We start from the raw sequence: 57,186 nt of genomic DNA, 5'->3' as shown, positions 1-57,186 counted from the left end.
CCTTTCCGGGTGCACAGGCGATCGCTAGAAAGACTTCATTAAATTGCTGCTGTTTCTTGCCGCTGATCCCTACAGTCGTAGTCGAATCAGCTAAACACTGAGTTTGGTTATTGAGGTTGAGCTTAATTGTCGAGAAAGCATGACTCTATTTCCAGCCGCCGTCTGGAATTGGGTCACGCTAGGGTGATAGAAGAAATCAGCAGCAAGATACTGACATATTCCATCCAGACTACCGACACTGAAGGAAACGCTTCAGATTCTGCTTGTAGCGAACTTGAACAGACAACATGAAGAAAGTTCTTTTTATTCTGGGGGAGTTGACTGATGATGACATCGACTGGATGATCGCCATCTCTACTCAAGAGCGAGTTCTAGCAGGCACAACTTTGATCCGCGAAGGACAACTAATTGATGCCCTGTACATTATTATTGACGGTACTTTCACGGTTTCTGTGCAAGCATTAGGTGACAAAGAAGTTGCACACCTTTCTAGCGGCGAAGTTGTAGGTGAAATGTCCTTTGTGGATGAGCGACCTCCCTCAGCCACCGTGACAGCAGCAGTAGAGTCTTTGGTGCTTTCGATTCCTCGCGAAGAACTCGCTACCAAGCTGCAACAAGATATCGGTTTTGCCTCCCGGTTTTACCGCGCCCTAGCCATTTTTCTCTCCGATCGCTTGCGAGGTACTGTAAGTCGGCTCAGTTCTGGTCGGGAACCATCCGCTGAGGAGCGCACCGCTCAGGAAAATAGCTTGGCTCCCAATATTCGCGATAACCTGGCTTTGGGAAACACCCGCTTTGACTGGCTCCTCAGACGGCTCCGAGGCATGAACGCTCAAACCCTTGAGTAACATGACTCATCTGATAAATGTTACAAGCACCTAACCACGTAATGGCGTAAGGCAAGAATTCATGACGGATCTTCCGTGGGCGCGACAATGCTTCTACCGTACGATCGCTCAACCTGATGAGCAGATTAATTTGGCAGAAGCAGCGCTTTACATCGCCCAAGAAGAATACCCAGACCTGGATATAGAAGCTTACTTCAATGCTCTAGATACAATGGCCAGCGAGGTGGAGGAACGTTTGCCCACTGAGCGGTATCCGCTGCGGATGATCCAAAGTATCAACCAGTATCTCTACGAGGACTTAGGGTTTACGGGAAATACCTCTGACTACTACGACCCCCGTAACAGTTTCCTCAACGACGTGATCGAGCGCCGGACGGGTATTCCGATCACGCTTTCCTTGGTTTATATGGAAATTGCGCGACGAGTGGACTTTCCTATGACAGGGGTGGGGATGCCAGGACATTTTTTGATTCGCCCCAGCATTGAGGAAATGGAGGTCTATGTCGATGCCTACCATCACGGTGAGACTTTATTTGCAGAAGATTGCCAAACTCGCTTAAATCAAATCTATGGTCAGTCCGTGGAGTTGCAACCCGTCTTTCTACAACCCATTGGTCCGCGCCAGTTCTTAGCCCGGATGCTGACCAATCTCAAAATGATTTACCTCAATCGGGATCAAGCGCAGAAATCTTTGGCGGCGATTGAGCGGATTTTACTGCTGTTTCCGAATGCTCCCTTAGAACTGCGCGATCGTGGCATTTTGCACTACCATCTGGGTGCCTGGCCTGAAGCGCACAAAGACTTAAAAACTTACCTAGCTAAAGTACCTGACGCAGAAGATGCTGTGGCAATTCAACAATTGCTCGATCGGATCGCGCCAAATCTTTAAGCAGATTGAATCCGATAGGCACAACGGCGATCGCCTTGGATGATATGCTCGACTCGCTCTACTGCCACACCTGCCCCCAGCAGAGTTCTAAACATTTCCAACTCAGAACCACACAACTTCTGGCACGTTTGAGCAGCCGCACAGATGGGGCAGTGATTCTCGACTAGCAGCCAACCTCCTTCTGCCTCCAATACCTCAGCCATGTAACCTTCTTGGGTTCGGAGGTGAGCCAGATGTTGCACTGGTTCAGCAATGCCTGCTTGAGCAATCCACTCTTGCCAAGTTGACTCTGCGATCGCCGCTGATATCGCTTCTGGCAGCTTTGTCGCGTAGGTTTGCAATTGGCGACGCATCCGATCGGCCAATAGTTTTTCTAAACCTGCTGTGCCGAACAAAGTTTCAACTCCTAAGAGCAAGTCAGTCATGAGGTCAGCATGACTGTCAGGAAATAATTGCAGCGATCGCTCTGTTAGTTGCCACAGCTTGACAGGGCGCCCCAAGGGACGACGCTCCTCTTGATAACTCACCCATTGCTCGGCTTGTAGCATCTGTAAATGTTGGCGTACTGCCATCGGAGAGACTTGCAACTGTTCAGCTAGAGTTGTGGCAGTCTGAGCCCCCTGAGTTTTTAGCAGATGTAAGATTTGATCTTTGGCTTTTTGTTTATCCTCCAGTGATTCTGGGGAAGTCGTCGAAGAATGTTTCATAAAGTCTGGATGAAGGCCAATAGGCTTTTAAGCTGAATTTAGAAAAAATGCTTAGATCTCAGTGAAGCTACGATGGAATTCGCCTCTAGAATGGGTAAATTGAGATAGCTCTAGATCAATCTATCAGGTTCAACCTCCATCTATGGGTATAAAAATTAATCGCTCCATCCTCTTTATCGTCACTTGCAGCGCTGTTGGCGTCATTCTAGGAGGAACTGCAAGCTGGGCAGATAGCAATAGCTGTCTCCAGGCTGAAACGCCGACGAATACATGCTTGACTCAGGACCCAACGGTTAAGACGATGGAAGGCATGAGTAGTGGTTTAGTTGCAGGTGCTGGTGCAGCCCTGGGTGCAACTTTCCATCTCAATCGCAAAGATTAACTTCATCACCTTAAGCATTCATGTAGGGAATTTCATAGTGAGGCAGAGCTTCACTATGTTTCCCGTTTGCTAGGACAAGCTATTAGAACTGATAGTGATATGTCTGCTTTGCAGATGCTTTACCCAAGGTTACCCAAAAACTCAGAGGTACAGCATTGCCTTGAGCATCAACCTTGACCTCCACCACAATCGGCTGCATGGCTTGGTTCGCTTGCGCCGTATTAATGTTTTGGTTGATGGCATCTCGCTGGTCTTCTGGAATGTAATAGCGCTCTAAGCCGTACTGAACCGTACTATTGTTGATTTGACCTCGGAGGATGACCTGATTTTGAGCCAGATTAGCGGGGCGATCGCTGCTGATACGAATTGCTCGCCAAGGTGACGGCGGATTAGTACTAGCAGCACCCGGAGCTTCTAGCACCAGATAGAAGAAATTAGTCGCAGGCCACTCAGAATTCGCAGCTTTTTGTTGCTCAACCTCGCTCCAACCTGGAAGCTGACGCAAGGTATCTACTCGAGAAATGTCATAGCTGAGTGTGACTGAGTAGCCGCGCAACAGGTCATAGGGGTCTACAGGAGCCGTCTTTAGAATCACGGTTCGACCTGTGAGTTGGGTGTGAAGTGATTGAGCTGGAATCGTCAGAATAAGAGCAGCTTGGCATACCAAAGGTAGCCAGAATCTCCAGCTCGGCAATGTTCTAGAAGCTGACGGAGTGGGTGCCATCAATTTTCCTCCTCGGTTGGGTTAGGATCGGCTGGTGGATAATAGTAGGTGCTGAGCGTGCGAATGTAGCGCTCGAACCAAAGACCGATGGCAATGATCCCCAAACCGCACAAGAAGAGAACGAAAGACTTAAACACCAAGCCAGTACTGTACTCAAACAGCCGACTCAAAATTTGTAGGGTTAACAAAGTCATACCAAGCCAGAAAGTGGAGCGTTGACCCGCCGCAATACCTTCCCGAATCAAGCCTGCTCCTAGCAGAAACAACAGCACATTCGCGATGAAGACGGCGATCGCTGATCTGAATTCTTCGCTAGGGGGAAAAAATGGTAGTACCGCAATAATGCCAATAAAAATAGCTATGACTGGCGTCGTAAGTTGGAGGGGACGGCGTAGAAGATCATTTCTAAGTTGTCGGGTGAGGTACACCCACTCCAATACAGTTAGACCTAAAAGCACTCCAGTGTTGACCCAGATAGGGTTAAACATTTCTGGGGTTGTTCTTGCGGGGTAGTAGCTGGGTTGGCCATCCCAAAACCAATGGAACGAGAGCCAGTACAGCAGCGCACTCAGAAACAACAGCGTTAAGCTACGCGCTAGAAACCGAAAAGGACGGCGCACCTCTGCACTCGGCGGTCGAGGTTGGCCCAGCCTGAACCAAAAGGTATCGTCATAAGCCCAGAGCAATGCTGGCGGCAGGGTAAAGGCGATCGCCCTTGCCCAATTGGTGCCGATTAGCAAGCGGCCATAACCGAAAGTTCCAGAACTTAGGTTGGCTTCAAAAGCCGAAATCACTGCGATCGCGCCCAACACAAAAATGATACGAGAACGACACCAATAAGCTAGGGGAATGGCGAGTAGGCCGATACAGAGCGGCATGTATTGCAATAGCCAGCGTAGCCAGATGCTACCGAGCTCTAGCGATCCCGCGTTAAAGACTGCCTGCCAGTAGCCCCACCCTAGCAGCAACATGGCTATGACTCCCAAGGAGGTAAGGCGCAAACTGTACGCCATCGCTATCACTCCCAACCCCCACACCAAATAGAGTTCATAGCTAGGTCCGTTTACCTGGAACATCTGAGCCATTAGCGCCAAGTTTGCGCCTAAAACTAGAGTTCCAAGGAGTAGTAAGCCTTGGCCGAGCCGTTGCTGCCAGCGCTCCGTACCGAAAGTGTATCGCTGCCGCCAGAGGTAAAATCCGGCGGTATTGACGCCTACGAATAAACTGAGCAACAGCGTCATCTTGACGGATCGAGGCCACTCCTGCCAGTTGGCTGCCACAAAGGTAATGACCGCTAAACCGACTAGAATGCTGCCGAGACCAATCAAAACCAGCGTAAAGCGATTGCGGGCTGCCGTTTCTAAAGTGTTGAACTGATAACGCTCGGCAATTTGTTGGTATTGAGTCGCATCAATTAAACCATCTCTGCGCCAGTACTCTGCTTCTTGGCGTAGCTGATATCGAAATTTGTCTGAAGGCATAAGAACCTCCTGCTTAGGCTAACTAATAGGCCATAAGCAGTTAAGTGACAGCAGGATTTAAGCTAAAGAACCAAACGATGAATTTTTCTAAAATCGTTGCAGTTCTAGCTTATTTTTACTGTGTCATTAGCAGCCCAATCAACAGATATAGCTAGACCAGATTCTGGACCTCCACAACCCAGGAGACAGATTACTAGAAGCCGATGTTAGGAGCTCTTTTTGTTAGACGGCGAGGCAGGTCGATTGGTCGTAGGGTTGCTGGGGGTTTGCGGTCTGGGCGCGGGGGTTTCTGGGTGCAACTGCTGCCGCCCATTGCGAATAATGCGAACCATTTCACTCAGTTGCTGCTCCATATCGCCTAGGACGCGATCGGCATAGACATCTGCACCTTCTTGGATGTCTTCACACTCCGCGATCGCCATCCGTCGCATTTCCTCCAGGTCTTGCTGAGCCTGACGACGCATGCGGTCAATTTCATCCATCGTCTGCTCTTGCATCGCTTCGCATTCCTGCTGCACGCGCTGGCGAATTTGTCGGGCTTCCATCTCGGCTTGCCGAATAATGCCTAACTCATCTAGAATCTGGGCTGCCCGCCGTTCTGCTGCTTCTACGACTTCCTGGGCATATTGCTCAGTCTGCAACAGAATGTCATCTTTATGCTGCAGCAAATCTTCTGCATCTCGAAAAGCAGTCGGTAAGTTGAGCCGCACCAAATCCAGTTGGTCGAGCAACTGCTCTTCATCAATAAGCGTGCGGCGGCTCAGGGGAATACGAGGGCTATCTAGAATCATTTCTTCTAGCCGATTCAGCTCTCGTTGAATATCTACGCTGCCTGCCCGCACAGCATCTCCATAGGAGTTTACGCTTTGGGATGATCCAGCGTGGAGATTGGGTCCATCACGGTCGGGGCTGCTACTGGATGAGTCTTGGCGTAACATCGGCTGTAAATATCTAGGGCAACATGTTTAGGAACGAGATGATCGACAGGACCACCAAACTTGGCAATCTCTTTCACCAGACTACTACTTAGGAAACTGTATTCGTTAGAAGTTGCTAGAAAAACTGTTTCGATCTGGTCCGAAAGTGTCTTGTTTGTGTGAGCCATCTGGAGTTCCTTCTCAAAATCGGACAGTACCCTGAGGCCCCTCAACAGTACTTTAGCCTGCCGAAGATGAGCATATGTCACGGCTAATCCATCAAAGCTATCCACCTGCACTCTAGAAATATGGCTAGTTGCCTGCCGGATTTGCTCAATTCGCTCCTCTACAGTGAACAAAGGCATTTTATTCGGGTTGCGTAGTACTGCCACAATTACCGTGTCAAAAAGCCTCGCCCCTCGCTGAATAATGTCGAGGTGGCCAAAGGTAATGGGATCGAAACTACCGGGATAGATGGCAATCAAAGCAGATGGTAATAGCTGAGGTTTAAGCAGTCTAGGATGAGGCAATCAAAGCAACAAAGCTTATTTTGCCAAGACTAGAAAATTCAGTAGATTCAGTAATAGTAAAGCTTTTTTAGTCTCGTCTGTTGTATCGCGGTGAATAGTTTGAATTGCCTGAGCTGGAATCACTGACGCTGGCACTGTAGGACCCGGTACACCCGCTTTTTTGACATTTCAAGATATTCCCCGCTCCAGAAGGAAGCAGTGACGATCCATGACTCATCCACCCACAGGCGCTCCATTGCCCAATCTGGCCTTGATTGATCAAGCACAGCAAGCGATCGCAGACTTTGAGCGCTCCGTAGCTCCAGGGATGTGGCCTTACCTGGATAAAGCGACAGTTGTGGCGGAAATGCGATCGCGAATTACTGACCCTTTTCAAATTAATCAGGGAGGTCAACCGTTTTGCGGGCCTGCTGCGATCGCCTTTGAACTAGTTCGGAAGCAGCCAGTGCGTTATGTCGAAATTTGTCGCAGCTTGTATGAAGTAGGCAGTTTTCAGTCAAAAACTCGTCGGGTAGAAGCTACGAACCGCCTACGCCAGAGTCAAGGTCGCCTGCGGATGGGGCAAGCGGATTGGATGCTGCTTTCCACCCTACGCGATTCCGAAAACCTATTGTTTCCAGTTGATCCTGGTGCGCCTGATGTAATGCGTAATTTGTCAGGCATGACCAAGTCTTGGGAAATGAAAGGTTGGGTGCGCGAGATTCTCGGCTACCGCGATGTGAAGTATGACCACACCTATTTGTTTGGCGAGTTTGAAGCCCTCACCGAAGCCGCTGATGTGATTGCGGCTGGAGGTGTAGCGTTTGCTTTGATCACAGCGGAAGGGCTTTTGCAGAATAAAAAACCATTATTGCCCTACCCTAGCCACTGGGTCACGCTTGTAGGCAATATCGTCATCCAGAAGGGTCAGTTTTTTCAGCACGATAGCGGTCACTTTAGCTGCGATATTTACTCGTGGGCTAAAAAGATGAAGCTGGATGCAGACGAGGGGCCATTTGAGGATTATTTCTGGGGGGTCGTGCTAGGTCGCCCTTAGTTCAATCTTGGAGCCGTTTGAGATAGACGCGATCGCACCGAGCAGTCTCAACTCCAGTTGCAGGCTGATAACCATTGCTTTCGTAGAGTTTGACTGCTTCTACTAAAATACTGGCAGTCTCGATCCAGATAGTTTGAAACGGTTGCGCGGCGATCGCTTGCTCTAACTGGTGCAACAAATATTTGCCCAGTCCTTGTCCTCGCACTTCGGGCAACAAGTACATTTTGCGAATCTCAACTGCCGCTTCTCCGCGATCCACGGGATAATAGGCCACTGTCCCCACGACTCGATTTTGATGTTCCACCACCCAGAATTCACCGCCCACTGCTTGATAGCAAGCTTCGACTTCTAAAACGTCGCGATCGGCTCCTTCTGGCTCCCAACCCAAACCATACTCCGCTAAGACGACACGAATCACCTCAGCCGCAGCAGTGCGATCGCGCGGTTCCCAAGACCGAATCACAAAATCTCGATAGCACCTTGGCATTAGCTATGGATCCTGGGTTCTGGATGTAACGTCACTAGCAACTGACTTTCAACTGTTGCCAACTCTTCTAAGCGTTGCTCCACCAGCGATCGCTCATAGTAGGTCGTCGCCAAGACCCAATAGGCTCCATAGTGTCTTGCTTCTGAAGCCATCAAGGCCCTGTAAAATCTCGCTAGTTCTGGGTCGGGAACATGAGCCGATAACAAGCTCAGACGCTCGTGGCTCCGGGCTTCAATCAAGCCACAAACCAGTAGAAAATCTAGCAAACGCTCTGGTTCAGTGCGGCGAATTTGCTGATTTAACCCTGCACCATAAGGCGGGGCAGACAGAGGCCCCAATGGCACGCCGCGCCGCTCCAGAATTTGATTGACTTGCTCAAAGTGCTCTAGCTCTTCTTTGGCGATCGCCGTTAGAGCCTTTACCATCTTGGTGTTAGACGGATAGCGGAACATTAGATTCAGCGCCACGCCTGCGGCTTTGCGTTCGCAGTGGGAGTGGTCGAGCAAGACAGTATCTAAGTTAGCCAGAGCTTGCTCGACCCAAGCAGGGGCAGTGGGTTGCTGCAAAAACTTAATTTTGGGTAATTCGGAGGCCACCACGGCGGCGATCTAAACCAGAAACACAACAATTTGCACCATAACAGGTTTCCCAGAGAGATGACAGGCGCGAGCTTGAAAGGAGAAGGCGCGATCGCTTTACGAAAATTAGTCTCCGATCTCCTGAGTCTTGGTGTGTTGCAAGGAATTAAGTCTTGATAGCGAAATCGATCGCTTCCCGGGGTCGCGGGAACCCTAAATCAGGAGCTTTAGGAGTTGTAAATGTTAAGTCAGAACGAGGCGAATAGACCCCGTCAATTTTCCCGGCGGGCGTTTTTAGCGCTAGGAAGTGCGGCCCTTACCCAAGTCTTTGCCCAAGTAGAATCTGTGGATGCAGCGCGTCCAGCTCGTGTGATTCGGCGTCGAGTCGCAGGCATTCCTTTCTACCAAACCACGATCGACTTAACTGACCCCAAAACTTTCATCACGATTGGCTTACCTCATCGGGCTCCTATAGCCAACAGCGCTCACGTTTCTTACGGAGACGAAGCTTTTGGCCGAATCGTGGCTCGTTCCCATGCGGCAGTCGTGGCGAATGGCACCTTCTTTAGCACTGACGGAGAGAAGCGAGTCATGGGTAACGTGGTGGCAGAAGGTCGATTCCTCAAGTACAGCCCTTGGGAGAACTATGGAACCACTTTGGGCCTAAGAGCAGGAAATGAACCAGAAATGGTAACGGCCAGAGTGGATGGCAAGCCTGACTGGCAAGAGCATTGGTTTTCGATTACCAGTGGCCCCAGGTTACTGAGACAAGGCAAAGTTTGGCTGGCCCCCAAATCAGAAGGTTTTCGAGATCCGCGCGTGCTGGGAGTGGCGTCACGAGCTGCGATCGGTTTCCCACGCGGCGGCAAAAAATTAGTTCTAGTTACCTTTCTGGCTAACTTATCTTTAGAGCGAGAAGCCAAAATCATGCGAGCGATCGGCTGCTACGAAGCCATGAATCTAGATGGGGGATCCTCTCTAGGACTAGCTAGCCACAGCAAAATTTTGGTCCGTCCAGGACGTGAACTCACCAATGTCATCGTTGTTTACGATGCCAAGCATCCTGCACCTACAGCTCTGAAGGATTCTTGGACGATGTTTCAACGAGGCGATCGCCCTACGTTACGTGCTTAAGTTATCCAGGTTTCTGAGTTAGCAACTGCCACTTAGCATTCAGACCAAGTTCGGGGTCAAGTGGCAGCTAGCTGCTGAAGGTGATGCACTAAGGCATGTAGCCCTAAGCGGTAGCTTTCAGGGCCAAAACCACTAATTTGCCCAACAGCCACGGGTGCGATAAAGGAATGGTGTCGAAATTCTTCGCGACGGTAGATATTACTGAGATGCACCTCAACGGTGGGGAGATTAACTGCGGCGATCGCATCTCGTAGGGCCACACTTGTGTGGGTATACGCGCCAGCATTGATTAAAATTCCCTGATGATGTCCCTGAGCAACATGAATGGCATCAACCAAAGCACCCTCGTGATTTGATTGCAAGGTAGAGACCTTGACTTGTAGGGCTTGCCCTTCCTGCTCTAGCGAACGGTTAATTGCATCTAGGGTCACACGACCATAGATCCCTGGTTCACGTTGCCCCAGGAGATTTAGGTTAGGCCCATGCAGAACTAAAACGCTTAGCAAGCGCATCAACCTATGCTTTTAAAGGTTGACATTAACGACGGCGATCGTTAACGGGAATTGGAATTGGCTCTGGCTCTGGCTGAGCTTCTGGCCCCAGCAGAGCATCAATTAGCTTACCAACTAACTCTTTTAGCTTTTCTAGGACTTTGTCAATCAAATCCATTAAACCAGTAGCTCCTTCTAGTTAGCCTACAGCTTTTGCTCCAAAGACAAAAATAGCGGCTAAGTTAACAGAGGGTTTTCTTTACTTGATCATAACCAATGATCAAAAATGATCAAGGCCAGAATTGCAAATCCTTAAAAAGCTGAGTCTTTTAGCAGCGATCGCGTTAGAAGCTTACGCCGCAATTGATCCAGGGCAGTACAAGCGCTAATTCGTTGAATCCAACTCCGCCCCCGGAAGGAGCCAAATTGATATTCGTAGCTCTCTATTTCATCCTGGGGGCCTGCAAGCCCAATATAGACTAAGCCAACAGGTTTAGAGGCAGTACCGCCTCCAGGCCCCGCAATGCCTGTAATGCTGAGTCCCCAAGTCGTGCCTAAGCGCGATCGCACCCCAGCAGCCATTTGCTTAGCGATCGTATGGCTCACCGCTCCGTGCTGTGCTAGGTCTTGCGCGTTCACACCCAACAGCGAAATCTTGGCTTGGTTGTCATAGGAAATGACCCCACCCATGAAATAATTTGAGCTGCCAGGGATGCTGGTAAGCATTTGGCCCAGTCCACCGCCTGTGCAAGATTCAGCTGTACTCAGGGTCTCATGAGCAGTTTGTAAGTACTCGCCTACCACTGACGCTAAGCTGTCTTCATCAGCACCATAATAATCTAATCCACCAATTTGGCGCAGTTGGTGCTCTACAGGTTCGATTAATTGGCGTGCTATTGCTTCCGACTCTGCCCGTGCTGCAATCCGCAACTTCACTTCTCCGTGATTGGCATAAGGCGCGACTGTGGGATTGCCTAAATCCAGAAACGGCGCGACTTTCTCAGCCAGGGCTGATTCAGCAATGCCCCAAAATTTCAGCATGCGGCTGTGAATAATTTCTTGTCCCCAGCCTTGTTGTCGCAGGTAAGGCACTGCCGTTTCTTGCCACATCAACTGCATTTCCGAGGGCACTCCCGGAAAGGTAAGAATCGTCAGGCCTGTGCGGGGTTGCCAGATGACTCCTGGAGCACTGCCTGAGGAATTAGGGAGCACTTCAGCCCCCTCTGGCAACAAAGCTTGCTTCCGGTTGCTCGGAGACATCTGCCGCCCCCGACGCGCATATTTCTGGGTAATATCTTCAAGAATTTCTGGATGCTCGACCAGCGGCACATCAAAGAAGTCGGCTAGCGTCTCGATAGTGAGGTCGTCAGGCGTTGGTCCCAAACCTCCAGTGAGGATGATCAGGCGCGATCGCTCACAGGCAATAGCTAAAACTTTTTTGAGGCGGAGGGGATTATCTCCCACTACAGTCTGATAGTAGTGGGGAATCCCTAGCTGAGCTAACTGCTGCGCTAAAAATTGCGCGTTCGTGTTCAGAATATCTCCCAAGAGCAGCTCAGTGCCAACACAAATCACTTCAGCACTCAGACTCATAGACATTCCTCTATAAAACTTCAGCAGTTAGCCACTATTTTTAGTTGTGATTGGTGCTTAGGCTGAGCACAGCCAAAACCTGCTAGGTGCAAATTTGGTTAACGGGCTCGCGCTTGCTTGCGTACTTGCCAACTGGTGTAACTCAGCAGCGCAGTCGCACCGAAGGCATAAGCAATACCACTGGGCATGCCAGAAACAGCCAGGGCAATACTCCCAACCCACAAAGTTAACGAGTAAATAAATAAAACCGTTAAGCGATGTGAGAGTCCTGCTTGCAACAGCCGATGGTGCAAATGGCGCTTATCAGCCACAAAAGGAGACTTACCACTCCGTAGGCGATCTAAAATTACCGCCGACATATCCAGAATAGGCACGGCCAAAATTAGGTAGGGCAACACGACCGCGACAGTAGTGACACTCTTAACCAAGCCGATGACACCTACCCCAGCGAGGGTGAAACCGATGAAGTAGGCTCCCCCATCACCCATAAAGATCTGAGCGGGATTAAAGTTGTAGCGCAGAAAGCCCAGAGCACCTCCTGCTAAGGCAGCCGCAATTAAGGCAGCAGCGGGTTGGTTCATGAATAAACTTGCAACCAGCATGACTACGGCAGCAATCCCGGAAACTCCTGCCGCTAAGCCATCCAAACCATCAATCCAATTAATTGCATTGGCCATGCCCACCAACCAGATCACGGTGATGGGTAGGCTGATCCAATCGGGTAGAGAAACTAGACCGTCGAAAGGAATAGAGAGAAATTCAATCTGTACACCCACCTTCCAGGCTAAGCCAGCAACAACGGCTTGCACAATTAGGCGGGTCAGGGGCGACAGACCAATTAGGTCATCGGTCAAGCCAATTAAGAAAAAGGCTAAACCACCAATGGTGACTCCCCAAACTTCATATTCTTTGTCAGGGGGAAGCAGACCGAATCCGCCCGTCCACCAAACAATCAGCAGGGCAACGAGGGTGCCTGCGAAAATAGAAACACCTCCCAAGCGAACCATGGGTCGTTGATGAACCTTGCGATCGCCAGGGAGGTCTACTCGTCCACTTTTGAGGCCAATTTTTCTAACAATTGGCGTACTCCAGAGGACGATGAGGGCGGAGACGAGAAATGCAACCAGGTGATAGAGCTGGTATGGCATCAGGAAAATAGAGTAGGGTTCAGCCAAAAGTACTGTCAGGCAGAGTCTACTATATTTCAGCCAGTTACAGGCGAATAAATCCGGACGCCAAGATAAATTTCTATGCCAAAACTGGCACAGGAATGCTCAGATGAGGATAAAGCGGGAATCCAGCGCACAAGGTAGCGACTCGTTGACGGCAAGCCTGGGCGATCGCCTCATCTTCAGGATTTAGCAGTCGATCCGCGATGATGTTGGCAATTTCCGCAAACTCCGTGGTTCCCATACCACGAGTGGTCATGGCAGGGGAGCCGAGTCTGAGACCGCTGGTGACAAACGGTGACTCTGGATCGAAAGGCACCGTATTTTTGTTGGCTGTGATGTTAACCCCACTCACCAACTGGTCTGCTCTTTTGCCAGTCATGCCGATCGAGCGCAAATCTACCAGCATCAGGTGGTTGTCGGTGCCACCTGAAACAATTTTGAAGCCTCGTTGCTGTAGCTGGCTAGCCAAAGCTTGAGCATTTTCAATCACTTGGCCAGAATAAGTTTTGAATTCTGGCTTCAGGGCTTCACCAAACGCCACCGCCTTAGCCGCAATCACATGCTCTAGAGGCCCACCTTGAGTTCCAGGGAAGACCGCCTTATCGAACTTTTTGCCGAGTTCAGGATCGCGGGTCATGATCAATCCACCTCTGGGTCCACGCAGGGTTTTGTGGGTGGTGGTGGTGACAACATCGCAGTAAGGCAGGGGATTCGGATGGTGTCCAGTCGCAACTAATCCAGCAATGTGGGCAATGTCTGCGAGTAAGTAAGCGCCAACTTCATCGGCGATCGCCCGGAATTTATCGAACTGGATAATCCGAGGATAAGCGGAGTAGCCACAGACAATTAATTTAGGCCGATGCTGGAGTGCTAACTCGCGGATTTGGTCGTAGTCCAGTTGCTCAGTTTCTTGGCTGACGCCGTAATGACAAACTTTGAACCACTTGCCAGAAACGTTAACTGGAGAGCCGTGGGTTAAATGGCCACCGTGGGACAAATCCATGCCCATAATGGTGTCGCCTGGTTCTAGCAGAGCCAAGAAAACAGCAAAATTGGCTTGCGCCCCTGAGTGGGGCTGTACGTTAGCGTGAGCGGCACCGAAGAGTTGCTTGATGCGATCGATCGCGAGTTGCTCGATCTGGTCTACATATTCACAACCACCGTAGTAACGTTTTTGGGGCAAACCCTCGGCGTACTTATTGGTTAGCACTGAACCTTGAGCTGCTAGCACGGCGGCAGAGGTAAAGTTTTCACTCGCAATCAGCTCTAAGTGATCACGCTGGCGCTGTAGTTCTTGCTGGACTAAATCAGCAATGTCGGGATCAGTGTTGGCTAGGAAGTCTAAATTAGTTTGAGTCACAGAGCGAACCCCTAGTGAAAGTAATGTCAGAACGGCTGCAAGCTCAGGTTGGCTACCCTTCAGTAGTAATTACTATGGTGCCAGCTTTGGCAATTTTTTCCTGAATCAATAATCATAACTCCGAAGGACAGAGTGAGAAAGGCAGTTTATTAGTTACCAACGCTTGATCCGTCTTGAGGCGTTAGCGATCGCAGGGTATGAAGTGAGGGATCAAGAAGTTTTGGCAAAGTGATGCCAAGAACACTACTAGCTAAAAGTGAGGAGACTAAACTTCAGATTAAGCTCTGTATGCTTTACTCTCATTTCCCCTGGTGACGACTTAAAATACAGGCAGTGGGATCGGGGAACCACCGGAGGTAGCGAATGCTAGTCATCTTGATAGGTGATCAATTACTCTCCCCTCAGCAAGTTTGCCAAAGTTGCCTTTTAGCAGATCGCAGCGGCCAACCTCGTTGGAATCAGGGACGGCTGCGCTGTGGTCACGCGATTCATAAACTGAGCGAGAGCCAACCGGACCAATATGAATGTCAGATGGGTTTTCGCATCGCCAATATCGAATGAGCGCGCAATCTATTAGCTAATGCGCCCAGCTAGTTGCGATCGCCCGCCTACCAGATTCAGTGTTCACTTCAGCCTGCGCGTCTGAACCTTAAGGCGTTGAGTTTTAGCTCAGACAGCACCAGTCAGAGATTGGAGTTGCGTTATCCTGAGCTTAGTAATCATTATCCGACAACTCTTAGGAGCCAAACAATGACTTGGCGCGGATCAACCAGTGTTCCTGATCGCATTTTTGCAGCTTTACCTTACCTACTTCCGCTCATTGATGGATTGCGATTCGGTGAGTTTTTGTTCAGCCAATTTCCCGTCCTCCAGCTGATTTTCCTGCCCATCTTGCCAATTGTTCAAATCTATCAAACCGTTCCCTTTGCAGGTCTCATTGTTTTCTTTGCCTTGTTTTTCCTCGTGGTTAGAAACGAGCGAATTAATCACTTCATTCGCTTCAATACCATGCAGGCTATTTTGATAGATATTGTTTTAATGCTTTGTAGTCTAGTATTACCGTTCTTAGTGAGAGCTATCCCAGTCACTCTAATTGTAGAAACGCTATATAACGTTGTCTTCTTGGGTGTTTTAGCTGCCTTTGTTTACGCAGTCGCTCAATCCCTATTCGGACGTTATGCCGAAATTCCCACTATTTCAGACGCGGTGTATATGCAGGTGCGTTAAGACCTAGGGTTTAACCTGCTATTAGCTGCCGTGCTTACTTGCTTATAGCTTCGCAACTACAAACGTGCCGCTTTCCGCGCGACTACCCAGTTGTCGAGGCTACCAATACCTTCAATTTCTACCCGCACGCGATCGCCTACTTGCAGCGGTCCGACTCCTTCTGGGGTTCCGGTTAGCACCACATCACCTGGAAGTAACGTCATGATCTGGCTGATGTAAGACACCAGTACATCGGGAGTAAAAACCATCTGCTCAATCAAAGCCGATTGGGCAGGTTCTGGGTTTTCATTCACAATGGTTTGCAGCCTTGCTCCTGGGCTCAGTTCCCGGACAATCCAGGGACCCAGAGGACAAAACGTATCAAACCCTTTTGCCCTTGTCCATTGACTGTCTCGGCGTTGCAAGTCTCTAGCAGTGACATCGTTAGCAATGGTATAACCCCAGATTTTGCTCTGGGCTTGCTCTGGGGTGCAGTCTACACAGCGCTCCCCGATGACAACAGCCAACTCTCCTTCGTAATCCACTCTTTCAGTTTGGGAGGGGTAGTTAATTTCTGTCCCTGCTGCGGTAACAGCCGTTGGGGGCTTTAAGAACAGGAGAGGTTCTTTCGGAACTTCTCCTCCCATTTCGGCTGCATGTTTAGCGTAATTCTTGCCTACCGCCACAATCTTAGAAGGGGCACAAGGCGCTAAAAGCTGATAGCTGTCTGGCTTTAGCTCTAGATCAGTGGGTTGCCCTTTTAACCAGGGAGGTGCATCTAGCACCTGTACGCCTCGGTTTAGCTGCAACAAGCCGTAGTAAATTTGGCCTTCAGGTGTTTGAACTCGGACATAGCGCTGTGCCATAGGAGTGACTTGTACCCCGCTGTGTAATCCCTGAGTGTTTATTAAAGCAAGCCAGCTTGGTTAACTATTCAACCTCAGGACGGCTTTTAACACAAATTGCTGAGCAACTATTCAACATTCTGGCCCAAGTCTGAGATAATGGATGATTGTGCATTCAACGCACTCACGTATTTTATGGCACCTGCTCGTCAAGCTTGACCTTTGCGTCATAAGTTTATACAGCAGTTGCTCACCATTCCTTGCTTCTTTAGTTGCCCTTTCGGAGCAGTTTGAGGAAGCCTGACAGTCCACAAGGAGATTTTTGGCATGAGCTACATTTACGAGACAATGTATATTTTGCGTCCTGACTTGGGCGAAGAGCTAACCGATCAGGCAATCAGCAAGTATCAGAATATTTTACGGGAGCAAGGTGCCGAGCTACTGGAAACTCAGCATCGTGGTAAGCGCCGCCTCGCCTACGAAATCAAAAAACAGCGTGAAGGTGTTTACGTGCAAATGAACTACAGTGGCCCCGGTGGCGCGATCGCAGTTCTAGAGAGAGCCATGCGTCTGAGCGAAGAAGTAGTTCGCTACCTCACCGTTAAGCAAGAAGTGACAAATGAAGCAGCTCCCGCTGAAGAAACTGAAGCGTAGTAGGGACAGATTTAGCGGCTTACACACCTAAGCTAAGAGCCTAATCATAAAATCGGGTTCAAGTTCTAAATAAAGACTGGAGAGTTGGACATCATTGACTCTCTAGTCTTTTCCCATATCTACCCAAGCTTTGAATTAGACTGGCTATAAGGCAGTCGCTAATGTCTCTAGATCACTGAGTAGGCCGATGAAGCTTTCCAAAAAGAATTTAGATCAAAAGCTAGATCACGTTTATGACGTCATCATCGTCGGAGGCGGGGTAGGTGGCCTTTCCGCAGCAATCTACTTACAACGCTATCGCCTCTCTTGTCTGGTGATTGAGAAAGGCCGAGGTCGCTCCTTCTGGATGCAAGACCTACGCAATTACTTAGGTTTGCCACCCACCACACCAGGCAGAACATTGCTACAGCAAGGGCAAGAGCACCTGCTATCTCTAGAAGGTGATTACTTAGCGGGTTACGTTGAAGACCTTCAGGATGAAGGCGACACCTTTGCCGTCAAAGTCAAGGTTGGCAAGAAAGACAGCGTCTACCCCGTATTTCGTTCCAAGTACCTGATTGCTGCGAGCGGCATTATTGACCATTTGCCCAAATTTGAAGACATGCAGAATGTATTTGACTACGCGGGCTACAACCTGCACGTCTGTATGATTTGCGATGGCTACGAAATGGCTGATAAGAAATGTGGTCTCTTCGTCGCTTCAGAAGCGGCCATCAACACCGCTTTTGTCTTAAATTGGTTTACTCCCTACATCAGCGTCTTTACGCAGGGCTTGTTTGACGTGAGTCCAGAAATGCGTCAGAAACTTCAAGAGCATGGCTACCCTTTGATTGAAACTCCCATTCAACGCTTTCTGGGCCATGACCACGAAATGAATGGGGTTGAGTTGTCTGATGGTTCAGTGATTGAACTTGAGACAGGCCTGATTGCGATGGGTTCCCATTACCAAAGTGAGTACCTGAAAAACTTGGATTTGGAGTGGAACGGAGGCAATCTAAAAACTGACTCCATGTGCCGCACTACCCACCCTCGCGTTTTTGCCGTGGGGGACTTAAAGGAAGGGTTGAATCAGGTGTCAATTGCGGTCGCAGATGGTACATTAGCTGCAACAGCAATTTGGCGAGACATTCGGCGGCAGTCGAGTCCTCGTATTTGGCAAGACAACTTAGTTGGAGCTGCAAAAACGTGACCCCGATGGATACAGGCAATTTTCAAGAAGTGCAAGCAGAAGTGGCTCATCTGCGTGAAGAATTGCAGATGAGAGACCAACTGGTGCAGCAGTTGTCTCAGGAACTGTTCCGGTTGGTAAAGGGCAATACAGGCTTTATGCCTAGCCCGGAGGCCTCTGAGCGTCATATGACTGAGATTCGGGCCTTACGTGAGCAATTACAGGGTGTAGAGCAGCAAGTTACGTTCTACCAAGAACAGATCACATCACGGGATACAGAGATTTATCAGTTACGGCAGTCGGTGCAAGAACTGACCGATCGCAGCCGTATGTTGGAGCAAGTGGTGCAGGAACTCCCGCGAGTTTACCGAGAAAAGTTTGCTGAGCGCATTGCTCCGGTAAAGGAAAAGCTGGCGATGCTGCAACGAGAAAACCGCCAACTTCACGCTGAGTTGCAAAGCGTCAGCTATCGCTTAGCAGTGAGAACTCGGCGTGCCTCCGGTTTGGATTTGCCTAGCTTTCCTCGACCAGGTTCTGCTACTTTGCCCAACTTTGGCTAATGCGTGAGGTTGTAATTGTAGTAGATGCTGAAATTGATGCATCTAGGCAACCAGTTACATCTCCGTCTACCACTGCAAGAATGGTTGCGGCCTTAAAGCAAGCCATTTTAACTGAAGCGACAGGGTCATCTACAAGCCGATCTCATCTTGACAACTCGGCTCAGTCTATTTCGGTCATTCACAACATCCAAGTTTGCTCAGTGACTCAGCTACTACACCTAGAAGCCATTGTTAACGCTTCGTTACCAGATGTAGGTGTGGGAGCTAAAAAATTTGAGTCTTTACTGTTGTGTCCGTTAACTCTTAATTTACCGAATACTTTTACTTGGGCAAGACAAACCATCTACCAGCAGTGCCGAGACGTTGACGGTTTGCAGCAACTGGTAGAGCAGCAATTGGGATGCTCTATAGGACAAGGTTGCTATTGGCTACCTATTGTCTACACAAAAAAAGGCCCCCTTTATGGGGAGGCCATTACCCTAACGAACGAACAAGTTTTTGAGGAATCCTTCAATACTCCTCCACTTGGCTATTCTCAACCCTGCCATTTGTCTGATGCTTGGCGGCAACAACTCTATGAGTTAGGCTATCGGCTTTTGCAGATGTTATCCGCTCCTCCCGCTACCTACCTGCTCCAATTTGGGTTTCAGGGGCAAGCAATTTGCTTTGATCGACTTTGGCCGTTTCCAGCCGCACCTGCGATCGCGAGTTTGGGTGTGCAAACTCCTGACCTCTTTGCCTGCCATTGGCGCTGCCTTACAGGTCAACCCATCCTAGATTTAGTCGTGCCCGCTTCAGCCCGATACCAAATCTATAGCGGCGAACCGACCTAAGCTGCTACAGGCCCAGAAGTCTTAGACGGCGCTGATTTTGCTGCAACTAGCTTCATCACCGGGGGCAGTTCAGCAAATAAAGTTTCAATTTCTTCCACAATCTCGAAGACTTGGTCGAGCTGAGTGATTTCAAGGATCAGCTTCACCGAAGCCTGCAAATTACAAATAATCAGGCGGCAATTACACTCGTTTGCAGTGTTGAGTCCGGTAATTAATGCCACTAATCCAGAACTGTCAATAAATTCAACGTCGGTCAGATCGAGGATCCAGCAGCTATGACGCTCGGATGCGATCGCCGCGATTTGGCGTTGTAGGGCTACACTACCTTCAAGGTCTAAACGGCCCTGAGGTTGAAGTACTACTGTTCTGCTTAGTTTTTGATCAGTCATAGTCCTAGCACGGTGAATGGCATCTGGAATGACAGAACTGCACTTGCAAGCAAGCATGGCTCTGGGACTTAAACCCTGAAACTATTACCTAGAAGGACAAGCTGAGAAACCTCAGCTATGTTTGTATGATTCCTAGAAAGGTATTAGCCTGCCCTCAATATAGAAGTCTCAACTCTCAGAAGCTCAGTAATTTCCCGTAACTTTGCTGAATCTTCATCTCTATTTCCGGTTTGATGAAATTTTAGCCTTGAAGCTTTCGCCGCTAGCCTACGTAGCTATCTCAGCATCTAATTGCTGGCTTACTAAACTTGCTGGCTCACTAGGCTAGCGGGACCACTGCTGGAGGATGTAAGTGTAGAAGCGATCGCGATCAACTTGAGTCATCATGCGGATTTTGCGGCCTCCGGGGGATAGTTGGGTGCGGCCTTGGCTGGGTCCGGTGGTGGCGATCGCCGTTTCGACTTCTTGGAGCTCATAGAATTCTGGATGAGCCAGATAAGCTGTCGCGAGGACATCCCAGAAGTAGTAATCCTGCGGAATCACTAAGGCGTAGCATTGCCCGGCGAAGTCGGAGAGTCGATATTTGCGTTGCTTGGCGAGACGGTGAGCAAACTCTGAGGTGACAGGCACTTGATTGGTGATGTCTAAGGAACACAGCACGATGGGAATATTGCTGCGCCAAACGCGATCGACAGCAATCGGGTCCCAGTAAGCATTCCATTCGGCTGAGCCGTCCTGACCCGGTTCGATCGATTTCTCCACGTTGCCTGGCACGTGTACCGCACCGCCCATCCAGACAATCTCCTTGATTTTGGCTTCGATGTCTGGAGCAGTATCTAGGGCGATCGCGACTGTGGTTAATGGCCCTGTGACCAACAGCGTTACTGGTTCTGGAGCCTCCTTCAGCGATCGCACCATAAAGGCCTGTCCTGACTCGGGTACTAAAGGCGTTTGGATGGTTTCTGCCTCATTCAAAATGGGCAAGTGATCTACAATCCACGAATCTCGCCGATAGAGGCGGGGAAAGGGATTGATGCCTCGGACTGTACTGACTGCCACCGGAACTTCCTCCCGACCCGCCAGATCGATAATTTTGCGCGTAGCACTAACGGCAGGCTGAATGTAGCAATCGGCTGGTGTCACCACGACTCCTAAAGGGTGTAGGTGCCCCATCGTCATCAGTAGCAGGGTTGACAGATAATCATCAACGCCTCCATCGTGATCCAGCAAAACTAAGGGTTTAAACATCCTGGTTCTTAGTGGATAAACGACTCAACAATCGCTGATTTCTGTCTCATCGGTATTCTCTCCATCAGCATTCTCCGCATTGGCATTTTCTTCATCGGCATAAAAGCGATAGAAAACATAGCCATCTTCAAACGGACGCTCATCTAAGACGTGGTGAATCACACCTTGCTCGATCAAGCTTTGGCCTAGCCGAATCGCTGCCTCACGGGTACAGTTTTGGGTTTGCACAAACCACTCCACCGCTTCGGCTCCTGTGAAGCAGGCAGGATAAAGATTCAGACGATAGCGACGGTCTTGAATTTTGAGTCCTGCTGGCCCTCGTATCGTTGTGATTAAGGTGTCCAGATCTGAGTGGCTGGAGTCGTCAAGGGCGAGCATGGTGACAGCAGCTCCAGTAAATCCATCGGTGGATTCAGGCAAAGTGGAAATGGGGCGATCGCTAGATTTATTTCCGTTTGAGATTGATCGCTGGGGTTTCCAGGACGGGAACGGCGGTGGTTGCAACGAGGCCAACAACTGCTTGAGTTCGGGCGATCGCACATGCAGATCTCGCTGCGGAAACGGAATTTCAATCTCATTGCGGCGCAGCGAAGCTTCAATGCGGTAGTAAATATCGCTTTTGACTCGAAACTGTTTTTTCGGCTCTCCAGTCCACACCAGCAACTCAAAGTTCAAAGAATTGTCGCCAAAGCCTTGAAACCAAACTTCGGGCTGCGGTTTCACCAACACCTCGGGATGGCTCTTGGCCGCCTCCAAGAGCGCTGCCTGCACCTGCTCGATGTCTGAGCCGTAGGCAACTCCTACAGCCAGCTTCAATCGCGAAACTGGATCACCGTGGCTCCAATTGATTACCTCACTCTCCAAGAAACGAGAGTTGGGCACAATAATCGTTACTTGGTCGAAGGTACTAATCTCTGTGCTCCGGGCCCCAATCCGTTTCACCGTGCCCAATAGCTCATTGACTTTAATCAGATCGCCGACTTGGATCGGTCGCTCTAACGTGATGATCAGACCACTGATGAAGTTGTTGGTGATGTTCTGAACGCCGAAGCCAATCCCCACCCCCAGGACGCTGGCCAGAATGGCTAAAGAACGGACATCTAAACCCCAGATTTGCAGCAGCACAATCAAGCCTAAGAAGGTCATGACGTACTGGGTTAAGACAGCGAGCAGTTCTTGCACTCGTGGTTCAGCGCCCGTCCGAGCGAGGACGTAGAACCGAAACAGGCGAGTTAGGCCGCTGACGGCAAACCACAATCCTGATGTAAAGGCTAGGAGCAACAACAGTTGCAGCGCTGAATAGTTACTCTCGCCTAAGCTGACCACAGGCACGGTCAAGAAATTAAACAGACGATAGCGCCAACTGCGAGCTTCAGGAAAGAGATCTGTCACGTACCAGGCCACCGCAGTCCAAAGCCCTGCCTGCAAGCCGATTAAGGCTAAGTGCAGCAACAATTTAGCAGGCTGCTCCCAAGGATGGAGAGACGAAGCAGGATGCCCTAGATGCCGAGCTAACTGCCGGACTAAGAAACGTTCACCCACCCATAAAATTAGCTGGATGGCGATCGCGCCTAACAACACAACTGAGCTAAATACCAAAGCTTGCTGAAAATAAGCAGAACCACGCTCTAGCTGGCCTTGCCGTACTGCCGCCTCAATCAAACGGCTCCAAAATCGGCCTTGACTGACTGGGTTCGTGCCTTGCAACACATCCCGCTCGGTGACGGTAAGCAAGGTGCGATCGTTGGGTTGGCTACGAATAATAGTTTGTTGATTTTCTTCGGCTACCTCAATCACGGCGGGTTGAGGAGAGCGCACTTCCTGCTCTAGCGCCGCATTGACGATCGCTGCCCGCTCCAAGGCAGTGAAATTGCCAAAATTACCAACTTGAAACAACACCCGACCATCGAGCACCACAGGGGATTGGGCAGCTCGGTTACTAGAGCTGGTCTGAGCCAACCCTGAGCTGGGGATGAATGTGAGCCAGAGCGTTAGCCAGCAGGTCAGCAACCCTAACCACAGCCAACCCCAGCGCCGTTGCACCCGCCGCGATCGCCCATCGTGCCATACGAGCCGTCGCCGCCATCCTTGCCACGCTCGTTGCAGCCTTGAGTCATGCGATCGCAGGCAGCAAAACGTAGGCTTCGGAGCAGTCATCAGAGAATCCTCACGAATTAGGAGCAGGACGAGTGGGGGCAGGGGTTTCTGGGACTTGGGGCCGCGATCGCTCTAGCAACGTGCTGACTAAGCCCCAAGCTCCTACTCCCATCAACAACAGCACAATACCGCCGATCAGCCAAATTACCATCGTGTTTTTGTGCAGAGCGCTGGGCTGTTGGTCAAAATGAGTGCGCTCTCGGTTCAGAGCGGTGGCGTTGGGGTCACCTTCCCCCATGACCGTAGCGATAATTTTGTAGGGTCCGATGCGAATGGTATCTTTACTAGAAAATGGATGACTGCCGGGACGAATCGCCCGACCATTCAGAAAGGTACCGTTAGCACTGCGATCGGTGATATAAAGCTGAGAGTTCGCGACTGTGATCAGGGTGTGAAAGCGCGAAACTTCTTTGTGGGCTAACTCTAGATGGGAGATTGGTTTGTCGCCCAGATTTTCTGGCATTTGGTCCCGTTCTCGACCAATTGCGATCGGCGCAGCGAGCAATGGTTGCTGCACCTCTCCAGTTGCTGTGTCTTCCCAAACTAGTTGTACATACACAGACTCATCAGTAGACATGGCACGCCTTCTAGCAGCTAGTTCCTACTACTTCACCACCTTGGATTTGTGGGGTTGTTGGACTAGGCAAAGGCCACCGCAAACAACCCAAATCAACAAAGCTAACGGGTGGAATACTACTTGATTACCGTCGGTATGATAAACCATCGAGCCTGAAATGCGCATTGGAACAGGAAAGCGATCATTGCCCAGTGGACTAAGCATGGGTAACTCGATTGAAACTTTTTCCGCAGAAAACTTTCAATTTACTAGCGGCAGGTTACTAGCAACGACTTTGAGGCACAGGGCATAGCATGGGCTTAAATCTTTTACGGTTACTGCAATCACCGAACCCTGACAAACCCCTCGGCGGACGTTATAAAGTCCTGAGCAAGTTGGGAGCAGGAGGTTTTGGGCAGACGTTTCTGGCAGAAGATATGCATTTGCCCGACCATCCTTGCTGCGTGGTCAAGCAACTGAAACCTCAAGTCACCGATGCCAGCAGCCTGCAAACAGCTAGACGGTTGTTTGATACCGAGGCCAAAGTGCTCTACCAGCTTGGCAGCCATGACCAAATTCCTCGGCTCATGGCTCACTTCGAGGAAGACCAAGAGTTTTATTTGGTGCAAGAGTTTATTGATGGGGCATCCCTTTCCGAGGAGCTAATTGCTGGACAGCCTTGGCCCGAAGCGCGAGTCTTGGCATTGTTACAAGATATTTTGCACGCGCTTGCCTTTGTGCATGAGCAGAATGTAATTCACCGCGACATTAAGCCACCTAATCTGATGCGTCGCCGTCAGGATGGCAAAATCGTGCTGATTGATTTTGGTGCGGTAAAACAGGTGAGTACCCAAATCGTCACTGCGAAGTCTGGACATACGAATCTCACCATTTCGATTGGCACTCAGGGCTACATGCCCAATGAGCAACTAGGCGGCAACCCTCGCTTCAGTAGCGACCTTTATGCAGTCGGGATGATCGGCATTCAAGCGCTCACAGGCGTTCATCCTCGGCATCTCAGTGAAGACGTCAAGACTGGAGAAATTCAATGGCGCGACCGTGCTACTCATGCGACTCCTGAGTTGGCAGACCTTCTCGATCGCATGGTGCGGTACGACTTCCGGGCACGCTACACGACGGCAAGCGACGCCTTGGCCGCGTTACAAGCTTTACCTGCTGAATTATTAGCCGCGATCGCTGTCTCTGCCCCCAGCCCTAACCCGATCGCTGAAAATACAGCAGATGTAGATACAGATTTAGATACAGTTGCCATCCCAGCCCAATCGACACCCCCTACAGTTACCGCTCCTACCGTAGCTGTAGCAGGTCCGCCTGCGAATCAGCCTGTTCATGCTGCGAGTAATCTACTACCTTCGACTACAGCACTCCCAGAGACACAACCTTCTCCCTCGGCTAGAAGTTCCATACCTACGGCTGTTTTACCGAGTGCCACCCAGAGCCAAAGCGTGAAGCCCAAAGCGATTTTGGCAGTTTTAGTAGCGATCGCCGCCACCTTCTTGGTTGCCAAAGCTTTGTTTACCGCTAAGCCTGCTACACAGACCGCCTCTACTTCAGCCACCACCGCCCAACCTGCTTCCTCTCCCTCCGCCAACCCCACTCCTGCTGCGACTCCAGCCCCCTCTGCTCCCGCCACCGCTCCTCAAGCCGCATCCCCAACCCCTGCTGCGGCACCGATTCCCACCGCTCCCAGTGCCGCCCCCGCTCAACCTCCGATCGCCCCGCTCTTGGCACAAGCGGATGGTTTGCGTAGCGCCAATCAGCCAGAGAAAGCTTTGGCTCTGTATGACCAAGCGATCGCCCAAGATTCAACCAACGCCGCTGCCCAATGGGGCCGTTGCTACAGCTTGAACCAATTGCAGCGGCCCGGAGAAGCCATTACTGCTTGTGACAAAGCGCTAGCAAGTAATCCTAAATCTCCAGAAGCTTTGTGGAGTAAGGGTTATGCTCTAGATCAGCTCAAGCGCCATTCGGAAGCGATCGCCCTCTATGACCAAGCGATCGCCCTGAAACCCAACTTTGCAGAAGCTTGGAGCAACAAAGGATCGGCACTACTGCTACTAGATCGGCCTGATGAAGCAGTTGCAGCCTATGACCAAGCCACCACATTGAAACCTGACTTAGCTGAAGCTTGGAATAATCGCGGTGTAGCGCTTTGGAGCTTGCGGCGCTTTGATGAAGCGGTGACCTCAATTGATAAAGCCATCCAGATCAAGCCAGATTATCCAGACGCCATTCAAGTACGGCAAAAAATGCGACAAAAGTTAGGGCGCTAAACAAGCTAAACATACAGGAGCACCTTTTCTCAGGACTATTTACTGGTACAAGTTGTTTAGGTATTCGTTATCCTGATTTAGAACCGACCTGAACGGCAGGCTGGATGGTTAAGCCTATCCAAATATTCGTTTAGCTACTTTTAAAACTTATTTCATTAAACTTGATCTCATTCATGCGCACTAGTACAGAAATTTCTACAGAAATTGAGGAGAAGTTTGGATTTGTTCCACCTTTTTTCTCACCTGCGTTAGCAACTCCAGCAATCTTAGAAAACCTTTGGCAGCAAACTCTCGCAGCCTATATCGAAAATCCCTTACCCGCATTATTTAAGGAAAAACTTTCAGGTTATCTTTCCCGCTTCTGTCCAGTTCCGTATTGCCTAATCTGCCATAGTTGCTCGCTTTATGCACTGGGCATGCAAGCGCCAGAAATTCTAGCTTTTCTTGAATTAGCGCCTCCCAACCAACAAGAGATCGATCGCCATCTCAATCGGCTAGCGGCACAAGCAGACGTAGCGCAGCTTTTCTCAGAGTTGAACTCAACTCTGAGTGAAAGTCTTTTGTGCTGTGCCATCTTTATCGCGTTACAAGCAGACCGTGCCGAAGATTGCCGTCGAGAACTGCGCCAGCTTTTAGGCAATGAGAATTATCACTATCTTGTCACCTTCATTGCTTACATCAAGACTAGCCATGAATGGATGAAAGCTCACCCGGATGTCACCTATGAAGCTGACAGACGCTTTCAAGAAAATTTTGCGACTTTGGTTGAGCAAGAGCCTCGGCTAGCAGATTTTTTCAATACTTATTGGCTAAGAGTTCAGCAGGAGTTGTTAGGCGGGGGGGGCTGGATGCAACCCCAAGCAACCAACGCGGCTGAAGTGGATAGAGAGGCGGCAATGGCGATCGCCAATGTCAACTTTGCTCAGGCGATCAACTCTGCCTCGGATGGCATCTTATTGAGCGATCCTAACCAGAACGATAATCCAATTATTTACACCAATCCTGCTTTCTCTCGAATTACGGGCTACTCTGCCACAGAAGCTTTGGGTCGTAACTGCCGCTTTTTGCAAGGCGAAGGCACTGCCCCCAACACAGTCGCTCAGATTCGCCAGGCGATCGCACAACGCCGAGAGATCCAAACCACGATCCTGAACTACCGCAAAGATGGCCAGCCTTTCTGGAATCAACTCAGAATTTCTCCAGTGTGCACCAAGGGCGGTGAACTACTTTACTTTGTTGGCCTCCAAGCAGACATTACCGAGCGCGAGCAAACGGAAGAACAAATTCGCGAACATGCGTTGCTCTTTAACCATTCCCAGGATGCCATTCTGGTTTTAGATCTAGAAAACCGCATTCTCTTTTGGAACAGTGGTGCAACTCGCTTGTTTGGTTGGGCAGCCAATGAAGCGATCGGACATTACCTGGATGAATTGCTATTTGACGAACTGGGTCCAAGCCTCCAATCTGCTCAAAAAGCGGTGAATCAACAGGGAGAGTGGCAAGGTGAGTTGTGTCAACGCACAAAAGACGGCAGGCAGGTAACGGTTGAGAGTCGTTGGTCTTTAATTCGGCAAAACCAGATCCCTAAATCAATCTTGATCGTCAATACTGACATCACGCAGAGAAAACAAGCAGAGAGTCAACGCTTACGGACTCAGCGCTTCGAGGGCATCAGCACCGTGACTAAGGGACTGGCCCATGATCTCAACAATGCGCTCGCACCCATTTTGATGGCAGTCCAACTGCTCTCTCAAAAGCTGCAAGATGAACAGAGCCAGCAACTCCTGGTGATGTTAGAGAAGAATGCCAAACGGAGTGCTAGTTTGCTGCAACAGGTACTAGATTTTGTCCGGGGAATTGAGGGCGAAAAGCGAACCATTGACGTGAACCAATTAATTTCAGGGGTTGAGCAAACTCTTAAACAACAGTTTCCCCGGAATATCCTAATTCGGACTAACCTAGCGGTTACAGACCTTTGGCTGATTACGGGAGACGCTGAGCAACTGCATCAAGCCCTAATCTGTCTCTGTGATAACGCTCAAGATGCCATGCCCAACGGTGGTATTCTCCGCCTAGTTGCAGACAACCTTTGGATTGATCCGAGTAATATTTGGGCGCACCCAGTCTCTAAGCCTGGTCCCTATGTAGTGATTACGGTGGCTGATACGGGGCTGGGGATTTCTGGAGAAAACCTCCACCGTATTTTTGACCCCTTCTTCACCACCAAAGCCTTTGGTCAAGGCACAGGTTTAGGGTTATCAACAGTAGTAGGCATTATCAAAGGGCATGGAGGAGCCGTAGATGTATCCAGTGCTGTCGGTAAAGGGTCACAATTCAAGGTGTATTTGCCTGGCATTCCTCGTCCTACCCCCGGCAATAATTCACCCCTACTCAGCACCGAAAGTAGCTTAATTTTGGTGGTTGAGGGCAATTCAGATGCTCGTGAGATGAGCAAAACCCTGCTGGAGAGTTGTGGTTATCAGGTTTTAACGGCAGGTGATGGCATTGAAGCGATCGCCCTCTATGCTCATCACTGGTCTGAGATTTGCTTAGTGGTGATCGATATGGCCGTTCCAGAACTCGATGGCCCCACCGTGATTCAGGCATTGCACAAAATCAACTCGCAGGTTTGGGTTGTTGTCAGCACTGACAAGCCACTCCCTGATCTCGTCAGTACTGAGCTAAGAAGCAATATTAAGGCCGTGCTCAATCAGCCTTACACGCATGAGGAACTGACGAACACGCTACAGACCATTTTTAGGCGCTAAGTGCCTTCCGATCTAAGTTTGGGTGCTTGCTGTAAATTACCTAGGTTGAACAAGAAGGGGACGTTATTTCCCTTGTCACCCATGACTAACACTTCAGGCATTTGAGAGCCACCCTGTCGCCAAGCTTCGATCGCTTCTTTTTGAAGCACGAGCTGGCCTCCTTCCGCTTTGAGAGTTTCGGCTAGTAGGCGTTGGGCTTCGGCTCGGCCTCGCGCCCGGTTGATGTCTGCTTGGGCTTCTTGCTCGGCTTCTTGCGCCACATATACAGCTCGCTGTGCCCGTTGCTCCGCGATCTGCTTTTCCTCTACGGCTCTGGCAAACTCTGGTGAGAAGGTAAGATCTACCACGCTCGTATCGATCACCAAAATGCCGTACTTTTCCAATCGCTGACCCAGGGCTGTGTCGAAGTCTTCTTTGAGGTCATTGCGCTTGGTAATAGCTTCTTCGACTGTTCTTCTCGCTGCCGCAATCTTGAAGGATTCTTGAGTTTGCGGCGCAATGATTTTGGAGACAATGTTTGCCAAGGTGCCTTGCTTACGCCGAATCTCCACTACTTCGGCTGGATCAATCCGAAAGTTGATGGCAAAGCGGGCCGATAAGTCTTGCAGATCCCGCGTAGAGCTTTGGGCAGGCACTTCAAATTTCTGTACCGTTAGGTCGTAGATCGCCACTTGGGAAACCAGAGGCGGTTTGAAGTGCAATCCTTCTTCGAGTACTCCATCTTTGGCCTTACCCAAAATGCTCAGTACTCCTGCTTCACCAGGATTGATGACAATAAAAGAATTGAAACTGACTAAGACTAAAACTGTAGCGATAATCCCTAGCACCAGTGATTGCCAGGTCTGAAAATATTGGCTTTTCAAAGCTGTATTGGCTATTAGTAGCCTTGAGTGCGATCGCCCCTATTATAGTGAGCCTCAAAAGATCCTGTGGATGATTCACTCCAGCAGTGACAACTAAGAAAATTCTGAGCGCTACAAATACTGACGTTCTTGAGCCAGCAACGCCTGTTTACGTTCTAAGCCCCAACGAAAACCACCCAGCGAACCATCACTTCGCACCACTCGATGGCATGGCACCACCAGCGCTACCGGATTAGTTGCACAAGCCCGCGCCACTGCCCGCACTGCTTGTGGTTGCCCCATCATTTCGGCCACTTGTGAGTAGGAGCGAGTGTCACCGTAGTTAATGGAACGCAGAATCTGCCAAACGCGCCACTGAAACGCTGTGGCTGGGATATCCAAAGGTAAATCTAGGCGCGGTTCCTGCCCTACTAAGTGTCTCAGAAGTGATGCACTCCAAGCTTGCAGATGTGAATCATCTGCATGAATGTTAGCCGCAGGAAAATCTTGGCGTAAGGCAGCTACCAGCTTCTCCTGTGAGTCACCCAGCGCAACGGAACACAAACCTTTTGGCGTGGCCGCAACCAGCAGTAACCCCAACGAGCAGGACGCAGTACTAAAGCACACTTGTGCTCCTTTACCCCAACGCTGGTCAGTTGCTGGAGTCAGGCCCAACTCCAAAGATGATTGTTCCTCTAGAGCAGGAGTTAGACTGCAACCCGCATCAAAGCCTACATTTAACACTGATTCACCTGTTGGCAGTTTTGTTAGCGATCGCCTTCCACAACTTGGCGATCACCCCTAATCATAGTTCTCCTCAAACAATTCCTGTAGCTTGCTCTATAGCTTTGCGATCGCCTTCACAAGAGCCAAAACAACAACCAAGCTTAGAACTCACGATATAGACTCGGATTGAATAAAAGCACCTTACGATGAAAGACTTTGATTTTTTTGCGAGTATTGGGCTCTTCTAGCCAAACGGATCAGAAATGGGGAAAAAATATTTACTATTTTTCTGAATTTAACTTTTGGAGTATCCCAACTTCGCCTCGACAAAACTACATTCAAAGATTCTGTGAAAAATTCTTTAGAACTTTCTAACAATCTTTTCTTCGGCAACTCAAGATTTATGCAAAACTCTTCACTGACTCTATTTGTAGGTTGCCATGCAGCAGCAACATCAAACTTTGTTCTCACATTCATATTGTGAGCGGTCATTAACCACAAAGGAGTTGTAAACACATGATAAACCTTATAGTTTGAGATTTGATCATGACCATACTTCAAGACAGTTTCAAAATTCTTATGATCCTCAATCAAGGTGTAGCATGGTGCAGTTAGCCACTCTCGCAGAAAAGCCTTTTGCTCTTTTAATTGATATAAATAGCCAAAGGGAAAATTAATAAACTCAGAATCTTGCTCCCGAAACTGATTTTGTATAGTGGAAATAAATTTTCGGGATACAGCATCGTCACTATCCAGGTTAGTAGTGATAATGTGTGTAGTTGTTTTTAAAGTTTTTTCAGAGATCGCCGCTTTCAACTCACTCAGACAATTTTCTTTGCTACTGATATAGACAGGTAGAATTTCAATATTAGAATGAGAGCAATAACTTTGAATTCGTTCTCTGAACATGCTTGGCAATTCAGCGTCCAGAAGTATTAGCCAAGTGAACTTTTTTTCTGTTTGTGCCTTAACAGATGGATAGCAAGTTTTCTCAAAAATATCTAATCTGTATTTTAAGAAATCTATGTTATTTCGCTCTTGCTGCGATCGCGGTTTGGAGATATTCCAATCTATATTGATTCGTGTAATCAAAAAATGCTGAAAACTGCTCATTGTTTCAAAGCTCCAAAGTTTAGTTAGACAACTTCAGACATCTCTCAACGCAAAATTGACGTAGATGCTCCAGACAAACCAACTATTTATTTGGACTGAAACCCTAACTATGTAGTTAGGCTGGCTAATTTAATGAATTTTCTTTACGCCCTTCTTTGTATAGAATATTTAACATACGTTCTACATACTCCTTTGGATAGAACTATGTCTGCATTTATATGCATCTCCACACATGATTACGAGCAGCAGCAATACTACGCTCAGCAGCTAGTTTGGTGGCATAACGGTGGAGTTGTGCGATCGCTCTTTACTAGCCCACAACCTAGCGATCGCGCCTGGGACAATTCATCAAAAACTACTACGATCGCCCTTCACAACCTCGCAGCCCAGCGATCGCGCCTGGGACAATTCATCAAAAACTACTGCATCGCTCTCTATCACCCAGCGATCGTACCTAACCATGGTCTTCTGTGAAATAGTGCACTTATTTTGTAGCAACCTAATTTAGAAGATTGATGATCGCTGTAGTATTGAGTAGCGCTTAATGACTTTGGCTATCTGCACTTCTTAATAGATAAATATTTATCTTTGCTTCTTTGAGTACGGAATTATATAAGGTCGTAGTCTCTTTTGCCTGTATAGTCTAAATGATGAGAAATAGTCTGGATCATCACATGAGAATCCTCTATTGCTCTCATTTTTTGTCGAATCTCGTCTAAAGTAAGGGTTGTAACCAATCTAACCTCTACATCAGGAAAATATTGCTTTGACTTACTTATACTTACAGCCTCTTCTTTTAGAATATTCTGTAGTGAATTAGTGTCACTTTCACATTCGGCTCTAAATTTATAAAGCTTCAGTTTCACTGGATTTACCTTTAAAAAATCGATCATATATTCAATTTCTTCACTAACAATCGTAAAAATATCAAAATAATTTCGTCTGATATCATTTAAGTTAATCTGGTCATCTAAACTTTCTAAAAAGTAAGACTTGGCTTCTTTTCCAAAAGGAGAATTTGTCAGCAACTGGCTTAGAAGCTCTATTAACTGCTTTGTATCAGAACTCAGACAATTAAATCTTACTTTGTCAGAAGCTTCTGACAAAGAGCTCATATACATAATATCGATAATTTTAACGTCTCCTTCTTTTGTTATTAATATATTCTCACCATGGAGATCCATATGAGCTAATCCTTGAGCATGAATATATTGAACTCCAGAAATTATTGCCTTGCCAATATCAAACGCTTCTTTAAGCTCCAAGTCGACACAAAATTTCTCAGCTAGAGTGCATCCATTCACATATTCCATTACAATGCATTGTTCTTTACCTTGGCCTAGAACTTGTAACTTTTCAATCGAATATATTTCTACAACATTGGGATGTTTTGCTCTCACTAATGCCTGAGCATGTTGAAGCACCGTAGAAACATTTTTACTTTCTCGCAAAACCTTGATCGCAACACTTCGCCCTATCTCATCAGTTCCTAACCAGACATCAGCAAAGGTTCCGTTACCGATAGGTTTCTCAAAATAAACTTCCATATCTCTCTTTCCGAGATTTCTTATTTTTGAAGACTAACTATTTACTGCATGTATTTATCCCATCTAAAATCCTAGATTAGGATATTTAGGTGTGCTTTTCTGTATAGTTTGCCAATGTAGATATTTAGGTGAGCATATTTTTTGGCATTTTAGACTCGTGAATCAGCTTAAGATCCCTTGATAGGTAGTTAGGCACAAAGAACTGGCATCAGACATCGTATAAGAGATGGAAGCGATAGCTTTCAAGAATAAAAAACCCCGATCGCGTGACCAGGGTTTTTTTGTTTTTATTTGTGTAACTTTAAGGAATTAGGACAGCCATTCGGGAACGGCTTCTTCCTTCGTGTTGGTATTGCGAGAAGGCGTTTCGCGAGTGAAATTCATGTGGATCGATCGCGTTTGTTCGCCATCTGCTGCCACCGCCATGATGGGGTAGTCGATCAAGCCATCTTGGAACGACATTTGGAAGCGGAACGTGCCGTCTGGGTTGAGCTTGATGGGGCGACCACCAATCGTTACTGTCGCATCGGGTTCGGTGGCACCATAGACAATTAGTTCTGCATCCGCAACTAGCCAGAACTGACGAGGGCGAATGGGAGGGGCGGAAGCGAAGCCAGCTCCAGACATGCCGACACCAGACATATTCAAGCCAGAAGCCGTGGGGACTGCCCACATGCCCACACCAGAGGGGAAGACATAAGAGCTAACTGCTTGCTCGTGTACAGGCACTTGCTGCATCGAGCCGTAGAGCGAACCCGCGACCCGCTGAGCTTCCGTCGTTTGCGCCATACCGAAGATGGCGTCGTAGATGGGGTTGCCAGCAGCATCGATCGCGGCACCTGCATCGTAGCCAGTTGGAGCCGCTGCAGCTCGCTTAGCAGGTGGAATTAGCTCTAGGAAGGTCTTACCGCGTAGATCTTCTTCCCAGCCGAGTGAGATGAACTGATCTTCAATCCAGTCAGAGGGATACACGGGAGGCACCCGCACCGGAGCAGAACGCGCCAACACCAACCAGCGACCATCCGCACAACGATAACCGATATCTACGACATAGTCGCGATCGCTGACTGGAACGGGTAAATACCACTCACGCGCCAATTCATCGCTGGGATACTCTTGAATGCTGTGGGGGCTTTGGTATTCCAGGCTTACATCTGTCACATCATAAAGACGCAGAGCCAGTTGTTGACCACCTTGACGGCGCAAGTCTTCCTTGTGCTCATTGGGGATATCCCAATAGGTGTAAGCCCACTGTGGGTCACGAGGCATCAGAACAATGCGGCTCTCCCCATACCCCTCAGGGAGATCGGCCAATCCTTCATCAACGGCAGCTAGCGAACCTCCTGTACGGTCTTCTTGACCTACATCAAACTTTGCTGCTTCCACTTCTTCTTGTGCCTCCAGCGTGCGAGATGGACTGAGAGAAAACTTGGTGCGTTGCACTTCTTGAATCGCTGCTAGCAGCTGATCTTTACGCATGCGGCTATAGCGAGAAATATTGCATTCGCTAGCCACTTTACGTAGCTGCCGCAGAGTCATCTCTTCTAAAGGTGGACGTTCCTTAGCCATGAGTTAGGGTCTCCAAATAGTTTCAACGGCAAGTAGATCACTAGATGACTTGACGCATAAGCGAGTGATGCATGCCTGCTCGTAGACTCTGCACAATCGTTACCTTCCGCTCTGTAGCCCCTCCCTACTTGCAAAACGAAGATGATCGATATGAGGCAATGTTCTAGCTCATTGGCTAGAAGACTACGCTCGAAAGCAGGCTAGTGAGTTCAAAAAAACTCTACATTCCTTGTGCGAATTCCTGAGTAACCCAGTGATTGATCCCGCGATTGCTAAAAAGTATTGAGGATTGATCCCCGTTGCTTTTTCCATCGTCAACGGTTTAGGAAAAGTGGTTAGTAAACCAGAATTCATTTGGGATCGCTGGGATCGTTAGGTTACTCATATGTTGCAGAAAAGATTTAACTGGGTCAAGAGGTAAAAATGGCAATTTTAAGCACTTCTACGCATTTACAAGGTGACCGGGGATCATATGTTATGTTTTCATGACATTAATTGAGGACTGGGGATCAAGTATCTATACACTTTGGCGATCGCCAGCTCGCCAGGCTCAGCGTTCAGTTATGAACTGATGACAATTGCTTCACCAACGTCATGGTGGGAATTTTGCGGCCTTCCTGTAAGCTTTTTTGCAGTGGGGGTTGCATGATGCACGCATGGCTCTGCAACCTTTTGGGCTGCAACTAACGTCATTGCTTGCAGTACGCAATCTCGCTCTATCTAATCGCTTGCTATTCTCAGGTTGCAGTCTGAGCAGACAGTTACGGCGACATCATCTGTGTTCTCTACCCTTTTCTCCAGTTCTAAAGCAATGGATTCTAGCTCCAGTTCTCCTAAAGTGGGTCCTCCCTCTCCTGACTCTGCTCAGCCCCAATCTCCTGTAGATTTAGCTGCCAACTCACCCACCCCAAAGCAAAGCCAACTGATCAGCAAGGTGTTGTCGCCCGCAGTGAGGCTGTGGTTGCGATCGCAGGTGGAGCAGGTAGAAGAGTTGCAAGTCAAGATTGAAGGGGGCGATCGCCGCATCCTGACGGGTCAAATTCAGCGAGTGGGGATCACAGCGCACAAAGCGATTTACCAAGGGCTGCATCTCAGTCACTTGCAGCTCGTCGGAGAAAACATTCGGATTAATTTGGGTCAAGTCATGCGGGGTAAACCGCTGAATCTGTTAGAACCGATCCCCGTCACAGGCAGCTTAGTGCTAGAAGAAGCAGACCTAAATGCTTCACTGTCCGCCCCTTTGTTGGCCAACGCTTTAGCAGAATTCTTAGCCACTCTGCTGAAATCAGAAATTCAAGCAGTTTTGGATGCACCCCTGCCTGGGCACCAAGCAATTAACTTGCAAAACTCGCAAATCATTATTGCTGCGGGTCAACTGACGCTCAGTGCCAGTCTGGTCGCTGTGAGTGGAACGCTTACCCCAATCGTGATTCGTACTGGGTTACGGCTCAAAAACGGTCATACTTTGCAGCTCGATCGCCCCCAGTGGTTAACCCATCTTCAAGCGAAGCGGGGTCTGCCTTTAGGCGATCTAGACGGCTTTGAAATAGACCTAGGACCAGAAGTGGACCTTCAAGAATTGTCTTTAGAAAACAGCACCCTAATTTGTCGCGGTCGCATTATGGTCACGCCAGCATAGAAATTAGAAAAAGGTAATGTCAAAGGCATTACCTTTCTCTCTTTATTTAAGTCTGAGGTAAAAGCGGCAGTAGCAGCGTCACGAAATAATAGACCAGTGGCGCTGTGAACACGTAACTATCAGCGCGATCGAGAATGCCACCATGTCCAGGGATGAGCTGTCCCGAATCTTTGACTCCTGCATCTCGCTTCATCATCGATTCTGTCAGGTCTCCTAGTAAGCTAGCAATGCCGATTAACAGACCTAAGGCAAAGCCAGTCAGAGGCCACCCGGACCAATCTAGCCACCAGGAACCAGCGATCGCAACGGCAATGCTGCCAAACACCCCAAACACTGCTCCTTCTACTGTTTTCTTGGGGCTGATGTCTGAGAGGCGGGTGCGACCAAAGAATTTACCAAAGGTATAAGCGCCAATATCAGCGGCCCAAATACAGCAGAATGCGAGTAAAGTCGCGGTCAAACCTTGGGGTAGTGCCTGCAAATTGGTCCATTGCTCAGGCCAGTAGCCCCACAGCGGCAGGTTGCTGTGCTCAATCGTGCCTAGCGATCGCAGCCTCACCCAATAGCTCGGTAAATAGCCTCCATAAAACAGGCCCATGATCGAGGCGGAAATATCGGCGATCGTGGCAAATTTGGGCTGAAACAGAAGATAGAAACAGATAAACGTGCCCGCAACGGGAAACACAGCGTCTGCTAAGTTTGGGGCGATTGTAGAGAGCACCAATAACGCTTGACTGACGACCAGCGTTGTCTTAGCAGCAGGTAATATCCCTTTAGCGCGAACTAGTTGAAAATACTCTAATTGGCCTAAATAAATCAGCACACCAAACGCCAAGGTGTAGTACCAGCCCCCCACAACTGTCAAAGCTAGAGCCAGGGCGATCGCAATAATTCCACTAACAATCCGAGACCAAGGCATAAGATAGGTTTCTTACATGAATTGTTCACCCCGCAATTCCTACAGTATGGAACTTTTCTAGAGTCCCTGAGGAATCGGTAGGCACACTCCAATCTGGCCTCAGTCTAGGCTAGAGCCGAATCATAAGGTTAGCTGAAGGTTAAGAATTACTTTGGCACACTTTAAGCAATTCAGAGCAAATTCAAGCTCACTCTAGCTTCTCGCCGCTGAGGACAAAGATCGGATCTACTGAAGCAAAGGTTTGATTCATGCCTCGCTTCTCTAAACGGTTCATGGCCGATTGCACCACTTCAATATTGCGAACCTGCAATTCCGAAAAGCTCTCGGAGGCGGCATACAAACCCTCCAGGCTGGAAGCAGTCACAACTACCCGCCCCTGTAAATCGAGATGTTCCCACGCAGCTTTTAGGATGGTTTTAATTGAACGGCCACCCTCTAGGCAAACACGGTTAGGCCGATGCTGAATGTTTGCCAGGCATTCGGGGGCACTGCCTTCCACGATTTCCACATTCTTGACCCCAAAGCGATCGCAGTTCCGCCGAATTAAACTCGCGACCTCCTCATCTCGCTCGATCGCCACAATTCGTCCCTTTGGGCACAGCAATCCTGCTTCCACCGGAATTGTGCCTGTCCCCGCCCCAATGTCCCACAGAATCGAGTCTGAGCATAACCGCAGATGAGACACCAGTAACAACCGCACCTCCCGCTGGCTCATCGGAATCCCAGGCAACCGCTCGAACAAATCATCAGGAATGCCAGGAGTCACATAGGGCCAGAGGGGAGAAGACATGGCTTTAGAGGATGAAGGATGAGGGAGGAAGGATGGAGATCAAAGAAGCGAAACCAAGAAAATTAAAGGAATGACTTCATCGTAATTCCTACCAGTCTAGAAAAATTAGTGCTGGCCAACACTGAAGTTTAGAGGTTTAGCTCAACCTTTATTCATTGCTTTAAGCTTTTTCATTCCTTATTTTTCCTGCTTCCTCTTGGACCACTTTTAGTGTTTGCAAGCTAGCATCCGCACAACCTGTGATAAAACCTCCCGCAGCTAGGACTTGTTGTAGATAGTTGATTGCTTCTGGTGCGATCGCTTCTCCTGGCACCAAGACGGGGATTCCGGGAGGATAGGGGCAAACCAGTTCGGCGCTGACTCGATTCACTGCTTGGGCGATCGCTACAGTCTCAGTCGGAGCAAACCAAGCGTCACGCGGTGACAACACCACATTGGGTAGGGGCAAACGGCCGTTCGCCCCTACAAGGTTGCTAGGTGGAGAACCATGATGCCCTTCCGTCAACGATTTAAGCGCCATTACTAGCTGTTGAATATCAGCCTCAGTATTTCCCAAGCTGATGATAAATGTCAGATGTTGCAGGGAGGGAAGTTCAGCAGTGACGCCAAATTCTTCGTTGAGGATTTCATCGGCTTCAAAACCTGTCAATCCTAAATCTGAAACTGTCACAGTTAAGCGGGTGCGATCGAGCGTTGCAAATCCGGGAGAGCCAGCTTGCTCTGGTTGCAAAACTTGCAGGCCAGGAATTTGGCTAATTTGGGTTCTGGCTAAGTCTGCGAGTTGCAAGGTCTGGGTCATCAGTGCTTGGCCTTGAGTTGCCATCTGTTGACGTGCCGCATCTAGTGAAGTCAACAAGAGATAGCTGGGGCTGGTGGATTGGACAAGTTGCAAGGCTTTGGTAAGGCGATCGCGATCTACCCGTTCTCCCTGCACATGCAACATTGCCGCTTGGGTCATGGCTGACAGCACTTTATGAATCGATTGCACCGCCAAATCAGCCCCAGCAGTTAAGGCAGCAGTTGGCAACTCTGGATGAAAAGCAAAATGCGGTCCGTGGGCTTCATCTACCAATAATGGGATGCCCTGCGCGTGGGCGAGTTGAGCGATCGCCTGGACATCTCCACAGACCCCGTAATAGGTGGGGTAAACCATTAGCACGGCCTTGGCATCGGGGTATTGCGTTAGGGCAGCAGCCACGCTAGCAGGGGTAATGCTATGTACCAAATCCAAAACCGGATCGTACTCTGGCTCCACAAACACCGGAATGGCCCCAGAGAGAATCAAGCCTGAAATTGCCGATTGGTGGACATTGCGCGGCAAAATGATGCGATCGCCCGGATTACAAGTTGCAAGAATCGCAGCAATCACACCACTAGTAGAACCATTTGCCAAAAACCAAGTTTGCTCCGCTCCAAAGGCTTGTGCAGCTAGCTCTTGCGCGGCTTGGATTGGTCCTTGAGGCGCAAATAGGTTATCTAATTCCACCAACTCTGGTAGATCAGCCCGAAAGACTTCAGTTCCTAAGAGATCGGAGAGTTGCGATGGAACTCCTTGCCCGCGTTTGTGCCCCGGTGCGTAAAACGGTGTGTTGGGTCGTTGAGCACAATGCCGTAAAGCATCAAGCAAAGGGGTTTGGTGTTGTAAGTCAGAAAAATTCACAAGATCTAAAGTTCGGTCGTTACTTATGAGAGATGGCAACGGCGCGATCGCCATGTACCGTGGAAGCGTTATCTAACGGAGCGCGATCGCCATGTACATGATTAGCATTCCAGAGCCACAAATCCCCACACCGGGTCCGGGTCCATTAGAACCAAACCCAGGCCCGATGATTCCAGAACCCATTCCTGGCCCTGTGCCCGAACCGATTCCCCAAGTTGTCCCTGAAACCATTCCCAGCCCAGTTCCTGAGACTGTTCCCGCACCAATCCCACAAACAGTCCCCGCGCCAATTCCACAAACGATTCCGGAACCGCAATAAAATCAATATCAGCCCATCTGCTGAATTGTTTACTCACGCAACCGAACTGACATGCTAAGAGCCGGGATTGTTGGACTGCCCAACGTCGGAAAATCAACTTTATTCAATGCTTTGGTCGCTAATGCCAAAGCTCAAGCTGCCAACTTTCCTTTCTGCACCATCGAACCAAATGTTGGCGTGGTCGCGGTTCCTGATGAGCGACTGCAAGCCCTTGCTCAGATTTCTAGCTCAGCAGAAATTGTGCCCACACGAGTTGAGTTTGTAGACATTGCTGGATTGGTGAAAGGTGCTAGCAAAGGGGAAGGGTTGGGCAACCAATTTCTCGCCAATATTCGCGAAGTCGATGCGATCGTGCATGTGGTGCGCTGCTTTGAGAACGACGACATCATCCACGTCTCCGGTTCGGTTGATCCAGTCCGCGACATCGAAGTGATCAACCTAGAACTAGGATTGTCTGATCTATTTCAAATCGATCGCAAGATTGAGCGCACTCGCAAAAATGCCCGCACCAGCAAAGAAGCTCAAATTGAGCTGGGCGCACTGGAAAAACTAAGCGCCGCCCTCAACGAAGGCAAACAAGCTCGCCAAGTAGACCTGAACGAGGAAGAAGAAATCATCGTCAAGCCCTTGGGTCTGCTAACTCGCAAGCCGATCATCTATGCCGCCAACGTTTCAGAAGATGACCTCGCGACGGGGAATGCTCACGTGGAGCAAGTACGGCAGCATGCAGGCTCAGAAGCGCAAGTGGTGGTCGTTTCGGCTCAAGTTGAGTCAGAACTGATCGAAATCCCTGAAGATGAGCGCCAAGATTTCTTGGCTTCCTTGGGTGTAGAAGAAGGTGGCCTCAAATCCCTCATCCGCGCCACCTACGAACTCTTGGGTCTCCGCACCTATTTCACCACTGGTCCCAAAGAAACCCGCGCTTGGACGATTAAAGCTGGCATGTCTGCGCCTCAAGCTGCTGGTGTAATTCACTCCGACTTTGAACGCGGCTTCATCCGAGCTGAAACAGTTGCGTACAAAGATTTGACTACCACAGGTTCGATGACTGCTGCGAAGGAGAAAGGCTTAGTTCGCAGTGAAGGTAAAGAATACATCGTCCAAGAAGGCGACGTACTGCTCTTCCGTTTCAACGTCTAAATTTCAACAATTGGAGAGTTTTGTGGGGTGGGCGATCGCTCACCTTTTTTGTTGCCCATTCACCCCCGTAGGGTGCATTGCAACGCACCGCTCTAAGAATTCATGGAGGCGATCGCTTACCTCTTTCGGGCATCACTCGGGAATTGAATTCGGTACGTTGCAACGCACCATATGCGATCGCCTATTTCTTCTTCTTACCCTTTTTCTTAGATTTCTCAGAAGAAGATGAGCCAAAACCTGTGACTTCTGGTTTGGGTTGGCGACTGAAGAGAAATCAACCACGGGACGTTTTGTTGCTTCAAATCGGCGCTGGCGCAACTCTAGCTTGGAGACCATCCATAGATCTAACTGCACCTCCTCCCAGTCACCCGCGATCGTTTCATCGACTCGATTAGCAGCAAAAGCTCTTTCCATAACCGGGGCAGCTTCCACCGCCTTCAGGTCCAGCAATGCTGCAACCAGCATGCCGTTTAGCACTGGGTTGTTCTTGGTAAACTGCTCTAGCTGGTGAGCGATCGCGGCAATAGATTGCTCTCGTGTTTCTGGATGCTGCTCAGCAATCTTTACCAAAGCCTCAGATGCTGCGGTTCATGCCGAAAGCCCATGTGTTTTATCACCCAGGTAAGCGCTAAGAGCTGAAATAGCTGCGGCTCCAATCATGCCAAAAACTTCTGGCAATTCTTCTCCGATCCAGTCATTGCCTTCGTCATCCATCCGGTGGAGCAAGCTCAGCAAAGGCTCGATCGCAGGGAGCATAATCTGAGGCCATGATTGCTTAATCCTGTTGATGAGAGAATTTGTACGCTCCAATCGCGGAGAGAGCGATCGCCGCTAACAGTAATACCCCAATGCTATACCAAGGAAACTGGCTCAACGGTAAGTAGGCTGCAGCTCGTAAGCCAATGCTGGCATAGGTCAGTGGCAGCAAATACACAATTCCCTTGAGCGCCACAGGTAATGCTGCGGGATCGAAAAATGTGGCTCCGAGAAATGACATCGGCACAATCAAGAAGTTGTTGTAGAGACCCACACTTTCGAGCGATCGCACGCTCAAGCCCACAATCACACCCAAACCTGCAAACACCGCACAATTTAGCACTAGCAATAGCAGAAATAGTGGATTTAAGAAGCTCCAAATCTTCCCTGTAAACAAGATAGCAACCAGAATGACTGAACCTGAAGTCATCAAACCCCGAATCACACCCGCTAGCATCTTGCCGAGAAACAACGACAAAGGATGCACTGGGAGCAACAGCATTTCTTCAAACGTCTTGGTAAATAGTCGCTCTCCACAAATCGAGAAAGTGGTACCGCCAAAACTAATTGCCATTGACGATAACGCCACCATTCCAGGCAAAATAAATTGCAAGTAATTCTCGCCTGCCGAGGGTTGAGCCACTTTATCCAAAGAGCTGCCTAAACCCAAACCAAACGCCAAAATATAAATAAGGGGCGATACTAAACCAGACGCCGCAATTTGGGCAATCCGGATTCTTAAATCTAGCCAATCTCCCCACAAAACCGTGAGGCTATCTCCCAAAATGTTTTGAGTGGGTGAATTAAAAGGTTTTCCTTGTCGAAATGGAGATGAAGAAGTCACGGTTAATCGCCCAAAAACTTGACCACACAAGCCTTCCTATTGTCACACGGCTCAGATTGCCGAAAAATTAACGGCATACTGGGAGAAGAAGCGCAGTTGCAACGTTACTTTGTTATTTACTCAAAATTCAATCAGTCGCCATGAATCGCAGACCTAAGCCTTCACCACCACCAGCTCGTCCTGCTGCTAGTCCTAGCCGCAACGGCTCATCGTTTGCTTCGGCGTTAAGCGCCACGACGCTAGCAATTTTGAGCGGTGTCTTTATTTTAGGGATTGGTATTGGCATTGCGTTTAGCTCTGTGGCTAGCTCTGGGCCTGAGAACGTGGCTACTCGTGAGTTTATTGACCGAGCTGCTCCCAACCCAGAAATCTGTGTGCAGTACGGCGCTAGCGCGATCACAATGGACACCAGAGTGTTTGTGACGCTCAACCCTTTTAGTGTGTATATTTCTCAACCTAAGATGCAGCCAGGATGCGTCTTACGCAGCAGTAACTGGGAAGTCCTCCGGCAACGTAACTTAATTTCCGGAGATCAACTGCGTGAATGTAAAAACCGAATGAATACCTTTGGTTTTACTGGAACCCTGGAAAGCTCACCCCAAATCAGTTGCATCTATCAAAACGACGCAGCACAGAACCTCTTCCTGAATCAGTCTGGTTCTGGCGGTGCGCCCCTACCCGAAAGCGACAAGTTCTAATCCAACACGCGCAATTTAGTTAAACAGAATTCCGCTCTAGTTAGTATGGCAACGCTGCAACTAGGGCGGAATTTTTTATGGATTCAATTTGCTAGTGAAGGAACTTGTGTGAAGCATAGGCCGAGGGGTTAAGGCGATCGCAGTACTTCTGTCAGGCGTACTCGTATTACTTGGCCTGGTTGGAGCTTGGCGGGTTTGGGTGAAGCTAGGTAAGTCACTGCGGCCCCCGCGGCTGCGCCCCCAATCACTTCTTCGCCAGATAAGCCACCCACCAAGGCTCCAGCCAACGCTCCTAGAGCTGAATTTCTCACAACTTTATCCTGTGCAACTTTCAGTTTGCCTCCCAGAAGTGCTGATTCAGCCGCGAGTGGTACATTTCGACCTTGTAAGCTAATGGCCTGCGCCACAAAGCGGCTACCACCACTCGTCGTTTCAAAGCGTCCAATGACGGGTGCCCCAGTTGGAGCCAAGATGCTACCGTTGCGATCGCGAATCTCTGTTTGCAACAACAGCACTTCTTGCTGCGGCGCTCCTGGCCTCAGTTCCAAAACTTCAGTCCCAGAATATTGCAGTTGTAATGTGGTGCCAGTGGGCAACACAATTCCACTGCCCACAGCTACTAAGCTCGAGCTTTCTGGTTGTGCGGCTTGTGGAGTGGGTGGACGTTCAAAATCCAATTCGGTAGGAGCGGTGCTGGTGGTTGGACGAGTCAAGGGGGGCACTGTTACCGGAGCGGTAGTTCTGGCACTGACAGCATTGGGAGTTTCTACAGGTAAAGGTTCGGCCCCTGCCTCCAAAGTCGGCAAGCTGGGAGGTAGGGCGGCAGCAGGCGCGGAGCTGGTAGCGGCTAAAGGTTGACCAAACTCAATTACCCGTCCCACAACTTCATCGCCATCTGTTGTTTTAGGTGATTTGGGCGAGTTTATCGAGATTGTACGGGTCGGTGCAGATTGTGGCGTAGACGACAACGATGGCACGGTTACAGTGGCGCTGGGCTGTGGCGTAAAAACCGCTGGAGGCAACCCAGAGTTAGGTTCCGTATTAGTAGTGGTAGTTGGCACGCGATCGCCTAATTGAGGCACCTGAGTAGAGGCAGTAGTACTGTTCATCGGCGGCACACTCACGGTTACAGGCTGCTGCTCTCGAAAGTTGGCAGGAGGTAATACTGCTGTCTCTAGGTCTGGAGTAGGTCGAGGCAGATTTGCAGTAAGTTTCACCTCCGGTTGAACAGGTGCAACAGGTGCCGTTTCTACTGGCTCTGCCACAACGAGTACTGCTGGTGGCTGAGGTTCTGGCAACGGTTTAGATACAGGAGTCACCGCAGGAGTTGGAGCGATCGCTGTACTTGTGGCCCGGTTGGGCTGAGCTGCTGGAGCGGGTAGGGGCAGCTTGACTGCTGGCTGTGCTATTGGTTGGGCGGCTGTTGAAAGTGCAGGAGGTTTTGGTGGCGCAGATGGTTTTGCTGGTGTAGCTGGAGATTGGCGATCGCGAGTTGGAGCACTCTGAGTCGGTCTGGGTGTCGGCGTAGCAGTAGTCACCTCAGGCGACAACCGAGGACTAAAGATGGCTGTGTCTGGAGTTGCTGGTGCTGGCCCTAATAGGTCAGATGGTTGAGGAGATGGTGCTGTTGGAGCTGCGATCGCAGGGGACGATTCCGGTGAGGGTGCAGATGAGTTATCAGATGAACGATCGCCAGGTGCTAATAGGTCGGCAGCATTTCTCGTAATTCGACTTCTTGGAGGAGCAGCAGGGGTAGTTGGTTGCGATCGCTCATTTGTGACCACAGGTGGAGAGGGTTGCAAAGTGGGTTGCGATCGCTCATTTGGGGCCGCAGGTAGAGAGGGTTGCGATCGCTGAGTACTTGATGCAGCAGGGGCAGATGGCTGTGTAGATGGGGGAGTAGGGGCAGCAGATTGGGGTTTGGTAACGACGGTAGCTGGGGCAGCGGGTTTGGCAGCGACAGTGGGTGTAGAGGTACTATTGCCAGCAATTAAAGGACGCAGCACCCAACGAGTCCCTGCCTTGCCAGTGCCAGCCTGTTCTAGCTTCACCTGACCGGGCGCAAACACCACATTGGGAGCGAGTTGCATGACGATGCGAGTAGAGCCAGCTTGCTGCTGTGACACACGAATTTGCTGCACGGGTCCAGACAATGTTTGCTCGGTTGCCACTGAACCCATCTGTGTGTTGGGTAAGTCCAGCACAATGCGGGCAGGTTTCGCGAGCAGGAAATAGCGGGGCTGAGTGCCTTCTGGGACCGTGATTTCTAGCTGGTTAGCGGCTGAGTTAAATTGCCATTGAGTCAGGATGGCTGCCTGAATTGGGGCTATCTGGGCGATCGCTCCTATCACTCCAGCGCTAAGCCCAAGCGTCGCCCATAGGCAATTTCCTGACAGTGCTAGCGAAATCACTTGTTGCCGCAACGGTAATCCCCACACCGATTTCTGATTCTGCATCGCTTTTAAGCTTTTGAGTAAGCAAGACCCAATCTTGGCATTCAGGATAATCGTACTGCCTGAGATTGCAATACTTAAATTTAAGAAAGTTTTTCTAGGTAATTTTTAGCTACGGGGCGTAAAGACTTTTAGCGCTTTTAGCTGGCACTTAGAAGCCTCCCTCTAGACTGAAACAGCACTCCAGCAAGACTTGCTAAGGTGTAAAAGGACGTTTAAGTTCAATTTGGCAAAACCTTATTGTCAATCTCTCTTCTCTCGACTCGTTATCAGTTTAGAAGTTTAGGAGCCGCTAATGTCCAATCACGATTTACTGATGCTCGTCATGCTACTCACACCTGGAATTCTGCTTTCAGCCTTGATCATGGCGGCTTTTGCGGCGGGTGGTTAAGTTCGCGATTGATTCGCAATAAGCTTGCGATCGCACCCTAGGCTCTGTTACCAGTCCCTTGAGCTTGGTAGCTGAGATTGATCCCTCACTCCGGGCTTTGTAAAGTAGGGATAATTAAGTAAATGAATGTTAATCATTCTTAGATAAGGCAAAATTATTCATGCGCGTAATTCTCATGACTGGCAAGGGAGGGGTTGGTAAAACCTCCGTTGCAGCAGCTACTGGGCTGCGCTGTGCCGAACTGGGCTATAAAACCTTAGTTCTCAGCACCGACCCTGCCCACTCTCTTGCTGATAGCTTCGACATGGAACTGGGGCATGAACCTCGAACCGTTCGTCCCAATCTCTGGGGGGCAGAACTCGATGCCTTAATGGAGTTGGAGGGCAACTGGGGTGCGGTTAAACGCTACATTACTCAAGTCCTGCAAGCACGAGGCTTAGAAGGAGTTGAAGCCGAAGAACTTGCCATCCTACCGGGCATGGATGAGATTTTTAGCTTAGTGCGGATGAAACGGCACTATGACGAAAACGAATTCGATGTGCTGATTATCGATTCTGCGCCCACCGGAACCGCTTTAAGACTGCTGAGTTTGCCAGAAGTGGCAGGCTGGTACATGCGGCGCTTCTACAAGCCGTTGCAGAAGGTGTCTGCCGCCTTGCGCCCGCTGATTGAGCCTTTTTTCAAGCCCCTGGCTGGCTTCTCGCTGCCTGACAACGAAGTCATGGATGCACCCTACGAGTTTTATCAGCAGATTGAAGCCCTCGAAAAAGTCTTAACTGACAACACTCAAACTTCGGTTCGCCTTGTCACCAATCCCGAAAAGATGGTGATTAAGGAGTCTTTGCGGGCGCATGCTTATCTCAGCCTCTACAACGTGGCAACTGATTTAGTCATCGCCAACCGGATTCTGCCGGATGAAGTCAGCGATCCATTTTTCCAAAAGTGGAAAGCCAATCAACAACAATATCGCCAAGAAATTCACGACAACTTCAGTCCACTGCCCGTTAAGGAAGTGCCCCTCTATTCGGAAGAAATGTGCGGACTGGCCGCTTTAGAACGCTTGAAAGACACGCTATATAAAGACGAAGATCCAGCACAGGTTTACTACAAAGAAACCACCCTGCGAATCGTGCAAGACCAGAATCAATACAGTTTGGAAGTGTATTTACCTGGAATTCCTAAGAACCAAGTGGAACTGAGCAAGAACGGCGACGAACTCAATATTCGCATCGGCAACCATCGCCGGAACTTGGTGTTGCCTCAATCTTTGGCTGCTTTGCAACCTGCTGGAGCCAAAATGGAGGACGATTTCTTGAAAATCCGCTTTGCTGATAGCGTTCGAGTCTAGCAGCTTAGTTTTAGCTGAAATCACAATCTCAGCAGTCATAGTAAAAGCTAAACGGACAATTGGTGTTTTTAACCCAATGTCCGTTTTTCAGTGGCTTATTAATTGCTGAGTGGAGATGGTATTGCGATCGCTCCCTCAAACAGCAATACCTAACTCCTAATTTGTACTGGCATCACCAAGTAAGTCATCTTGATGCTGCCCAATGGGGTTAAAACTACGGGTGTAGTAGCTGAATTGAGTTGCATCTGAATCTCAGATGTATTTAGGGCTTTTAAGCCATCCATCAAGTATTTGACGTTAAACGCCACATCTAGGCTGTCGCCGCTTTCACTCGATACTTGAGCTGGAATCACTTCTCGACCATTCCCCACATCTTGGGCATCCACCGAAAGCGCAATCTCCTGCTGCTCCAGATCCAAGCTGAGCTTGACCACATTGTTCTTTTGATCTGCTAAAACCGCAATTCGCTCCAACGCACCCAGAAACAATCGCCGTTCTACCGTCATTTGCCGTGAGAACTGCCGGGGAATCAGTTGGCGGTAGTTGGGATATTGACCTTCCAAGAGGCGGCTGGTTAAACGTTGGTCAGCCCATTCAAAGACTGCTTGGCTGGGGTTGAGGTGCAATGCCACGGCATCTTCGGCTGGGCGCATTCCCACCATGCGCTCTAACTCACGCAGCGTCTTAGCAGGAATCGTGACTGTAAGTTCGGTATCTGCGATCGCGGCTCCAGCTTGAGCATCTGGGGTTTCTCCCGTCGTCTGCACCACGGCTAAGCGATGACCATCCGTCGCTGCAAACTCCAAGCTTCCTTGCTGCAAGGTCAGATGCACACCCGTCAGAATTTGCTTCGTTTCATCCGCACTGGTGGCAAACAAAGACCCCTGCAAGCCTTGCACCAATGCTTCCACAGGCAAGTAAACCACTTCACCGTCTTCGATGACAGGCAACTCAGGAAACTCTACTGCACTGAGCCCCCGCATTTGATAGCGGCCAGAGGAGCAAGTAAGGGTTGCTTGCAATACATCGCTGGGTTCACCTGAGGCATCAGCGTTTCCTGCTTCATCAGCTAAATTAATTTCCCCTTCTGGCAAGCGCGAAACGATGTCATTCAGCAACTTGGCAGGCAGTGTAATTTCCCCTCCAGTTTCCACATGGGCCGCAAAACTGGTTCGAATTCCCAAACTCAGGTCAAATGCCGTCAGGCTGACTCGTTGTGCAGCCGCATCGGCAATGAGTAGCACGTTAGCCAAAACTGGATGAGTCGGTCGCGAAGGAATGGCACGGCTAACAAGCGACAGATTAGCGCTGAGATCACTTTGGGCACAGAACAATTTCATGGAAGTTTATTTAGCCGAGTTCTTCTCAGGAGGGTGTGACTTGAGCAATCTTGGTGGGGAGAACGACATCGTATCACTCTCAGCTTGAACAAGCTAGAGCACCTATTTTCAGCTTTGCCCTGATAGTCTATCTACTCTTCTCTTTAAAACTATTTTTTAAAGTAGTAGTAGTAGGGCCTGTGGAAAATGTGGAAAAACTTTTAAAAGCTTTATCCTGTCTAGATTTGAACCAATATTGCCCTGTGGAAAACCTGTGGAAAAAATAGCCGACTTTTCCACAGGGTATTTATACCTATCAAAGTTTTCCACCGATATTCAGAACTTTCCACAGGTTTTCCACAGAGTTTTCCACAGAAATAAGAGAGTTTTCCACAGGCAAGTTTTGCTTAAAAATACTTAATGAACTTCTATTAAGTTCACTCATAATCAATTTCACCTTGTAGTATTTAGTACTGATGTATTGTATTTAGCGTACTACAAACCTGCAAGTTCTCCTCCATCTTTTCTATAAAAGTTGGGAGCCAGAACCTAGGAGCAGCACAAAAGTTCTGGATTGTGGCTCCTGGTTTCTAGCTCCCAAAGACGAGCTGCTGTTATTGAAGGTGAGTGAGTCTACGATCGCTCTTTGCTTTGACTGGCTAAATTAATGCGATCGCTGAGTTGACGCAGAGTTTGGGCCATACCGGGATCGCTAGTACGGAGTTGAGCAATTTTGTCGCAGCTATACATCACAGTCGTATGGTCTTTGCCGCCAAATTCTTCGCCAATCTTCGGTAGGCTCAGGTCTGTGTGCTGGCGCATCAAGTACATACCAACCTGCCGCGCTAAGCTAATTTCTCGGCGTCTGGACTGGCCTTTAATCTCTTCTACCGCAATATCAAATACATCAGCCACCGCATTCATGACAGCTTCCGGTGAGGCTTCAATTTGCTCAACTGGGGGATTAAGGACGGCAGCAATATTTTCCACTCGCATCGGTAGCCCGGAAATTGAAATATAAGCCACTGCTCGAATCAGCGCCCCTTCAAGTTCCCGAATGTTGGAAGTATAGCTAGAAGCGATGTACTCAATCACCTCGCGAGGCAGGCGCATATTCTCGTACTCTGCTTTCTTTTGCAGAATCGCCATCCGAGTTTCTAAGTCGGGGGATTGGATATCGGCAATTAGCCCCATTGAGAATCGAGAGCACAGACGTTCTTGCAGGCGTGGAATGTGGTTAGGAGGGCGATCGGACGCTAGAACTACCTGCTTACCCGCTTCATGGAGTGTGTTGAAGGTGTGAAAAAACTCTTCTTGGGTATATTCCTTGCCTTCAATGAACTGAATGTCATCTACCAGCAACACATCGGCAGCGCGGTAATGCTCCCGAAAGCTTTGCATGCTGTCCTTACGAATCGCAGCAATCAAGTCGTTAGTGAATTGCTCGGTAGAGACGTAGAAAATCTTGGAATCTGGGCAAATTTCTAACCGATAGTGGCCGATCGCCTGCATTAGGTGAGTTTTTCCTAGTCCTACCCCACCGCACAAGAATAAGGGATTAAACTCGCGCCCAGGAGACTCAGCCACTGCTAAAGACGCGGCGTGGGCCATCCGATTGTTAGGACCCACCACAAAGCGCGAGAACACATATTTAACGTTGAGTTCCTTCGGCTTCGACTGCTGATTAGCGTAGGCTGCACTCGAACTACTGGCGTTGCTAATAGCACTGACGGCGGGTGTTTCGTTAGGAGAAGACCACAAAACCTCAGAATCGCCGTTGGTGGTTGCATCTCCCTCAGCAATAGTGATGTGAATCTCGACGCTATAGCCCAGAATGTCTTGAGCCACGTCGGCGATCGTCTTGACGTAATACTTCTGGAGCCAATTACGCGCAAAGGGGTTAGGTGTGCGAATGACTAAGCAATTGTTTTCCAGTTGCTCAACGCTGGCAGTTTTAATCCATGTCTCAAAGGTCGGGCGGCTCAGTTGCAGCTGTAGGCGCTCTAGTATTTGATTCCAGAGACTTTCAAGAGTGATTTCCACCGCTAACCTCTACCGCTGACGCTCAGGAGAACAAACATGAAGAACTAACTAGTAAACTATGCACCGAATCGACCTGGCAATAGGGAAATAATCCAACATCACCACGACACGAGCAGGCCACCGGGCTTGCTGCTCAACATACCTGAAGTTTAGACTAATCTTCTATGTAGTGGTTCAAAGCAGGTTTTTGTTAGCAAACCACTATACATGGAGTGATTCAGTAAGGATCAAAAAGCATTGAGAGTGGCGATCGCAGAGCAGTAAGCCATTTAACTTACTAACACGCTTCAGTATAATTACGGCTTGCCAACAGTGGGAGGCGCTAAGATCGCCTTTAACGATAAGAGTTAAAACTAATAGAAATCGCAACAAAAAAATAACTTATCGAGCACTCAGAGCTAGGCCAGAGTGCCTTCAGTAAAATATAAATGTATTCCTGAATACTTATAGCATCTCCGGGGAGCCTAAGAAACTCCGACCAAACTTTCTGGCAGAAATGGCTAGGACTAGGGACAAAGGCTGTGGCGTGATCGTCCTGAAGAAAGTTTCTAAAATAAGAAGAGCTAAGTAAGGAAGGAGCAGGCGATCGCTGATAGCCATGTGATTGAGCATGAGGATTCCCAAAAGCTAACAGCAATCGGCCTGTCCGTGCCATTCATTCACCTGTGTTCATAAGCTATCAATTGAGTTTGTCAATCTTGTGTTCTCGAGATGAAATTGAAATGACGAATTTTGACTGACAAGGCGAGATTTTTCTCAAGATACATTGGGGGCGTTACGGGAGCAAAAAGTTGGATCAGCCCGTCTAATTCCATGCAAATTACTGGAAACAGTTAGTTTCATTAACCTGGAATAAGAGTGTCACCCCAATGTCACATCGGTTTCTTAGATTAAGAATATCTAGAGTCACTAACATCCAAGGGCTCTAATCAAAAGCTGTACATCAATCTAGCCAAGTCTGCGGGCATGAAGATCGACGTAGAACCTAGCGTGAAAACGCAGACACTTTGCAAATTTGAGTTTATTGTTACCGAGGACTGAAGATAAATGGCAACAAATCACGACTCTGAGTTGCGTCGCTCTGAGACTCAGGATGGGGTAGAACAATCCGAGTCTGTTACAGTTACCCCTGCTACTCCTAAAAACAATGCTACCAGTCCAGCCATCTGGGCCAAGCCTGCAACTTATCTAGTGCCTCTCATGGTGGGAGCTGGATTGATGTTTGCGGGCGATCGCTGGTTCGCCTCTAAGCCTTCGCTAGCTCAACAAGCTGTAGCTCCCACCACAGTCGCTCAAATCCCAGCTTTACCCATTACTGCTGGCTCCAACTTTATCGCCACCGCAGTGGAAAGAGTCGGTCCTGCCGTAGTCCGAATCGACTCTGCTCGGACTGTGACCAGACGGACCCCAGCAATTTTCAACGATCCATTCTTCCGGCAATTTTTTGGAGCCGAGATTCCTTCTGGACCTGCTACCAGGGTAGAGCGCGGAACTGGTTCTGGCTTCATTATCAAAGCGGATGGCTTAGTGCTGACTAATGCTCATGTAGTAGATGGAGCCGATACTGTAACCGTGGCATTGAAAGATGGCCGCACCTTCAGTGGTAAAGTCATGGGCCAAGATCCAGTCACAGATGTGGCAGTTATCAAGATTCAAGCCAGTAACTTGCCAACGGTCGAGCTGGGTAATTCTGAGCAAATTAGACCTGGTGAGTGGGCGATCGCGATCGGCAACCCCCTCGGACTAGACAACACCGTGACCGCAGGCATTATCAGTGCAACGGGGCGGACTAGCTCCCAGGTGGGCGTTCCAGATAAGCGAGTTGGCTTTATTCAAACTGATGCGGCGATTAACCCTGGTAACTCCGGAGGGCCACTGCTGAATCAGCAAGGTCAAGTGATTGGTATGAACACCGCCATTATTGGTGGGGCACAAGGCTTAGGATTTGCGATCCCCATCAATACAGCTCAGCGGATTGCTAACCAGCTAGTCGCCAAGGGAAGCGTAGACCATCCCTTCTTGGGGATTCAAATGGCAACTCTGACGCCAGAGCTGAGAAAAACGCTCAACAGTGATCCCAATAGCAATATTCAAGTGCAAGAGGATCAAGGCATCTTAGTAGCAAGAGTAATGCGTAATTCTCCAGCCGCTAAAGCAGGTCTACGGATCGGAGATGTGATCCGCAAAGTGGATGGTCGGGCTGTGACCTCAGCGGATGAAATTCAACAAGCAGTAGAAAACAGCTCTGTAGGTGGCACGCTCCGTTTAGAACTGCGCCGAAACGGCCAAACTCTCAACTTGGCAGTGCAACCTGGCCCCTTCCCAACTCAAACCGCTCAGACTGAATAACCCGCTTTATCTTCGTCCTTAAACTCTTAGCCTTGCTAGATTGATATCAATGCAAGGCTTTTTTGTGGCAAGTCACAAGTATCAAGTTATGACCCAAGTTCGTGCGATCGCCCAATTAGGAAATCCTGTCCTCCGACAGCAAGCTCAAGCGGTTGATGAAATTCAAGATCAGCAATTACAGCAACTAATCGACGATTTACTCCTGACTGTAGAAAAATCGAATGGGGTCGGGATTGCGGCTCCCCAAATTTCAGCTTCTTGCCGTTTATTTATCGTGGCTTCTCGTCCCAATATTCGCTATCCTCAGGCTCCGACGATGGAGCCGACCGCAATGATTAACCCACGCATTGTGGCCCATACTGACGAGATAGTAAAAGGATGGGAAGGCTGTTTGAGTGTTCCAAATGTACGAGGATTAGTTCCTAGATATAAAACAATTACAGTTGAGTATTGCGATCGCGTGGGACAACTACAACAGCAAGAATTAACTGATTTTGTGGCTCGTATTTTTCTACATGAATTGGACCATCTAGATGGTATTCTCTTCCCCGATCGCGTTGAGAGCGAACAAGATCTTTTTACAGAGACAGAGTATCAAAAACTGATCACTGAAGAAATAAAAGGGTAGGTACTTATCTACCCTTTCTTACAAAGCAGAAGTGCTTACATCCGTTCTAGAACTGGAATACCCAATAATGATAGGCCCAGCTTTAATGTTTTGGCTGTTAAATGGCATAGGACTAATCGCGAGGTTCGTATTGGCTCCTCGGCCATTAAAACTGGCAAACCACGCTCGCGGTCATAAATTTTGTTGAACAATTGACTCAGGTCAAACAAATACTGACAGACTCTATTGGGCAATAAATCTTGTTCGACTTCCTGAATGACGTCAACAAACTTTAATAGTTGTTTAGCTATTGCAATTTCAAGGTCTTCTTTCAGGATAATTTGAACGTTTGTCCCCAATTGGTCAAAATTAACTTTGCCTTTGCGCGCAATCCCAGCAATCCGTGCATAGGTGTAAAGCATGTAAGGTGCTGTATTACCTTGAAGTGCCAACATTTTGTCGAAGCTAAAGATATAGTTACTGTTACGGTTTTGGCTTAAGTCGGCGTATTTAACTGCACTAATACCAACTACCTCACCAACCTGTTGCTTAAACTCTTCTGTTTCCTCACGTCCTTCTTCTGCTTGCAACCGAGTTTCTAAATCTGCACGAGCCCGTACGATCGCCTCATCCAGCAAATCTTTTAACCGGATAGTGTCTCCAGAGCGAGTCTTCAGCCGCTTGCCATCCTCACCCTGCACTAAACCAAATGGCACATGGACAACTTCAACAGTTTCTGGAATCCAGCCCGCCCGCTTAGCCACTTGGAAAAACTGAGCGAAGTGGTTCGACTGCCCTGCATCCGTCACATAAATAATGCGATCGGCTTCGTCTTGTTGAATTCGATAACGCAGCGCCGCTAAATCAGTTGTGGCGTAGTTGTAGCCTCCATCCGATTTCTGCACAATCAGCGGCAATGGTTGCCCATCTTTATTCGTAAACCCTTCCAAGAAGACACACTTTGCCCCTTGGTCTTCTACTAAAAGTCCTAACTTATCTAAGTCCTCAACCACTGCTGCCAGTAAGGGATTGTAAAAAGACTCTCCTCGCTCGGTCAGGTGGATATCTAGGCGATCGTAAATTGTCTGAAACTCCTGCCGAGACTGCTCACACAATAATTGCCAAGCTTTGACTGAGTCTTCTGCGCCAGCTTGCAACCGCACCACTTCTTGCCGAGAGGCCTCCTTAAAGGCTTCGTCTTCATCAAAACGCTGTTTGGCTCGTTTGTAGAAAGCCACTAAATCGCCTAATTTCAAAGCATTGGAAGTCGTCAAGGCTTCTGGGCAGGCTTCTCTTAAGTAGGTAATCAACATGCCAAACTGAGTGCCCCAATCGCCTACATGATTCAGCCGCAGCACATCATGCCCACGAAATTCCAAAGTGCGGGCAACAGAATCTCCAATAATCGTGGATCGCAAGTGCCCCACGTGCATTTCTTTGGCAATGTTAGGGCTAGAAAAATCAACCACTACTTTTTGAGGCTGCTTTACTGGCTCAATCCCTAGTCGTTCTCCCGCCTGCATCGATCGCAATTGAGCGGCTAAATACTCTGGCTTGAGCGTCAAGTTGATAAAACCAGGCCCAGCAATGATGGGGGGAGCACAGAAATCAGAAACATTCAACTGCTGAACAATTTGCTCTGCGATCGCGCGCGGTGGCTGTCCCAACTTCTTCGTCAAGGAGAGTGGCGCATTAGATTGGTAATCGCCAAACTTGGGATTGCTAGCAGGCACCAATATTGGGTCTGTATCAGCTAACTCAGCCCCAAAAGCTGCAACAAAGGCTTGGCTAAACCGAGCTTTGAGTTGTTCAATCGTAGAGCTCATAACAAAAAATGAGAAGTGCTCAAGGCAAAACTACAAACTATCGCTAGTGGCTATCAATTACAATTATCAACCTCTAGCTTCATACTGAGGTCTAACCAAGTCGATCGCGTGATAGGAGCACTAGTAGAAACGTAGTCTACACCCGTTTCCGCTGCCGCTCTAATAGTTGCCAGCGTAATATTGCCTGAGGCCTCAATCTTAATCCGCTCATTTTCCTGCCGAATTAAACCCACGGCTTGTCGCATTACTTCCAAGGGCATGTTGTCCAACATAATAATGTCGGCCCCAAATTTCAGTGCTGCCTCGACCTGGGATAAAGTTTCAGTCTCTACCTCAATTGTCAGGGGGTAAGGAATCTGCGCTCGGACTTGAGCGATCGCCTCACCAATTCCCCCCGCCGCTGCAATGTGGTTATCTTTAATCATGACCGCATCATCCAAACCCATGCGGTGGTTAACAGCGCCACCTACTTGGGATGCGTATTTCTCCAACAATCTCAAACCTGGTGTAGTTTTGCGCGTGTCCACTAATTGAGTGGGTAAGTCGCCAATCTTCTCAACATACTGACGAGTGGCCGTCGCAATTCCGCTCAGTCGCATTGCTAAATTGAGAGCAACTCGTTCACCTGTCAGCAGCGCGTCCATCGGTCCGTGTAGCCGAGCCACCACTCGACCAACCTCACAGTACTCGCCCTCTTCGATGTCCGTCACTAAGCTAACTTGCGCGTTCAAAATCTGAAAAACTCTCGCCGCGATTGGTAGACCAGCAATCACTCCAGCCTCTTTAGCGATCCATTTGGCTTCCCTCAAGTCTGTAGTTTGGCTTAAAAGACTTTGAGTGGTGCGATCGCCTCGCCCAATATCCTCTAGTAACCAGCTTTGCAGCAATTGATCTAAGACCAAAAATGGTGGCACTACGGCAGTTGAATTTTTCATGGAAGTCAAAGTTAAGCAGCAATCCCCTCTTTAACTCATACTCCCATTGAAGTGGGGTACTGAAGAGACAACAGCTTTCCGCCTTACTTACATTTACGAATGAACTTACTGCTAGGCATTTTTCTGAAAAAGCTAGGTCAGAAATAGGCATTCCGGTCGCTATCCACAAGCTGCGATCGCTCAAACCCATGTAGTAACTTGCCTTGAGGCAATTTTAGAAAAACCAGGTTTAAGGGGTTGACAACCCCGTGTGGACTTCGTTATATTGGCTAAGCGGTCGAGGGAGAAGGGGCGCGAAAGCGCACCGAATCAGTCGGCCCCCGCACCTAGAAAAGAGAATAGTTTG

The 57,186-nt window shown here is 49.0% G+C and carries 54 protein-coding genes and 1 pseudogene; 22 read left to right on the top strand and 33 right to left on the bottom strand.

All coding sequences use genetic code 11. The annotated features are described in order from the left end of the window. The first annotated feature begins 287 nt into the window (after positions 1-287). Complete coding sequence (locus H6F68_RS11825) at positions 288-848, top strand: cyclic nucleotide-binding domain-containing protein (RefSeq protein ID WP_190436387.1); 561 nt, start codon at positions 288-290, stop codon at positions 846-848. 61 nt (positions 849-909) lie between these two features. Then, positions 910-1,737, top strand: a complete 828-nt coding sequence (locus H6F68_RS11820) for a SirB1 family protein (RefSeq protein WP_190559211.1) — start codon at positions 910-912, stop codon at positions 1,735-1,737. On the opposite strand, the gene H6F68_RS11815 is transcribed toward H6F68_RS11820, so the two are convergent. Then, on the bottom strand, positions 1,734-2,444 hold the full coding sequence (locus H6F68_RS11815; RefSeq protein WP_190559209.1) for a metalloregulator ArsR/SmtB family transcription factor: 711 nt from the start codon (positions 2,442-2,444) through the stop codon (positions 1,734-1,736). The genes H6F68_RS11820 and H6F68_RS11815 overlap by 4 nt on opposite strands. A 142-nt stretch (positions 2,445-2,586) precedes the next feature. On the opposite strand from H6F68_RS11815, the gene H6F68_RS11810 reads away from it, so the two are divergent. Beyond that, on the top strand, positions 2,587-2,826 hold the full coding sequence (locus H6F68_RS11810) for a hypothetical protein (protein ID WP_190436379.1): 240 nt from the start codon (positions 2,587-2,589) through the stop codon (positions 2,824-2,826). 82 nt (positions 2,827-2,908) lie between these two features. Here H6F68_RS11810 and H6F68_RS11805 read toward each other — a convergent pair whose 3' ends face one another. The 4 genes from H6F68_RS11805 to coaD all read right to left on the bottom strand — a co-directional run bounded on the left by H6F68_RS11805 (position 2,909) and on the right by coaD (position 6,433). Beyond that, positions 2,909-3,550: a GDYXXLXY domain-containing protein gene (locus tag H6F68_RS11805; RefSeq protein WP_190559207.1), complete on the bottom strand. Its 642-nt coding sequence runs from the start codon at positions 3,548-3,550 to the stop codon at positions 2,909-2,911. Next, positions 3,550-5,031, bottom strand: coding sequence for a DUF2157 domain-containing protein (locus tag H6F68_RS11800; RefSeq protein ID WP_190559205.1), 1,482 nt, complete (start codon positions 5,029-5,031; stop codon positions 3,550-3,552). The genes H6F68_RS11805 and H6F68_RS11800 overlap by 1 nt, the downstream gene beginning before the upstream one ends. Before the next feature lie 206 nt (positions 5,032-5,237). Next, positions 5,238-5,873: a hypothetical protein gene (locus H6F68_RS11795; RefSeq protein ID WP_313930093.1), complete on the bottom strand. Its 636-nt coding sequence runs from the start codon at positions 5,871-5,873 to the stop codon at positions 5,238-5,240. Positions 5,874-5,890: 17 nt separating this feature from the next. Then, positions 5,891-6,433, bottom strand: a complete 543-nt coding sequence (gene coaD / locus H6F68_RS11790; protein ID WP_190436371.1) for a pantetheine-phosphate adenylyltransferase — start codon at positions 6,431-6,433, stop codon at positions 5,891-5,893. 253 nt (positions 6,434-6,686) lie between these two features. Between coaD and H6F68_RS11785 the strand changes: the two genes are divergently transcribed. Next, positions 6,687-7,514 carry a hypothetical protein gene (locus H6F68_RS11785; protein ID WP_206755519.1) on the top strand — a complete coding sequence of 276 codons (828 nt, stop codon included), beginning with the start codon at positions 6,687-6,689 and terminating at the stop codon, positions 7,512-7,514. Between the two features lies 1 nt (position 7,515). Here H6F68_RS11785 and H6F68_RS11780 read toward each other — a convergent pair whose 3' ends face one another. Both H6F68_RS11780 and H6F68_RS11775 read right to left on the bottom strand, forming a co-directional pair. Beyond that, entirely contained in the window at positions 7,516-8,001 is a 486-nt protein-coding gene (locus H6F68_RS11780; RefSeq protein ID WP_190559203.1) for a GNAT family N-acetyltransferase, read from the bottom strand. Continuing rightward, positions 8,001-8,597 carry a tRNA isopentenyl-2-thiomethyl-A-37 hydroxylase MiaE gene (locus tag H6F68_RS11775; RefSeq protein ID WP_190559226.1) on the bottom strand — a complete coding sequence of 199 codons (597 nt, stop codon included), beginning with the start codon at positions 8,595-8,597 and terminating at the stop codon, positions 8,001-8,003. Before H6F68_RS11775 ends, H6F68_RS11780 begins: the two co-directional genes overlap by 1 nt. A gap of 222 nt (positions 8,598-8,819) precedes the next feature. Between H6F68_RS11775 and H6F68_RS11770 the strand changes: the two genes are divergently transcribed. After that, entirely contained in the window at positions 8,820-9,713 is an 894-nt protein-coding gene (locus H6F68_RS11770; RefSeq protein ID WP_190559201.1) for a phosphodiester glycosidase family protein, read from the top strand. A gap of 56 nt (positions 9,714-9,769) precedes the next feature. Here H6F68_RS11770 and aroQ read toward each other — a convergent pair whose 3' ends face one another. The 5 genes from aroQ to glyA all read right to left on the bottom strand — a co-directional run bounded on the left by aroQ (position 9,770) and on the right by glyA (position 14,329). Beyond that, positions 9,770-10,219, bottom strand: a complete 450-nt coding sequence (gene aroQ / locus H6F68_RS11765; protein WP_399313727.1) for a type II 3-dehydroquinate dehydratase — start codon at positions 10,217-10,219, stop codon at positions 9,770-9,772. A 31-nt stretch (positions 10,220-10,250) separates the two neighbouring features. Continuing rightward, on the bottom strand, positions 10,251-10,382 hold the full coding sequence (locus H6F68_RS29000) for a DNA topoisomerase I (RefSeq protein ID WP_199295979.1): 132 nt from the start codon (positions 10,380-10,382) through the stop codon (positions 10,251-10,253). A gap of 134 nt (positions 10,383-10,516) precedes the next feature. Then, the gene (locus tag H6F68_RS11760; protein ID WP_199300047.1) at positions 10,517-11,797 is read right to left on the bottom strand and encodes a competence/damage-inducible protein A; all 1,281 of its coding nucleotides are present in this window, start codon (positions 11,795-11,797) and stop codon (positions 10,517-10,519) included. A 98-nt stretch (positions 11,798-11,895) separates the two neighbouring features. After that, positions 11,896-12,945, bottom strand: a complete 1,050-nt coding sequence (locus tag H6F68_RS11755) for a glycosyltransferase family 4 protein (RefSeq protein WP_190436417.1) — start codon at positions 12,943-12,945, stop codon at positions 11,896-11,898. A gap of 100 nt (positions 12,946-13,045) precedes the next feature. After that, positions 13,046-14,329, bottom strand: coding sequence for a serine hydroxymethyltransferase (gene glyA, locus H6F68_RS11750; protein WP_190553513.1), 1,284 nt, complete (start codon positions 14,327-14,329; stop codon positions 13,046-13,048). Positions 14,330-14,692: 363 nt separating this feature from the next. Here glyA and H6F68_RS11745 point away from each other — a divergent pair, with 363 nt between their 5' ends. Both H6F68_RS11745 and H6F68_RS11740 read left to right on the top strand, forming a co-directional pair. Continuing rightward, a complete protein-coding gene (locus H6F68_RS11745; protein ID WP_190553512.1) occupies positions 14,693-14,890 on the top strand; it encodes a hypothetical protein in 198 nt (65 codons plus the stop codon). A 189-nt stretch (positions 14,891-15,079) separates the two neighbouring features. Next, a complete protein-coding gene (locus H6F68_RS11740) occupies positions 15,080-15,556 on the top strand; it encodes a Tic20 family protein (RefSeq protein ID WP_190436355.1) in 477 nt (158 codons plus the stop codon). Between the two features lie 56 nt (positions 15,557-15,612). Here the strand turns inward: H6F68_RS11740 and H6F68_RS11735 are convergent, their stop codons facing one another. Continuing rightward, positions 15,613-16,401 (bottom strand): fumarylacetoacetate hydrolase family protein, encoded by a 789-nt coding sequence (locus H6F68_RS11735; protein WP_190559197.1) that lies wholly within the window; start codon positions 16,399-16,401, stop codon positions 15,613-15,615. 306 nt (positions 16,402-16,707) lie between these two features. Here H6F68_RS11735 and rpsF point away from each other — a divergent pair, with 306 nt between their 5' ends. From rpsF to H6F68_RS11715, 4 genes are all read left to right on the top strand, one after another. Continuing rightward, entirely contained in the window at positions 16,708-17,034 is a 327-nt protein-coding gene (gene rpsF, locus H6F68_RS11730) for a 30S ribosomal protein S6 (RefSeq protein WP_190559195.1), read from the top strand. Between the two features lie 187 nt (positions 17,035-17,221). Further along, complete coding sequence (locus tag H6F68_RS11725; protein ID WP_190553509.1) at positions 17,222-18,223, top strand: NAD(P)/FAD-dependent oxidoreductase; 1,002 nt, start codon at positions 17,222-17,224, stop codon at positions 18,221-18,223. A gap of 5 nt (positions 18,224-18,228) precedes the next feature. Continuing rightward, positions 18,229-18,762 (top strand): Npun_F5560 family protein, encoded by a 534-nt coding sequence (locus tag H6F68_RS11720; protein WP_190436414.1) that lies wholly within the window; start codon positions 18,229-18,231, stop codon positions 18,760-18,762. Further along, a complete protein-coding gene (locus H6F68_RS11715) occupies positions 18,762-19,595 on the top strand; it encodes a hypothetical protein (protein WP_190559193.1) in 834 nt (277 codons plus the stop codon). Before H6F68_RS11720 ends, H6F68_RS11715 begins: the two co-directional genes overlap by 1 nt. Here H6F68_RS11715 and H6F68_RS11710 read toward each other — a convergent pair. The 4 genes from H6F68_RS11710 to H6F68_RS11695 form a co-directional block, all read right to left on the bottom strand. Continuing rightward, a complete protein-coding gene (locus H6F68_RS11710; protein ID WP_190559191.1) occupies positions 19,592-19,984 on the bottom strand; it encodes an STAS domain-containing protein in 393 nt (130 codons plus the stop codon). The two genes, H6F68_RS11715 and H6F68_RS11710, sit on opposite strands and share 4 nt — an antisense overlap. A 324-nt stretch (positions 19,985-20,308) precedes the next feature. Continuing rightward, positions 20,309-21,232, bottom strand: a complete 924-nt coding sequence (locus tag H6F68_RS11705) for a nucleoside hydrolase (protein WP_190559189.1) — start codon at positions 21,230-21,232, stop codon at positions 20,309-20,311. Between the two features lie 24 nt (positions 21,233-21,256). Continuing rightward, on the bottom strand, positions 21,257-23,389 hold the full coding sequence (locus H6F68_RS11700; protein WP_190559187.1) for a mechanosensitive ion channel domain-containing protein: 2,133 nt from the start codon (positions 23,387-23,389) through the stop codon (positions 21,257-21,259). A gap of 10 nt (positions 23,390-23,399) precedes the next feature. Beyond that, a complete protein-coding gene (locus H6F68_RS11695) occupies positions 23,400-23,966 on the bottom strand; it encodes an FHA domain-containing protein (RefSeq protein ID WP_190553504.1) in 567 nt (188 codons plus the stop codon). Positions 23,967-24,259: 293 nt separating this feature from the next. Here H6F68_RS11695 and H6F68_RS11690 point away from each other — a divergent pair, with 293 nt between their 5' ends. Continuing rightward, positions 24,260-26,239, top strand: a complete 1,980-nt coding sequence (locus tag H6F68_RS11690) for a protein kinase domain-containing protein (RefSeq protein ID WP_190559185.1) — start codon at positions 24,260-24,262, stop codon at positions 26,237-26,239. Positions 26,240-26,412: 173 nt separating this feature from the next. Beyond that, positions 26,413-29,007, top strand: a complete 2,595-nt coding sequence (locus H6F68_RS11685) for a PAS domain S-box protein (protein ID WP_190559182.1) — start codon at positions 26,413-26,415, stop codon at positions 29,005-29,007. Here the strand turns inward: H6F68_RS11685 and H6F68_RS11680 are convergent. Both H6F68_RS11680 and H6F68_RS11675 read right to left on the bottom strand, forming a co-directional pair. Further along, a complete protein-coding gene (locus H6F68_RS11680) occupies positions 29,004-29,834 on the bottom strand; it encodes a prohibitin family protein (RefSeq protein WP_313930090.1) in 831 nt (276 codons plus the stop codon). The genes H6F68_RS11685 and H6F68_RS11680 overlap by 4 nt on opposite strands. A gap of 147 nt (positions 29,835-29,981) precedes the next feature. Next, entirely contained in the window at positions 29,982-30,530 is a 549-nt protein-coding gene (locus H6F68_RS11675) for a methylated-DNA--[protein]-cysteine S-methyltransferase (RefSeq protein ID WP_190559178.1), read from the bottom strand. 2 nt (positions 30,531-30,532) lie between these two features. On the opposite strand from H6F68_RS11675, the gene H6F68_RS11670 reads away from it, so the two are divergent. After that, a complete protein-coding gene (locus H6F68_RS11670; RefSeq protein ID WP_190559176.1) occupies positions 30,533-30,754 on the top strand; it encodes a hypothetical protein in 222 nt (73 codons plus the stop codon). Between the two features lie 22 nt (positions 30,755-30,776). On the opposite strand, the gene H6F68_RS11665 is transcribed toward H6F68_RS11670, so the two are convergent. Continuing rightward, positions 30,777-31,688, bottom strand: a complete 912-nt coding sequence (locus tag H6F68_RS11665) for a glycosyltransferase (RefSeq protein ID WP_190559174.1) — start codon at positions 31,686-31,688, stop codon at positions 30,777-30,779. A gap of 204 nt (positions 31,689-31,892) precedes the next feature. Here H6F68_RS11665 and H6F68_RS11660 point away from each other — a divergent pair, with 204 nt between their 5' ends. Continuing rightward, positions 31,893-32,162: a hypothetical protein gene (locus H6F68_RS11660; protein ID WP_190559173.1), complete on the top strand. Its 270-nt coding sequence runs from the start codon at positions 31,893-31,895 to the stop codon at positions 32,160-32,162. Between the two features lie 134 nt (positions 32,163-32,296). Here the strand turns inward: H6F68_RS11660 and H6F68_RS11655 are convergent, their stop codons facing one another. Together H6F68_RS11655 and H6F68_RS11650 are read right to left on the bottom strand one after the other, a co-directional pair. Then, complete coding sequence (locus H6F68_RS11655) at positions 32,297-33,235, bottom strand: protein kinase domain-containing protein (protein ID WP_190559171.1); 939 nt, start codon at positions 33,233-33,235, stop codon at positions 32,297-32,299. Between the two features lie 309 nt (positions 33,236-33,544). Continuing rightward, entirely contained in the window at positions 33,545-34,804 is a 1,260-nt protein-coding gene (locus H6F68_RS11650) for a DUF4912 domain-containing protein (RefSeq protein WP_190559169.1), read from the bottom strand. 811 nt (positions 34,805-35,615) lie between these two features. Here H6F68_RS11650 and H6F68_RS11645 point away from each other — a divergent pair. Beyond that, positions 35,616-36,443, top strand: a complete 828-nt coding sequence (locus H6F68_RS11645; protein WP_190559167.1) for a DUF2993 domain-containing protein — start codon at positions 35,616-35,618, stop codon at positions 36,441-36,443. A gap of 46 nt (positions 36,444-36,489) precedes the next feature. Here the strand turns inward: H6F68_RS11645 and H6F68_RS11640 are convergent, their stop codons facing one another. From H6F68_RS11640 to H6F68_RS11630, 3 genes are all read right to left on the bottom strand, one after another. Then, positions 36,490-37,362: a phosphatidate cytidylyltransferase gene (locus H6F68_RS11640; RefSeq protein WP_190436302.1), complete on the bottom strand. Its 873-nt coding sequence runs from the start codon at positions 37,360-37,362 to the stop codon at positions 36,490-36,492. Positions 37,363-37,549: 187 nt separating this feature from the next. Then, positions 37,550-38,152 carry a precorrin-6Y C5,15-methyltransferase subunit CbiT gene (cbiT, locus tag H6F68_RS11635; protein WP_190559165.1) on the bottom strand — a complete coding sequence of 201 codons (603 nt, stop codon included), beginning with the start codon at positions 38,150-38,152 and terminating at the stop codon, positions 37,550-37,552. Positions 38,153-38,312: 160 nt separating this feature from the next. Continuing rightward, a complete protein-coding gene (locus H6F68_RS11630; RefSeq protein WP_313930089.1) occupies positions 38,313-39,812 on the bottom strand; it encodes an aminotransferase class I/II-fold pyridoxal phosphate-dependent enzyme in 1,500 nt (499 codons plus the stop codon). 91 nt (positions 39,813-39,903) lie between these two features. On the opposite strand from H6F68_RS11630, the gene H6F68_RS11625 reads away from it, so the two are divergent. After that, positions 39,904-40,131, top strand: a complete 228-nt coding sequence (locus H6F68_RS11625) for a hypothetical protein (protein ID WP_242065461.1) — start codon at positions 39,904-39,906, stop codon at positions 40,129-40,131. A gap of 51 nt (positions 40,132-40,182) precedes the next feature. After that, entirely contained in the window at positions 40,183-41,271 is a 1,089-nt protein-coding gene (gene ychF / locus H6F68_RS11620) for a redox-regulated ATPase YchF (RefSeq protein WP_190559161.1), read from the top strand. A gap of 132 nt (positions 41,272-41,403) precedes the next feature. On the opposite strand, the pseudogene H6F68_RS11615 reads toward ychF, so the two are convergent. From H6F68_RS11615 to H6F68_RS11605, 3 genes and pseudogenes are all read right to left on the bottom strand, one after another. Then, positions 41,404-41,844, bottom strand: a pseudogene (locus H6F68_RS11615) (hypothetical protein); the annotation flags it as partial. Between the two features lie 15 nt (positions 41,845-41,859). Continuing rightward, positions 41,860-42,027, bottom strand: a complete 168-nt coding sequence (locus H6F68_RS11610) for a hypothetical protein (protein WP_190559157.1) — start codon at positions 42,025-42,027, stop codon at positions 41,860-41,862. A gap of 19 nt (positions 42,028-42,046) precedes the next feature. After that, positions 42,047-42,871: an ABC transporter permease gene (locus tag H6F68_RS11605; protein WP_190553486.1), complete on the bottom strand. Its 825-nt coding sequence runs from the start codon at positions 42,869-42,871 to the stop codon at positions 42,047-42,049. 140 nt (positions 42,872-43,011) lie between these two features. Between H6F68_RS11605 and H6F68_RS11600 the strand changes: the two genes are divergently transcribed. Further along, positions 43,012-43,569 (top strand): DUF3172 domain-containing protein, encoded by a 558-nt coding sequence (locus tag H6F68_RS11600; protein WP_190436286.1) that lies wholly within the window; start codon positions 43,012-43,014, stop codon positions 43,567-43,569. A gap of 128 nt (positions 43,570-43,697) precedes the next feature. Here H6F68_RS11600 and H6F68_RS11595 read toward each other — a convergent pair whose 3' ends face one another. Further along, positions 43,698-46,025 (bottom strand): AMIN domain-containing protein, encoded by a 2,328-nt coding sequence (locus H6F68_RS11595; protein ID WP_190559155.1) that lies wholly within the window; start codon positions 46,023-46,025, stop codon positions 43,698-43,700. A gap of 548 nt (positions 46,026-46,573) precedes the next feature. On the opposite strand from H6F68_RS11595, the gene H6F68_RS11590 reads away from it, so the two are divergent. Next, entirely contained in the window at positions 46,574-47,761 is a 1,188-nt protein-coding gene (locus tag H6F68_RS11590) for a TRC40/GET3/ArsA family transport-energizing ATPase (protein ID WP_190436281.1), read from the top strand. A 149-nt stretch (positions 47,762-47,910) separates the two neighbouring features. Here H6F68_RS11590 and dnaN read toward each other — a convergent pair whose 3' ends face one another. Together dnaN and dnaA are read right to left on the bottom strand one after the other, a co-directional pair. Then, positions 47,911-49,101, bottom strand: coding sequence for a DNA polymerase III subunit beta (dnaN, locus tag H6F68_RS11585; protein ID WP_190559153.1), 1,191 nt, complete (start codon positions 49,099-49,101; stop codon positions 47,911-47,913). Positions 49,102-49,713: 612 nt separating this feature from the next. Then, positions 49,714-51,123: a chromosomal replication initiator protein DnaA gene (gene dnaA / locus H6F68_RS11580; protein ID WP_190436271.1), complete on the bottom strand. Its 1,410-nt coding sequence runs from the start codon at positions 51,121-51,123 to the stop codon at positions 49,714-49,716. A gap of 1,218 nt (positions 51,124-52,341) precedes the next feature. Here dnaA and H6F68_RS11575 point away from each other — a divergent pair. Together H6F68_RS11575 and def are read left to right on the top strand one after the other, a co-directional pair. Next, on the top strand, positions 52,342-53,472 hold the full coding sequence (locus tag H6F68_RS11575) for an HhoA/HhoB/HtrA family serine endopeptidase (protein WP_399313724.1): 1,131 nt from the start codon (positions 52,342-52,344) through the stop codon (positions 53,470-53,472). A gap of 88 nt (positions 53,473-53,560) precedes the next feature. Then, on the top strand, positions 53,561-54,100 hold the full coding sequence (def, locus tag H6F68_RS11570; protein ID WP_190559151.1) for a peptide deformylase: 540 nt from the start codon (positions 53,561-53,563) through the stop codon (positions 54,098-54,100). A 35-nt stretch (positions 54,101-54,135) separates the two neighbouring features. On the opposite strand, the gene argS is transcribed toward def, so the two are convergent. Beyond that, positions 54,136-55,905: an arginine--tRNA ligase gene (argS, locus tag H6F68_RS11565; RefSeq protein WP_190559149.1), complete on the bottom strand. Its 1,770-nt coding sequence runs from the start codon at positions 55,903-55,905 to the stop codon at positions 54,136-54,138. A 53-nt stretch (positions 55,906-55,958) separates the two neighbouring features. Beyond that, entirely contained in the window at positions 55,959-56,840 is an 882-nt protein-coding gene (gene nadC / locus H6F68_RS11560) for a carboxylating nicotinate-nucleotide diphosphorylase (RefSeq protein WP_190559147.1), read from the bottom strand. Between the last annotated feature and the right edge of the window lie 346 nt (positions 56,841-57,186).

It is taken from the genome of Trichocoleus sp. FACHB-262 (genome assembly GCF_014696035.1).
Taxonomy (GTDB): domain Bacteria; phylum Cyanobacteriota; class Cyanobacteriia; order FACHB-46; family FACHB-46; genus Trichocoleus.
This window is presented reverse-complemented; position numbering and strand designations above follow the sequence as displayed.

What these genes read in the sequence shown, in the direction of transcription:
- cbiT (WP_190559165.1), bottom strand. Translation starts at nt 38,152, where the DNA reads ATGTCTTCTCCCCTCTGGCCCTATGTGACTCCTGGCATTCCTGATGAT.
- H6F68_RS11815 (WP_190559209.1), bottom strand. Translation starts at nt 2,444, where the DNA reads ATGAAACATTCTTCGACGACTTCCCCAGAATCACTGGAGGATAAACAA.
- H6F68_RS11655 (WP_190559171.1), bottom strand. Translation starts at nt 33,235, where the DNA reads ATGGAAGTTTATTTTGAGAAACCTATCGGTAACGGAACCTTTGCTGAT.
- H6F68_RS11650 (WP_190559169.1), bottom strand. Translation starts at nt 34,804, where the DNA reads ATGGCTAAGGAACGTCCACCTTTAGAAGAGATGACTCTGCGGCAGCTA.
- rpsF (WP_190559195.1), top strand. Translation starts at nt 16,708, where the DNA reads ATGAGCTACATTTACGAGACAATGTATATTTTGCGTCCTGACTTGGGC.
- H6F68_RS11590 (WP_190436281.1), top strand. Translation starts at nt 46,574, where the DNA reads ATGCGCGTAATTCTCATGACTGGCAAGGGAGGGGTTGGTAAAACCTCC.
- H6F68_RS11800 (WP_190559205.1), bottom strand. Translation starts at nt 5,031, where the DNA reads ATGCCTTCAGACAAATTTCGATATCAGCTACGCCAAGAAGCAGAGTAC.
- H6F68_RS11805 (WP_190559207.1), bottom strand. Translation starts at nt 3,550, where the DNA reads ATGGCACCCACTCCGTCAGCTTCTAGAACATTGCCGAGCTGGAGATTC.
- H6F68_RS11685 (WP_190559182.1), top strand. Translation starts at nt 26,413, where the DNA reads ATGCGCACTAGTACAGAAATTTCTACAGAAATTGAGGAGAAGTTTGGA.
- def (WP_190559151.1), top strand. Translation starts at nt 53,561, where the DNA reads ATGACCCAAGTTCGTGCGATCGCCCAATTAGGAAATCCTGTCCTCCGA.
- H6F68_RS11755 (WP_190436417.1), bottom strand. Translation starts at nt 12,945, where the DNA reads ATGCCATACCAGCTCTATCACCTGGTTGCATTTCTCGTCTCCGCCCTC.
- H6F68_RS11690 (WP_190559185.1), top strand. Translation starts at nt 24,260, where the DNA reads ATGGGCTTAAATCTTTTACGGTTACTGCAATCACCGAACCCTGACAAA.
- H6F68_RS11670 (WP_190559176.1), top strand. Translation starts at nt 30,533, where the DNA reads ATGATTGTTCCTCTAGAGCAGGAGTTAGACTGCAACCCGCATCAAAGC.
- H6F68_RS11695 (WP_190553504.1), bottom strand. Translation starts at nt 23,966, where the DNA reads ATGTCTACTGATGAGTCTGTGTATGTACAACTAGTTTGGGAAGACACA.
- H6F68_RS11700 (WP_190559187.1), bottom strand. Translation starts at nt 23,389, where the DNA reads ATGACTGCTCCGAAGCCTACGTTTTGCTGCCTGCGATCGCATGACTCA.
- H6F68_RS11760 (WP_199300047.1), bottom strand. Translation starts at nt 11,797, where the DNA reads ATGAGTCTGAGTGCTGAAGTGATTTGTGTTGGCACTGAGCTGCTCTTG.
- H6F68_RS11810 (WP_190436379.1), top strand. Translation starts at nt 2,587, where the DNA reads ATGGGTATAAAAATTAATCGCTCCATCCTCTTTATCGTCACTTGCAGC.
- H6F68_RS11745 (WP_190553512.1), top strand. Translation starts at nt 14,693, where the DNA reads ATGCTAGTCATCTTGATAGGTGATCAATTACTCTCCCCTCAGCAAGTT.
- H6F68_RS29000 (WP_199295979.1), bottom strand. Translation starts at nt 10,382, where the DNA reads ATGGATTTGATTGACAAAGTCCTAGAAAAGCTAAAAGAGTTAGTTGGT.
- H6F68_RS11825 (WP_190436387.1), top strand. Translation starts at nt 288, where the DNA reads ATGAAGAAAGTTCTTTTTATTCTGGGGGAGTTGACTGATGATGACATC.
- H6F68_RS11740 (WP_190436355.1), top strand. Translation starts at nt 15,080, where the DNA reads ATGACTTGGCGCGGATCAACCAGTGTTCCTGATCGCATTTTTGCAGCT.
- H6F68_RS11735 (WP_190559197.1), bottom strand. Translation starts at nt 16,401, where the DNA reads ATGGCACAGCGCTATGTCCGAGTTCAAACACCTGAAGGCCAAATTTAC.
- H6F68_RS11665 (WP_190559174.1), bottom strand. Translation starts at nt 31,688, where the DNA reads ATGAGCAGTTTTCAGCATTTTTTGATTACACGAATCAATATAGATTGG.
- H6F68_RS11660 (WP_190559173.1), top strand. Translation starts at nt 31,893, where the DNA reads ATGTCTGCATTTATATGCATCTCCACACATGATTACGAGCAGCAGCAA.
- H6F68_RS11725 (WP_190553509.1), top strand. Translation starts at nt 17,222, where the DNA reads ATGAAGCTTTCCAAAAAGAATTTAGATCAAAAGCTAGATCACGTTTAT.
- H6F68_RS11645 (WP_190559167.1), top strand. Translation starts at nt 35,616, where the DNA reads ATGGATTCTAGCTCCAGTTCTCCTAAAGTGGGTCCTCCCTCTCCTGAC.
- H6F68_RS11705 (WP_190559189.1), bottom strand. Translation starts at nt 21,232, where the DNA reads ATGTTTAAACCCTTAGTTTTGCTGGATCACGATGGAGGCGTTGATGAT.
- H6F68_RS11610 (WP_190559157.1), bottom strand. Translation starts at nt 42,027, where the DNA reads ATGCTCCCTGCGATCGAGCCTTTGCTGAGCTTGCTCCACCGGATGGAT.
- H6F68_RS11820 (WP_190559211.1), top strand. Translation starts at nt 910, where the DNA reads ATGACGGATCTTCCGTGGGCGCGACAATGCTTCTACCGTACGATCGCT.
- H6F68_RS11715 (WP_190559193.1), top strand. Translation starts at nt 18,762, where the DNA reads ATGCGTGAGGTTGTAATTGTAGTAGATGCTGAAATTGATGCATCTAGG.
- dnaN (WP_190559153.1), bottom strand. Translation starts at nt 49,101, where the DNA reads ATGAAATTGTTCTGTGCCCAAAGTGATCTCAGCGCTAATCTGTCGCTT.
- H6F68_RS11625 (WP_242065461.1), top strand. Translation starts at nt 39,904, where the DNA reads ATGTACATGATTAGCATTCCAGAGCCACAAATCCCCACACCGGGTCCG.
- H6F68_RS11640 (WP_190436302.1), bottom strand. Translation starts at nt 37,362, where the DNA reads ATGCCTTGGTCTCGGATTGTTAGTGGAATTATTGCGATCGCCCTGGCT.
- H6F68_RS11595 (WP_190559155.1), bottom strand. Translation starts at nt 46,025, where the DNA reads ATGCAGAATCAGAAATCGGTGTGGGGATTACCGTTGCGGCAACAAGTG.
- H6F68_RS11720 (WP_190436414.1), top strand. Translation starts at nt 18,229, where the DNA reads ATGGATACAGGCAATTTTCAAGAAGTGCAAGCAGAAGTGGCTCATCTG.
- H6F68_RS11710 (WP_190559191.1), bottom strand. Translation starts at nt 19,984, where the DNA reads ATGACTGATCAAAAACTAAGCAGAACAGTAGTACTTCAACCTCAGGGC.
- argS (WP_190559149.1), bottom strand. Translation starts at nt 55,905, where the DNA reads ATGAGCTCTACGATTGAACAACTCAAAGCTCGGTTTAGCCAAGCCTTT.
- H6F68_RS11600 (WP_190436286.1), top strand. Translation starts at nt 43,012, where the DNA reads ATGAATCGCAGACCTAAGCCTTCACCACCACCAGCTCGTCCTGCTGCT.
- H6F68_RS11785 (WP_206755519.1), top strand. Translation starts at nt 6,687, where the DNA reads ATGACTCATCCACCCACAGGCGCTCCATTGCCCAATCTGGCCTTGATT.
- H6F68_RS11770 (WP_190559201.1), top strand. Translation starts at nt 8,820, where the DNA reads ATGTTAAGTCAGAACGAGGCGAATAGACCCCGTCAATTTTCCCGGCGG.
- H6F68_RS11780 (WP_190559203.1), bottom strand. Translation starts at nt 8,001, where the DNA reads ATGCCAAGGTGCTATCGAGATTTTGTGATTCGGTCTTGGGAACCGCGC.
- nadC (WP_190559147.1), bottom strand. Translation starts at nt 56,840, where the DNA reads ATGAAAAATTCAACTGCCGTAGTGCCACCATTTTTGGTCTTAGATCAA.
- H6F68_RS11575 (WP_399313724.1), top strand. Translation starts at nt 52,342, where the DNA reads ATGTTTGCGGGCGATCGCTGGTTCGCCTCTAAGCCTTCGCTAGCTCAA.
- ychF (WP_190559161.1), top strand. Translation starts at nt 40,183, where the DNA reads ATGCTAAGAGCCGGGATTGTTGGACTGCCCAACGTCGGAAAATCAACT.